The sequence below is a fragment of the Flavobacterium sp. NKUCC04_CG genome (genome assembly GCF_019345525.1).
In the GTDB taxonomy this organism is placed as follows: Bacteria; Bacteroidota; Bacteroidia; order Flavobacteriales; family Flavobacteriaceae; genus Flavobacterium.
The window spans coordinates 115,343-168,049 of sequence record NZ_JAHKRA010000008.1; the positions used below are offsets into that span (position 1 = coordinate 115,343).

45 protein-coding genes (1 of these 45 running past the window's edge) are annotated in these 52,707 nt (G+C 36.9%); 24 read left to right on the top strand and 21 right to left on the bottom strand.

All coding sequences use genetic code 11. The annotated features are described in order from the left end of the window. Positions 1 to 1,108: the 5' portion of a multidrug transporter subunit MdtD gene (gene mdtD, locus KO524_RS08290; RefSeq protein ID WP_219292855.1), read on the bottom strand. It extends 332 nt beyond the left edge of the window; the window shows 1,108 of its 1,440 coding nt (coding positions 1-1,108); the start codon lies at positions 1,106 to 1,108; the stop codon falls past the left edge of the window. A 329-nt stretch (positions 1,109 to 1,437) separates the two neighbouring features. Here mdtD and KO524_RS08295 point away from each other — a divergent pair, with 329 nt between their 5' ends. Next, on the top strand, positions 1,438 to 1,992 hold the full coding sequence (locus KO524_RS08295) for a pyridoxamine 5'-phosphate oxidase family protein (RefSeq protein WP_219292857.1): 555 nt from the start codon (positions 1,438 to 1,440) through the stop codon (positions 1,990 to 1,992). Positions 1,993 to 2,078: 86 nt separating this feature from the next. Here KO524_RS08295 and KO524_RS08300 read toward each other — a convergent pair whose 3' ends face one another. Then, on the bottom strand, positions 2,079 to 2,774 hold the full coding sequence (locus KO524_RS08300; RefSeq protein ID WP_219292859.1) for a VIT family protein: 696 nt from the start codon (positions 2,772 to 2,774) through the stop codon (positions 2,079 to 2,081). A gap of 258 nt (positions 2,775 to 3,032) precedes the next feature. Between KO524_RS08300 and KO524_RS08305 the strand changes: the two genes are divergently transcribed. The 7 genes from KO524_RS08305 (at position 3,033) to KO524_RS08335 (ending at position 12,252) form a co-directional block, all read left to right on the top strand. Continuing rightward, positions 3,033 to 3,644 carry a TetR/AcrR family transcriptional regulator gene (locus KO524_RS08305; RefSeq protein ID WP_219292861.1) on the top strand — a complete coding sequence of 204 codons (612 nt, stop codon included), beginning with the start codon at positions 3,033 to 3,035 and terminating at the stop codon, positions 3,642 to 3,644. Between the two features lie 386 nt (positions 3,645 to 4,030). Continuing rightward, positions 4,031 to 5,176 carry an efflux RND transporter periplasmic adaptor subunit gene (locus KO524_RS08310; protein ID WP_219292863.1) on the top strand — a complete coding sequence of 382 codons (1,146 nt, stop codon included), beginning with the start codon at positions 4,031 to 4,033 and terminating at the stop codon, positions 5,174 to 5,176. Between the two features lie 10 nt (positions 5,177 to 5,186). Continuing rightward, positions 5,187 to 8,345, top strand: a complete 3,159-nt coding sequence (locus KO524_RS08315; RefSeq protein ID WP_219292865.1) for an efflux RND transporter permease subunit — start codon at positions 5,187 to 5,189, stop codon at positions 8,343 to 8,345. A gap of 23 nt (positions 8,346 to 8,368) precedes the next feature. Continuing rightward, complete coding sequence (locus KO524_RS08320) at positions 8,369 to 9,787, top strand: efflux transporter outer membrane subunit (protein WP_219292867.1); 1,419 nt, start codon at positions 8,369 to 8,371, stop codon at positions 9,785 to 9,787. 207 nt (positions 9,788 to 9,994) lie between these two features. Next, positions 9,995 to 11,254, top strand: a complete 1,260-nt coding sequence (locus tag KO524_RS08325; RefSeq protein ID WP_219292869.1) for a hypothetical protein — start codon at positions 9,995 to 9,997, stop codon at positions 11,252 to 11,254. Between the two features lie 283 nt (positions 11,255 to 11,537). Beyond that, positions 11,538 to 11,930, top strand: coding sequence for a hypothetical protein (locus tag KO524_RS08330; protein WP_219292871.1), 393 nt, complete (start codon positions 11,538 to 11,540; stop codon positions 11,928 to 11,930). Beyond that, positions 11,920 to 12,252 carry a helix-turn-helix transcriptional regulator gene (locus KO524_RS08335; RefSeq protein WP_219292873.1) on the top strand — a complete coding sequence of 111 codons (333 nt, stop codon included), beginning with the start codon at positions 11,920 to 11,922 and terminating at the stop codon, positions 12,250 to 12,252. The genes KO524_RS08330 and KO524_RS08335 overlap by 11 nt, the downstream gene beginning before the upstream one ends. A 160-nt stretch (positions 12,253 to 12,412) precedes the next feature. Here the strand turns inward: KO524_RS08335 and KO524_RS08340 are convergent, their stop codons facing one another. Beyond that, positions 12,413 to 12,643, bottom strand: a complete 231-nt coding sequence (locus tag KO524_RS08340; protein ID WP_219292875.1) for a hypothetical protein — start codon at positions 12,641 to 12,643, stop codon at positions 12,413 to 12,415. Between the two features lie 145 nt (positions 12,644 to 12,788). Between KO524_RS08340 and KO524_RS08345 the strand changes: the two genes are divergently transcribed. The 3 genes from KO524_RS08345 (at position 12,789) to KO524_RS08355 (ending at position 14,984) form a co-directional block, all read left to right on the top strand. Beyond that, the gene (locus KO524_RS08345; protein WP_219292877.1) at positions 12,789 to 13,217 is read left to right on the top strand and encodes a helix-turn-helix transcriptional regulator; all 429 of its coding nucleotides are present in this window, start codon (positions 12,789 to 12,791) and stop codon (positions 13,215 to 13,217) included. Positions 13,218 to 13,521: 304 nt separating this feature from the next. Then, positions 13,522 to 14,079 carry a hypothetical protein gene (locus tag KO524_RS08350; RefSeq protein ID WP_219292879.1) on the top strand — a complete coding sequence of 186 codons (558 nt, stop codon included), beginning with the start codon at positions 13,522 to 13,524 and terminating at the stop codon, positions 14,077 to 14,079. Next, positions 14,079 to 14,984 carry a hypothetical protein gene (locus KO524_RS08355; RefSeq protein WP_219292881.1) on the top strand — a complete coding sequence of 302 codons (906 nt, stop codon included), beginning with the start codon at positions 14,079 to 14,081 and terminating at the stop codon, positions 14,982 to 14,984. The genes KO524_RS08350 and KO524_RS08355 overlap by 1 nt, the downstream gene beginning before the upstream one ends. A 558-nt stretch (positions 14,985 to 15,542) precedes the next feature. On the opposite strand, the gene KO524_RS08360 is transcribed toward KO524_RS08355, so the two are convergent. The 3 genes from KO524_RS08360 to KO524_RS08370 form a co-directional block, all read right to left on the bottom strand. After that, entirely contained in the window at positions 15,543 to 16,109 is a 567-nt protein-coding gene (locus KO524_RS08360; RefSeq protein ID WP_255555201.1) for a hypothetical protein, read from the bottom strand. A gap of 199 nt (positions 16,110 to 16,308) precedes the next feature. Beyond that, positions 16,309 to 22,413: an alpha-2-macroglobulin gene (locus KO524_RS08365; protein WP_219292883.1), complete on the bottom strand. Its 6,105-nt coding sequence runs from the start codon at positions 22,411 to 22,413 to the stop codon at positions 16,309 to 16,311. 76 nt (positions 22,414 to 22,489) lie between these two features. Beyond that, on the bottom strand, positions 22,490 to 23,404 hold the full coding sequence (locus KO524_RS08370; protein WP_219292885.1) for an aspartyl protease family protein: 915 nt from the start codon (positions 23,402 to 23,404) through the stop codon (positions 22,490 to 22,492). A 249-nt stretch (positions 23,405 to 23,653) separates the two neighbouring features. On the opposite strand from KO524_RS08370, the gene KO524_RS08375 reads away from it, so the two are divergent. The 4 genes from KO524_RS08375 (at position 23,654) to KO524_RS08390 (ending at position 24,745) form a co-directional block, all read left to right on the top strand. Then, entirely contained in the window at positions 23,654 to 23,860 is a 207-nt protein-coding gene (locus tag KO524_RS08375; RefSeq protein WP_219292887.1) for a hypothetical protein, read from the top strand. After that, positions 23,851 to 24,003, top strand: a complete 153-nt coding sequence (locus KO524_RS08380) for a hypothetical protein (RefSeq protein ID WP_219292889.1) — start codon at positions 23,851 to 23,853, stop codon at positions 24,001 to 24,003. Before KO524_RS08375 ends, KO524_RS08380 begins: the two co-directional genes overlap by 10 nt. Before the next feature lie 124 nt (positions 24,004 to 24,127). Next, positions 24,128 to 24,397, top strand: a complete 270-nt coding sequence (locus KO524_RS08385) for a hypothetical protein (protein WP_219292891.1) — start codon at positions 24,128 to 24,130, stop codon at positions 24,395 to 24,397. Positions 24,398 to 24,484: 87 nt separating this feature from the next. Further along, positions 24,485 to 24,745 carry a hypothetical protein gene (locus tag KO524_RS08390; protein ID WP_219292893.1) on the top strand — a complete coding sequence of 87 codons (261 nt, stop codon included), beginning with the start codon at positions 24,485 to 24,487 and terminating at the stop codon, positions 24,743 to 24,745. Positions 24,746 to 24,751: 6 nt separating this feature from the next. Here KO524_RS08390 and KO524_RS08395 read toward each other — a convergent pair whose 3' ends face one another. From KO524_RS08395 to KO524_RS08415, 5 genes are all read right to left on the bottom strand, one after another. Further along, the gene (locus tag KO524_RS08395) at positions 24,752 to 25,795 is read right to left on the bottom strand and encodes an LLM class flavin-dependent oxidoreductase (RefSeq protein WP_219292895.1); all 1,044 of its coding nucleotides are present in this window, start codon (positions 25,793 to 25,795) and stop codon (positions 24,752 to 24,754) included. A 13-nt stretch (positions 25,796 to 25,808) separates the two neighbouring features. Further along, positions 25,809 to 26,231 (bottom strand): OsmC family protein, encoded by a 423-nt coding sequence (locus KO524_RS08400; RefSeq protein ID WP_219292897.1) that lies wholly within the window; start codon positions 26,229 to 26,231, stop codon positions 25,809 to 25,811. A 218-nt stretch (positions 26,232 to 26,449) separates the two neighbouring features. Further along, on the bottom strand, positions 26,450 to 27,010 hold the full coding sequence (locus KO524_RS08405) for a hypothetical protein (protein ID WP_219292899.1): 561 nt from the start codon (positions 27,008 to 27,010) through the stop codon (positions 26,450 to 26,452). Between the two features lie 103 nt (positions 27,011 to 27,113). Continuing rightward, positions 27,114 to 27,260, bottom strand: a complete 147-nt coding sequence (locus tag KO524_RS08410) for a hypothetical protein (RefSeq protein ID WP_219292901.1) — start codon at positions 27,258 to 27,260, stop codon at positions 27,114 to 27,116. A 146-nt stretch (positions 27,261 to 27,406) separates the two neighbouring features. Continuing rightward, positions 27,407 to 27,847, bottom strand: coding sequence for an FKBP-type peptidyl-prolyl cis-trans isomerase (locus tag KO524_RS08415; protein ID WP_219292903.1), 441 nt, complete (start codon positions 27,845 to 27,847; stop codon positions 27,407 to 27,409). A gap of 79 nt (positions 27,848 to 27,926) precedes the next feature. Between KO524_RS08415 and KO524_RS08420 the strand changes: the two genes are divergently transcribed. The 3 genes from KO524_RS08420 to KO524_RS08430 all read left to right on the top strand — a co-directional run bounded on the left by KO524_RS08420 (position 27,927) and on the right by KO524_RS08430 (position 31,611). Then, positions 27,927 to 28,565, top strand: coding sequence for a TetR/AcrR family transcriptional regulator (locus tag KO524_RS08420; protein ID WP_219292905.1), 639 nt, complete (start codon positions 27,927 to 27,929; stop codon positions 28,563 to 28,565). Between the two features lie 73 nt (positions 28,566 to 28,638). Then, positions 28,639 to 29,907, top strand: a complete 1,269-nt coding sequence (locus tag KO524_RS08425) for an MFS transporter (RefSeq protein WP_219292907.1) — start codon at positions 28,639 to 28,641, stop codon at positions 29,905 to 29,907. A 477-nt stretch (positions 29,908 to 30,384) separates the two neighbouring features. Then, a complete protein-coding gene (locus KO524_RS08430; RefSeq protein WP_219292909.1) occupies positions 30,385 to 31,611 on the top strand; it encodes a hypothetical protein in 1,227 nt (408 codons plus the stop codon). A 76-nt stretch (positions 31,612 to 31,687) separates the two neighbouring features. Here the strand turns inward: KO524_RS08430 and KO524_RS08435 are convergent, their stop codons facing one another. Continuing rightward, complete coding sequence (locus KO524_RS08435; protein ID WP_219292910.1) at positions 31,688 to 31,984, bottom strand: hypothetical protein; 297 nt, start codon at positions 31,982 to 31,984, stop codon at positions 31,688 to 31,690. A 362-nt stretch (positions 31,985 to 32,346) separates the two neighbouring features. Beyond that, positions 32,347 to 34,134, bottom strand: coding sequence for a hypothetical protein (locus KO524_RS08440; RefSeq protein WP_219292912.1), 1,788 nt, complete (start codon positions 34,132 to 34,134; stop codon positions 32,347 to 32,349). A 321-nt stretch (positions 34,135 to 34,455) separates the two neighbouring features. On the opposite strand from KO524_RS08440, the gene KO524_RS08445 reads away from it, so the two are divergent. From KO524_RS08445 to KO524_RS08470, 6 genes are all read left to right on the top strand, one after another. Next, positions 34,456 to 35,100: a DUF47 domain-containing protein gene (locus KO524_RS08445; protein ID WP_219292914.1), complete on the top strand. Its 645-nt coding sequence runs from the start codon at positions 34,456 to 34,458 to the stop codon at positions 35,098 to 35,100. A 6-nt stretch (positions 35,101 to 35,106) separates the two neighbouring features. Beyond that, on the top strand, positions 35,107 to 36,171 hold the full coding sequence (locus tag KO524_RS08450) for an inorganic phosphate transporter (RefSeq protein WP_219292916.1): 1,065 nt from the start codon (positions 35,107 to 35,109) through the stop codon (positions 36,169 to 36,171). Between the two features lie 249 nt (positions 36,172 to 36,420). After that, the gene (locus KO524_RS08455; RefSeq protein WP_219292918.1) at positions 36,421 to 37,662 is read left to right on the top strand and encodes a sodium:proton antiporter; all 1,242 of its coding nucleotides are present in this window, start codon (positions 36,421 to 36,423) and stop codon (positions 37,660 to 37,662) included. 299 nt (positions 37,663 to 37,961) lie between these two features. Beyond that, positions 37,962 to 38,324: a DUF1304 domain-containing protein gene (locus KO524_RS08460; RefSeq protein WP_219292920.1), complete on the top strand. Its 363-nt coding sequence runs from the start codon at positions 37,962 to 37,964 to the stop codon at positions 38,322 to 38,324. Further along, positions 38,321 to 38,707, top strand: coding sequence for a VOC family protein (locus tag KO524_RS08465; RefSeq protein ID WP_219292922.1), 387 nt, complete (start codon positions 38,321 to 38,323; stop codon positions 38,705 to 38,707). Before KO524_RS08460 ends, KO524_RS08465 begins: the two co-directional genes overlap by 4 nt. Positions 38,708 to 38,897: 190 nt before the next feature. Further along, on the top strand, positions 38,898 to 39,632 hold the full coding sequence (locus KO524_RS08470; protein WP_219292924.1) for a hypothetical protein: 735 nt from the start codon (positions 38,898 to 38,900) through the stop codon (positions 39,630 to 39,632). A 90-nt stretch (positions 39,633 to 39,722) separates the two neighbouring features. Here KO524_RS08470 and KO524_RS08475 read toward each other — a convergent pair whose 3' ends face one another. From KO524_RS08475 to KO524_RS08510, 8 genes are all read right to left on the bottom strand, one after another. After that, complete coding sequence (locus KO524_RS08475) at positions 39,723 to 40,181, bottom strand: thioredoxin family protein (protein ID WP_219292926.1); 459 nt, start codon at positions 40,179 to 40,181, stop codon at positions 39,723 to 39,725. A gap of 1,176 nt (positions 40,182 to 41,357) precedes the next feature. Beyond that, positions 41,358 to 42,344 carry an AraC family transcriptional regulator gene (locus KO524_RS08480; protein WP_219292928.1) on the bottom strand — a complete coding sequence of 329 codons (987 nt, stop codon included), beginning with the start codon at positions 42,342 to 42,344 and terminating at the stop codon, positions 41,358 to 41,360. Continuing rightward, positions 42,344 to 43,324, bottom strand: coding sequence for an AraC family transcriptional regulator (locus KO524_RS08485; RefSeq protein WP_219292930.1), 981 nt, complete (start codon positions 43,322 to 43,324; stop codon positions 42,344 to 42,346). Before KO524_RS08485 ends, KO524_RS08480 begins: the two co-directional genes overlap by 1 nt. 515 nt (positions 43,325 to 43,839) lie before the next feature. Next, on the bottom strand, positions 43,840 to 45,795 hold the full coding sequence (locus KO524_RS08490) for an OmpA family protein (RefSeq protein WP_219292932.1): 1,956 nt from the start codon (positions 45,793 to 45,795) through the stop codon (positions 43,840 to 43,842). Positions 45,796 to 45,806: 11 nt separating this feature from the next. Further along, the gene (locus KO524_RS08495) at positions 45,807 to 46,739 is read right to left on the bottom strand and encodes a type IX secretion system membrane protein PorP/SprF (RefSeq protein WP_219292934.1); all 933 of its coding nucleotides are present in this window, start codon (positions 46,737 to 46,739) and stop codon (positions 45,807 to 45,809) included. Between the two features lie 10 nt (positions 46,740 to 46,749). Further along, positions 46,750 to 48,006, bottom strand: coding sequence for a gliding motility-associated C-terminal domain-containing protein (locus KO524_RS08500; protein WP_219292936.1), 1,257 nt, complete (start codon positions 48,004 to 48,006; stop codon positions 46,750 to 46,752). 6 nt (positions 48,007 to 48,012) lie between these two features. Continuing rightward, on the bottom strand, positions 48,013 to 49,860 hold the full coding sequence (locus tag KO524_RS08505) for a hypothetical protein (protein WP_219292938.1): 1,848 nt from the start codon (positions 49,858 to 49,860) through the stop codon (positions 48,013 to 48,015). Between the two features lie 197 nt (positions 49,861 to 50,057). Beyond that, on the bottom strand, positions 50,058 to 52,707 hold a 2,650-nt coding region (locus KO524_RS08510), incomplete at its 5' end, for a hypothetical protein (RefSeq protein ID WP_219292940.1).

Below are 52,707 nucleotides of genomic sequence, written 5' to 3' on the forward strand. Positions count from 1 at the left end.
TACAACCGTGTGCCATCAACATCGGTATCAGTATATATAAAGGGGTATTTTGTTGTAAAAAGAAAAAAACCGCTATCAGTACCCCTAAAATCGCTGTGTTATACATTAAAGTCATCTTATACCCATATCGCCTTACGATCGGCACTACAAAAGAACGTGCCGTAAGATTCGATAAGGCTGAAGGAATCATCATAATACCCGCATAAAACGCAGAATAACCATACCCCACTTGAAGCATTAAAGGAATCATCAGCGGCATACCACCAATCCCAAATCGAGTAACCAGATTAGCTATTAATCCAACCCTTAGAGTTCTAATCTTAAAGAGGTTTAAATTGATTAATGGGTTGTCAACCCGTTTAGCATGGTAGATATATAAACTGATTAAGACAACAGAAATCGCAAACAGTACCCCCAAATGCCATAATTTGACAGCGTCCGAATTCCAACGTTCAATAATCAAAGTCAAGGTTGTCAATCCACCACTAAAGCATATCCATCCCCAAATATCAAATCGCTTCACCGGGTTTTTAAAATCGGGTATGGCAAAACTCGCCATCCATATAGCAAAAATTCCAAACGGTATATTGACCAAAAAAATCCAGTGCCACGATAGGGTTTCTACCAAAAAACCACCAACCGTAGGCCCTAACATCGGACCAATCAGAGCGGGAATCGTAATGAAATTAATCACTTTTAACAACTGATCTTTTGGATAGGCATAAATCAACGTCAATCGCGCCACAGGCACCATCATCGATCCGCCAACCGCCTGAACTATTCGCGACATCACCAATTGATCTAAGGTAATGGACAAACTACAACACAAGGACCCCAAGGCAAAAATGCCGACTGCCGTCATAAAGATCTTTTTGGTTCCATATTTATCGGCCAACCAACCGCTCAATGGAATCAGTAAAGCCACAGTCAAGGTGTAAGCAACGATAACCGATTGCAATTTTAAAGGCGATTCGTTTAGGTTTTTCGCAATCGATGGTAAGGCGGTATTTAAAATAGTCGCATCTAAAGCTTGCATAAAAATAGCCATGGCTCCAAGCCATGGCAAATATTTTTGGGTCGTTGCATTTACCAATGATTCTGAACTCATCTTATCTGTTTGTCGTGTTAATTAACTGGAGAAAGAAAATCTGACTTTCACAAATTTACAATTTTAAACACGCTTATCCGTTGAAATTCCCCTTAAAAATTCCCCAAAATAAGTTTATATTCCCTGTCTATGAAAGGCTATAACCGTGGACTGCTGGGAGTATCCGTCTCTGATAAGTCTTAAAAGTACTACAATTGGTCTTTTAATTTTTTTTCTTAGGGTAGGATATTATTCTTATTTGGTTTAAATTAGCGCATTATAATTTCTATCTTTTTTACAAGTGAAATAAGGTAGAAAAACATTGAAGTTTATTAATAAATACACATATTATGAGTAATAATCATGGTAATCCAGCAGAATTAGACCACAGCAAAGTACAACCAAAAGCACCTAAAGTTCAAGAGTTGATCGAAAGTTCAAAATCGTTGATTTTAGCAACCGTCGACACAGAGGGTATTCCAAACTCTAGTTATGCTCCGTTTGTAAATTTAGACGGAAGTTTTCAGATTTTAGTTTCTTATATGGCACGCCATACCAAAAACTTAAGAGACGGTAAGAAAGTTTCTTTTATGTTTATCGATGATGAGTCTGCATCTCGTCAGATTTATGCACGTAATCGTCTAACTATTGATAGTGAAGCTGTTTTGGTAGAAAAAGGCGGTGATTTGTGGAACAGAGCTTTAGAAGCTTTAAAAACAAGACACGGAAAAGTGGTTGATGTTATTTCTGAAATGGACGACTTTATCATGTTTGATTTAAAACCGATCAAAGGCGCTTATGTAAACGGATTTGGAAGTGCTTATTTCGTAAATGCAGACTTAGAAGTCCAAGATCATAGAACCGGTAATCACGGTGCTCACAACGTAGATTCAGAGCAAAACTAACCGCTATTACAGCGTATATATAAGGCGAAACACCTCAAGTGTTTCGCCTTTTTTATAGCTTTTAATCAAAACTCCTCGTATGATTCCTATGCGGTTTGTACGCCAAAAATATAACCGACTAATGCCGATACTATCATGGCTACCGTCCCCCAAAGGCAGATGCGCAGGATTGATTTCCCCTTGTTAAAACCACCAGCTCTCGCAGCCAAACTGCCCGACAGTGCTAAAAACACTATGGCAAAAGCATATTGGTAATACAACATATAAGGCATGGGTGCCACTATAGCCACCACTAAAGGCAATATACCTCCTGCGATAAACGCCACCGCAGATGATATAGCAGCCTGGAAGGGTTTTGCCTGGGTGAGCTCACTAATTCCCAATTCATCGTGTGCATGCGCTTTTAAGGCATTGTATTCGGTTAATTGTACCGCTACCTCCCGAGCCAAGTCCGACGAGAGTCCCTTAGCTTTATAGATTTGCGTTAACTCCTCCAACTCCGCCTCTGGCCACTCATTCAATTCTATCTGTTCTCGTATTAAATCGGCTTTTTCAATATCACTCTGTGAACTGACCGATACGTATTCCCCCGCCGCCATCGACAGCGCACCGGCAACTATACCCGCAACTGCTGCCAGTACCACCGGGTCTCTCGTGTCACTTGCCGCAGCTATACCAATCACCAAACTCGTGGTCGATATAATGCCGTCGTTAGCTCCCAAAACAGCCGCTCGAAGCCAACCACTTCTCGTTATATAATGCATTTCCCGTTTAGTCTCCATATTTATCCCTATTTAAAAATACCATACTAAAGTTAAAGAATAATTTGCAGCAACAGCGCATTATTATGCTTTTCGATTCCACTCAACAGCTACATCTTAGAATTTCCATTCTATTTATGGATTAAATAAAAAATTATAAAACACTATTATACAGTTATTTAATATAAAAAATACACGAATAAAAATAAATATTAAAAATACCAATCCATCGTATTAAAAATTACAGTACTTTTGCCTAACGTTGTTAGATAATTTAATATGGCAAGTAAAGATCGAATATTGAGACAAAAGGAAGAGACTAGAAATAGTATTCTCGATGCCGCATATGCGATTGTCAAAGAAGAAGGCTGGGAAGGTTTAAACATGCGTAAGATTGCCGATCGCATCGAATATACCGCTCCTATAATTTACGAATATTTTTCCAATAAACAAGCGATTTTAGACGAATTGACTTGTAAAGGTTTTCTTCGATTGATTAAAAATATTAAGGAAGCCCAATTATCTCAAACGGATCCCGCCTTACAATTGGAAGTGATGTGGATCGCTTTTTGGAATTTTGCCTTTGAAAACAAAGAGCTGTATCAAGTGATGTACGGCGTAGAAATGAAGTGTTGTACACAACCTATAGTTCCCGACACTGAAACCACCTACCAACTGTTTTTCAATACCATTGCCGCAGTGATGGAACAACAAAATCCTTCAGATGCCGATGTCAAATTAAAGTATTTTACATTTTTTTCTGTGATTCACGGTTTGATCTCTGTCAATATGATTGGAAATGGTTTGGCTCCTACCACTAATGATCAAATTTTTAAAGATGCCGTAAGCGCTATTATCAAATCACTGTATCAAGAAGAAATTTCCTCGTAGAATGTAGTAAAACATTAAAAACACAGTACTTTGTACCCATGTACTTAACGCTGTTAGAAAAATTAAGAACATTAAAAGAAGATCTTTAAACTTTATTTCAATCTAAAAATCATGTACTACGCTATTAAATTAGTCCTCATTTACCTCTTTTTTCTGCCTTTTACTTAACGCTGTTATCTAATCTAACATAGTTAAAGACCCTTGCTATGATGCGTACTTCCAATATACCAATGAATGTACCGTATTACCCCCACATTTGTCATTTACTGTAACACCCTATGGATATGAGCTTTTATTGACTGCTTATGCTTTAGTACTTAACGCTGTTAAATAAACTAACTCAATTAACAATAATTTTCACTAATTCAAAACTACCCTATTCAAAAATGAAAAAAATACTATTTACTAGTGTCCTTTTAGCTTTTTTCCTGCAGTCCTGTTCAGAAAAAGCTACTACACAGGAAACTGCTATACCGCAATTGCCCGTTTACACCTTGCAAAATACAGCAACTACGACGGTTTCTGAATATCCCGCTGCGATACGCGGTATTGTTGATATCGAAATACGCCCTCAGGTTGGCGGTGTACTCGACAAAATATATATAGACGAAGGTGCTTATGTCACCCAAGGTCAATTGTTGTTTAAAATAAACGAACGCCCGTTTAGAGAGCAACTCAACATGGCCACGGGAAATCTCAATGCGGCCAAAGCAGCCTTGATCAACACCCAATTGGAAATAGACAAATTGACGCCATTGGTACAAAACAAAGTGGTGTCGGACTACCAATTAAAAACGGCTCAAGCCGCTCATAAAATAGCGCTTTCTACCTTAGAACAGGCCAAAGCCATGGTCGAAAACGCCAAAATTGATCTCAACTATACCAGCATACAGGCGCCGGTAAACGGTTATATCGGCAGATTGCCCAAACGTCAGGGTAGCTTACTCGCTCCAACCGACGTGGAAGCTTTGACGAGCTTGTCTAATATACAACAGGTCTACGCCTACTTCTCTTTGGGAGAAATGGATTTTATTCAGTTTAAAAACCAATACGAAGGCAGCACTTTAGGCGATAAAGTCAAAAATCTCGCACCGGTTTCCTTGCTCCTAGCAGATAAAACAGTCTATAAAGAACTCGGTAAAATCGATGTCATCGACGGTCAATTTGACAAAAATACCGGAGCTATTATGTTGCGCGCTACATTTCCAAATCCCGATGGGGCTTTGCGTTCGGGCAATACCGGAAAAATTCAATTGAAAATGCAGCACAGCCAAGCACTGTTGATTCCGCAAGAGGCCACCGTAGAAATTCAAGACAAAGTTTTTGTTTTTGCTGTGGATGCTTCCAACAAAGTATTTAAAACACCGGTACAAATCATCGGCCGCAGTGGTAATGACTATCTGATTGATCAGCAGTTAAAATCCGGCGATCGCATCGTACTCAAAGGTTTTGAAAGACTACAAGACGGCATGACCATACAACCGGAAACCCCTAGCCCAGCCACCGCTGCCCTCACTAATTCTAAAATATAAGTAAACCTCCATGTTTAAAAAATTCATAAACAGACCCGTACTGGCCACTGTAATCTCTATCATCCTCGTTATTTTGGGGGTATTGGGATTGTACAAACTGCCGTTACAGCAATTCCCAGATATTGCTCCTCCCTCTGTACTCGTTACCGCTTTATATCCCGGTGCCAACGCAGAAACCGTTTTGCGGGCCGTTGCCCCTTCTTTGGAAGAATCGATTAACGGTGTGGAGAACATGACCTATATGACTTCTACGGCCAGTAACGACGGTTCGCTTTCGATTATGGTGTACTTTAAATTGGGAACAGATCCCGATCAAGCCGCCGTAAACGTTCAAAACCGCGTGGCACAGGCTACGAATCAAATGCCGGCAGAGGTTATCAGAGCCGGAATCACTACCAACAAACAACAAAACAGTTTGTTGATGGTGGTATCTCTATACGCCGAAGACGATAAAGCTTTTGATGAAACCTTTTTAGCCAATTACGCCCAAATCAACATCATACCCGAAATAAAAAGGATTTCTGGTGTGGGTCAATCCACCATTTTTGGGGGTAATAAAGATTATGCGATGCGCGTTTGGTTAAATCCAACCCAAATGGCCACCTACAACCTGACTCCCGCCGAAGTTACCGCAGCCATACAAGATAAAAACTTGGAAGCCGCTCCGGGTAAATTTGGTGAGAGCAGCACCGAATCTTTTGAATACGTCATCAAATACAAAGGGAAACTCAACGAAGCTTCTCAATACGAAAACATCATCATCCGCTCCAATGCAGACGGCTCTGTTTTGCGTTTAAAAGATGTAGCCAAAGTAGAATTGGGTTCCTATACCTACGGAAGTTCCACCAAGGTAAATGCCAAACCCGGAATCAACATCGGTACCATGCAGTTAGCGGGTTCCAATGCCAGTGAAATTCAAGTAGCCATAGATGAATTGATGCAACGGGTTTCCAAAGACTTTCCAAAAGGGGTTAAATACCTGATTTTGTACAATACCAAAGACGCCTTAGACCAATCGATCAATCAGGTAATTACCACCTTGATTGAAGCCTTTATCTTGGTGTTTTTAGTGGTGTTTATCTTTTTACAGGACATCCGTTCCACCTTAATTCCGGCCATAGCGGTTCCGGTTGCGATTTTGGGAACCTTCTTCTTTATGATGTTGTTTGGTTTTTCCATCAACTTATTAACACTGTTTGCCTTGATTTTGGCGATTGGTATCGTCGTCGATGACGCGATTGTCGTCGTCGAAGCAGTACACTCCAAAATGGAATTGTCTCATTTATCGCCTAAAGCAGCGACCAAATCGGCTATGAGTGAGATTACCGGAGCCATTATATCGATTACCTTAGTGATGGCTGCCGTATTTTTACCGGTGGGCTTTATGGAAGGCTCTACCGGGGTTTTCTACCGACAATTTGCCCTTACCCTGGCCATTGCCATCATCATATCGGCCGTGAACGCCCTAACCTTGAGTCCGGCTTTAGCTGCCTTATTCCTCAAGAGTACCCACCACGGTACGGAAACAGAACCCGAGCGAAAAAAGACCTTTAAGGAAAAATTCTTTATCGGATTCAATCGCGGTTTCGACAATCTGGCCAATAAGTATTTGGGCAGTATTCGTACCATGATACGCTACAAATGGTTGAGCTTGGGTGGTTTGGCCTTGGTGATGTTGGCCACTGTACTGCTGGTAAACAAAACCAAAACCGGATTTATCCCTTCAGAAGATCAAGGGTTTATGGCTATTTCCGTATCCCTTCCGGGTGGAACATCTTTGGAGCGCACTAAAAAAATCATGGATGAGGCAGAGGCTATCATAGCCCAATTGCCTTCGGCAAAGATTGTCAATGCCATGTCGGGCTTTAACATCATGACCCAATCGACCAACCCGTCTACCGGTGTCATCTTTTTACTGTTGAAACCGAACAAAGAACGCGGAGCTGTCAGCGACATCAATCAAATTATGGGCGAAGTAAATCAGAAGTTATCGGTAGTTAAAGGCGCTAATTTCTTTGTGTTTACCTTTCCAACAGTACCGGGATTCAGCAATGTCGACGGATTGGATATGGTTTTACAAGACAAAACCGGCGGTAGTTTAAACCAGTTTAGCGAAATTGGAAATCAATTTATCGGCGCACTGATGCAACGTCCGGAAATTGCCGTGGCCTTTACCACTTTTAAAGCCGATTATCCGCAGTACGACCTCGAAGTAGACGAAATCAAAGCGGCGCAATTGCAAGTAGATGTCAAAGAAATTTTACAGACGATGCAGGCGTATTTCGGTTCGTCTCAGGCGTCGGATTTCAACCGTTTTGGAAAGTATTACCGCGTGATGATTCAAGCGCAAAAAGACGACCGTTCCAACCTCAATGCTATGGAAGGCGTGTTTGTTAAAAACAAACGCAACGAAGCGGTTCCGATCAATACCTTGGTTACTTTGAAACGCGTTTACGGACCGGAAACGGCCTCGAGATACAACTTGTTCAATTCCATCAGCATCAACGCCATTGCCAATCCGGGCTTTAGTTCGGGAGATGCGATTAAGGCTGTAGAAGAAGTAGCTGCACAGCAATTGCCTACGGGATACAGTTATCAGTTTTCCGGGATGACCAAGGAAGAGTTATCCTCTGGCGGACAATCGTTAATCATCTTTACGCTGTCGCTGTTGTTTATCTATTTCTTATTGGCTGCTCAATACGAGAGTTATATCTTGCCTTTTGCAGTGATTTTATCCATACCAACGGGTATCATCGGAGTATTTGTCGCCATTGGACTGGCAGGTATTGAAAACAACATCTACGTACAAGTAGCGCTGGTGATGTTGATTGGTTTGCTGGCCAAAAACGCCATCCTGATCATCGAATTTGCCTTGCAACGCCGTCGCGCAGGAAAGACTTTGGTTTTCTCTGTAATGGAAGCGTCAAAATTGCGTTTAAGACCGATTATCATGACCTCCGTTGCTTTTATTGCGGGATTGATTCCGATGATGAATGTCAAAGGGCCTTCTGCTATGGGTAACCACTCGATCAGTATCGGAGCTGCCGGAGGAATGCTGTCGGGAGTGGTATTGGGATTGTTTATAATTCCGGTATTATTCATCGTATTCCAAATCTTACACGAAAAAATTTCCGGTCCCATCTCCACTGAAGAGGAGGATAAAATTTAATTATATCCCTGATGAAATATCCTATGAAAAAAAATAATATATATACTGTTGCGGCCTTGATTTTGGTCGCAACACTTCACTCCTGTAGCGTTTCCAAAGACGTGACATATCCGGCTGCAGCCCTACCCGAGAGCTTTCGGGGCACTGAAGTCGCCGCTGACGATAGCAGTATCGCCAGCCTGCCGTGGAGTGACTTCTTTGTCGAAGACGCATTACGACCTTTAATCGAAAACGCCTTACAGAAAAACAATCAAATGCAATTGGCGTTAAAAAACATTGAAATCGCGCAATTGCAATGGACCAAATCCAAATGGGCAAATATACCCGAATTGCAACTGGGCATTCAAGCCAACAGCAGCAGGCCTTCTGAAAACAGTCTGACAGGAACGAACTTGAACATGGCTTTATCGCGCAATCACATCGAAGATTATTCCGTCAATCTCGGTTTGTCTTGGGAAGCGGATATCTGGGGCAAAATCAAGAATCAGAAAAAAGGAGCTTTGGCGCAATACCTGCAAACGGAAGAAGCGCAAAAGACCATCCAAACCACACTGATTGCTGAAGTAGCCAAAGGATATTACAATTTGCTGATGCTCGACTACCAATTGGAAACCGCTAAGAAAAACGCGGCGCTTAACGAGAGTACGCGCTCGATTATTCAATGGCAGTTTGAAGCCGGTCAAGTGACCTCGCTGGCCGTGGCACAAATCGAATCGCAAAAATTAAATGCGGAAAAATTGATTCCGCTTTTTGAACAACAGATCGCGATACAGGAAAACGCTTTAAGCCTTTTAACGGGGACTTTTCCAACCGCCATTGAAAGAAGTGTCGGTTTACCCCTGTTGCCGTACAACTCCCAATTAAAAACGGGATTACCGACGGCTTTGGTATCTAACAGGCCCGACGTCAAACAAGCAGAGTTGGCCTTAAGTCTTAGCAATGCTCAGGTGGGCATGGCCAAAGCGGATTTTTATCCCAGCTTAAAAATCGGAGCCAGCACCGGATTAAACAGTTTTGAAACCAGCAACTGGTTTACCATACCCGCTTCCCTATTCGGTACTATAGCCGGCGGTATTACCCAACCCTTATTGCAAGGCAAAACCATTAAAACCAAGTACAAAATAGCCTTGGTAGAACGCGAAAAGGCCGTGATTAACTTTAGAGAGTCGGTATTAATTGCCGTATCGGAAGTGTCCAACGCCCTAGTATCGATAGAAAAATTAAACGAACAACAACAACTGTTACAAAATCAGGTTCAAACGCTCGAAAAAGCCATTGGAAAAGCCAATTTGTTATACCAAAGCGGCCTGGTTAATTATTTGGAAGTCATCAGTTCACAAGCGCAACTTTTGAACAGTGAATTGGAATTGGCTACCAGCAAAAGAGATTTACTCGCAGCTCGTGTAGAACTATACCGCTCCTTAGGTGGAGGCTGGCAATAATACTTTTTTTATTTATTTAGTTAATTATTTTTTCTTTATTTTTTTTACTCTTGTAACCCGATGTTTAGGCATCGGGTTTTTAAATCTACCTATCTAAGTTATTCTTAAAAAAACTTTATAGCTCCTAATTACTAGTTATACACTTTTAAATTCTCGCAAAACTTTCGGATATTTGTAATCAAACCTTACTATCTCAATTACAGTATCATGACGGACAAGGCAGCACAATTAATCAGCGATTTCAAAACAAGCGGTTGGCATACAACAAACCTTTATGAGCGACTGTTTAACTTGGCATCAAACTCGAATGATGCCTTTGCATTTGCGTCGAAATTCCTATATACCTTCGACAAAAACGCCACGATTTTCAATGATATTCTGAGCTATATAGACCAACCTCAATTTGATGAACTCATCTCTATTGCCGTGGAAATTCTTACAAAACAAAAGAATGAGAATGCCGAAAGCGTCATCGAATATGCGAGCTTGCAGTTCCCTGAATTATTGCATCAACACCTCAGGCTAATCTTTGAACTAAAACCCAATGAGTACACCTATTTTGAAGCATACCCCTGGAGGAATTTAGCCATGGATGTTATTCCCATTTTTAAAAACCTATTTATCAGCGCTGAAACCAGTATTAAAGATAAACAAGCGCTTTTTGAACGTTTAATGGAGACTAGAAATTTGGAGGTTATCATTTTTGCGCATGACTATACCCTTAAGAACAAGCTTTTTGACGAAGATGATTTAGAAGATTATCTACTCGCGTATTTAGAGCTCGTTGGATTTACAAAACGACAGGGGCGCATAGAAACTTATTGCCCCAATGTACTTAGGCATTTTAGTTTTCCCAAAAATTATTTCGTCAATGATAGACCCAGTCATCTTAACAAACAACAGCACCCGACTTGGAATTTAAAAGCGGACGAAAACACCTATAAATTTGGTGGTGTGATTGACAATCATACAAATAATCGATTTATGCACCTGATTACATTTGATCAAATTCCCGATGGACTCCAGATATCGGATTTATCTACTCTAACCTTAGGTATGCATATTCGAGAACTCAATGAATATGGCGCGGTGTTTTACCAACACGACGAAAATGGACAACCTTCAAAAATAGGAGAACTCAAAAACATAGAAATTTATTCCGATTTACCGATACAGGAAACCTTTGTTTCGTTTTCAGCATCGCCCGATAGATGGTTTTATCAAAGTTGGGGAAGTGCAAACAGTAGAGAAAACTTATTTAGGCTCGGTGGTGAACCTAGCTGGATTCAAAGTGCAGAAGTACTGATTTGTCCAATTAGCGGAGAAAAAATGGACTTTTTAATGCAACTGGATACAGACTTACCGAATACAGAAAATGGCGAAGTCTATTTTGGAAGTGGCGGCATTTGTTATGTGTTTTGGTGCGATAAAACAAAAGTAAGCGGCTATATTATGCAATGTACCTAAACCGCATTGCCACAAAATACGTTTCCTTGCTATAAATTCGCTTTGGCGGAATACCGACTTAAGGGAGAAATCTAAAATTTCTCCTTTTTTTTATTGCAAAATCCGTATAAATTTCCTTTTTTTATGTTTTACAAAACGATAAGACACTGTTGTTTAGACTAATGTAAAATTAATCGTTTCGTATTCCCAATCCCCCACTATAGCCAATACACGACATATTCTGCAAAATTTTGCAGTTAGGATACTATTAAAATCACTCATAATTTAGATATAGCTAAACATTTTGAAAAAATATTCACTAACTTTGTCTTCACATATACCCAGCAATACCAAAATTGATGTGTATGAATTGTGCAAAAACGGCAAGAGTCTGTTTGAAGCTTTTTTTAAAGAAATTGAGAAGGACGGAAATTTACTATCGAATCTAGCGGCGGCTATTAGAATTATTGAGGATACAGCCAATCTAAAAATGAGACCGCAAAAACAGTTTCGAATGCTTCAAGGGCTTCCGGTTAATTATAAGGTATTTGAAGCAAAATCGGGAAGGATACGAGTGTATTTATTTCATGAAGAAAAGACGGGTCGCGTTATAATAATGGGAGGAAATAAAGACAGCCAGGATGAAGACATTAAAAAAGTTGAACTAATTATCAAAGCATATCATTATGAAAGATAACCTAGAAAAAATACTGAATCAACCTTCCTATTGGATTGAGGGTATTAACGGGGTTTTATACCATGCCATTGTTGAATTTATGGAAAGGAATAATTTCAACAGAACCCAACTTGCACAAGTCTTGGGAATCAGCAAAGGCCGCGTATCACAGATTCTAAATGACGGACAAATTAATTTCAGCATTGAAAAAATTGTTGAAATCTCTATTAAAATTGGAAAATATCCTGTATTTCAACTTGAAGATACAACGGTTGTTATCAATCGATTAAATGAGTCGAAAGAAATTAAAAGCAGCGAAGATTTGTTATGTACCAGTGATTGATCCAACAAATATTTTAAATAAATAAAACCTCGCATTGCCGCCATACTGCAAAACTACCAACTAAAAAATAATGCAAGTAAATTCCAGTTCCCAGAAAGCAGTCACGCCATGCCGTTCACAGTTTTATGCGTTAGCAAAAGTGTATTGTGAAAAAACCGCTTTACTTTAAATGCTCGAATCGCTGTTCCTTGGCCAAAGTAAGCACCACAGAACCGGTATTGCTATAAATAACATCAATCACATGACCGGGTTTAAAACCAATCTCTTCAAACCATTTTCCACTGAGTACTACCATCGGAAAAGTGCTGCCTCTACCGTATTTTTTAGGAGTATATTTTCCACAAATGGTTAACTGTCTTGTCTTTATTTCGTTCTTCGTCTTGTTTTTCATCATCACGCCATTTAAAAGTGAGTGATAAAAAAAGGTATTTTAAACGCAGTAAAAAACAGTTTCAAACTGTAAATTACAAACGAATAGCCGTTTTTTACAGCAATTTAATTATCTTTAACTCAGAGTTTATTTTAATTTTGGCGCCATGACACAAAACAACAGCAACCGCAAAATCCACCAAGGCAGAAACATCAAACGTTTTCGAGAAATGCTAGGTATCAAACAAGACGCCTTGGCTTTTGAATTGGGAGAAGACTGGAATCAGCAAAAAATATCCCTACTCGAGCAAAAAGAAGCCATTGAAAGCAGTTTACTGCAACAAGTGGCGCAAATACTAAAAATACCCGCAGAAGCTATTGAAAATTTTGATGAGGAACAGGCTGTGAACATTATTGCAAATACTTTTACAAATAGTGACCATGCTACAGGATTTGTTTATAACAACTATCCTACATTCAATCCGGTTGAAACCATCCTCCAAATACACAACGAAAAAATTGCCCTCTACGAGCGTATGCTCCAAGAAAAAGACGAGATGATGCTACGCTTAGAGCAGCTACTACAAAACAAGTAATCCCGCCATCAACCGTATATAAAGCTTAACCTTCGGTTAGGCTTTTTTTGTTTACCCCAGTCTCCCCTGCTGCTTTAAGGTGCTCTATCATCTTAAATATACTCTTTTTTAATTAAAAACACAAGCTATTTTATTGTTTTTTAATTGATTTTACGGTTTGCCGTACATCTGTTAACAAAAAAGTCTTTACGTTTGCATGAAATTTCAGGAGAAGTTTAATTAGCTGATTTTAATAACTTAATAGATGAATAGTTTCGTGATAAAACTAGTTAACTAAAAACTTTAAAACATATAACTTTAAAAAATGATTCCATATTTTGACCATAATCACGTAACACCACCACATAATGGTAACCCTACAGACAAAAGTCAACTTAGCCCATATCAGTCAAATTCATTAGAATTCACAAAGCATTTCGCCACATCACCTGAAAGAATTGAAATTCTTAAAGGTTTTTTAAATTTCAGAAAAAAATTAAATGAAGCTGGTGTTTTAGAAGGTTTTCAATGGCTTGATGGTAGCTTTACAGAAAATATTGAATTAAGAGAAGGACGCCCACCAAAAGATCTAGATCTCGTTACTTTATATAATCATTCAAGTCTGTCTAATCAACAAGTAAAATTTATTGAAAATAATTTTACTGATTTTTTTGATTTTGAAGAATCTAAAGCTAATTATAAATTAGACCATTACCCATTTAACTACGTCTTAGATCCGCTACTCACAATTGATTATTCAAGATATTGGATTCAATTATTTTCTCACAATCGACTTGGTATTTGGAAGGGTATAATTAGAGTAGAATTAAATACACCCGATGTAGATGAAGAGGCTTCAATTTTTTTAAGTAATTTAGTATAATGATAAATTTAAAGAGGCAAATAACTAGTCAAATAATAGAACTTCAAAACTTACTTAGTTTTGCAAGTAATGACCCTTTTATGTCAAAAAGTTTATCAAAAAAAATTGATACCCTTAAAGAAAAGTTACAAAATATATCTAACGAAATACCTATAGCAAAAGTTTCTCTTTTATTTAGTGGAAATGCCGTTTCAGGAAGTCAAGGTATTAAAATTGGTTTTTTGAGTAAAATTCTGAAACCTTTTCAAGAACTTGTAAAAACAGAAACTACTAAAATAAAATATGGAGTTGTAGGTAAAAGAGGAAAATCAAAAGATATAAATGATGCAGAACTTTATTTAACAGCATTACCAATGGGTTCATTCGGAGTTGAATTAGCACAATTAAACAAAAATAATATTTTCTCGGAAAATGAGGTGGAAAATGCGATTCTTAATGTAATAAATCTAATTACATCAGTAACAATGAGTGATAAAACTTTTGAAAATATTGTTTCTATTACACCCCCAAGAAGTTTAAATAATCTTAAATTATTTCTTAAAGAAATTGATAGTGAAAATTCAATTTTAAAAATTGAACAAGGCTTATCTTCATTTGAAATTTCAATAGAAAACATACATAAAGGATATGAAAGAATAAATTCTGTAATTACTGAAGAAGAAACTATTGAAGTGAAAGGAGTTTTACGAGGTGTATTATTGGACTCGTCAAGATTTGAATTTGTAGATGAAAATGGAGAGAAAATATCAGGGATCATAGGAGAAGAAATAGATGAAGACAAAATTATTGAGCTCAGTTTAGAATATCTTAATAAAAATTGCACAATACATTTGAAGAAATTAGAAACCAAGTTTATTTCTAAAAATGAAAAAATCTATTATCATTTAATTGATATTTATCCATAAAGACATTAGATAACTACTGTTTTGCAAAAAAAACGGCTTGTAAAGTGAAAGAGAAAAAGAAAATGCCGTCTATAGAGCTTCGAATTCTTTACCTCTTCACATTCCAATCGGCAAAGCTATATTGATAGAAAAACTAGAGAAATAATGGTTGAAAATGTAAATAATTTCAGAAATTTTTGATTATAAAATTTATTGTTTGTATTTTAGAATTATAATTTTCAAACAAGATATTAGATTCCCAAGTATATTCTACACACGATTAAAAGAACATCAAGATAGCTTTACTAGAAAGATTCTAAAACTTCAAGATAGCACCCTCCACAAACCATAGAGGGTTTTTTCATGCTTCAAAAAGTTATAGGGAACCTGAATTTCACAAAAAATCAGGTTATATGCTAACCGAACCTTTGTATTTCCATTTCGTAAAAACATTTTTTATGTAGTAGAGGATAATTTTACAAATAAAAGGAAGTACTATACGCCCATGGTGCAAAATGGAAAGTTTTTGCTTTCTAATCCGACTCTTCTCCAACACCTCATACACTACGGTATTCATTTTTAACGGTACTCATAATTGACTTCTTCAATGTCAAATGCTTTCAACAAAGTATTGTAATTATTCAAATTTGCTTTATTACTATCATATACATCTATAATTAGTGTCGAATCAGATTTGATTACGCCGAAATTTTGACCAGCGTGTCCTGGAAAACGTTCGTGTATTTTACTTTTAAGAAGTTTTGATAAATAATCATTTATGGCACTAATGTTATTTTTAGTTAATTGAAATTCGGTTGTTCTATCGGGTTGTTGAAATTCAGGACTTCCATAAAGTTCTCCAATTTTATCACAATCCACTCGCGTTCTTATATATTTAGCGTAAAAAATTCTGTCTTTTTTTGAAAATATTTCAAAGCTTTCTGTATGTCCACCCCATTCGCCACACTCATCAAAGTTTGCATAAATTAGGAGTCTTGTTTTTGAACCAAATGCACCTAAATCAGCCGGTTCGAAAAAGCTTATAGCATCATTTTCTATTTCAATGTTTTTATGAATATTTTTCTCTTTGCAAGAAATAAAAATTGTTAAGAGTGTAAGTAGAAGTAAATTATTAATTTTTATCATTTGAGAGCATAGTTAAAGATTATATCGTATTCACGAAATTAGAATTTAAATTAGAAATTCAAATTTTCTCCTTTTGTCACCACAGCCTTATACATTTCCAATTTTTTAAACTTAGTAAATCGCAAATCGAATCATCTAACAATTATCTATACGGCTAAAGAAGTTCAAGAACTCCTTTAGCCGTATTTTTTATGTCTAATTATTTAATTTCTATTAACACGCCTTCAGTATGCGCACTCATTTCCGGTGCGTACATATTTTGTAAAGTGGCTATCCCGTTTGAAAACACCCCCGCTGTATTGGCTCTGAGTTCGTATTCAAACACATAGGTTCCCTTTTTTAGCGCGTCGATAAAGAAGTTTGTAGCCACATCTCTGGTCTCTTGGTAATAAGCGGTGTGATTGCCCCATTTGTATCCAGAAATCGCATTGATGGGCTCCAATCCGCTGGCGCGCATGTCTTTGAGGTGTACGAATTCCATATCGCGATCGGTGGTTACCTCAAGGCGTACCGTTACTTTATCGCCCACTTTAATCGGATTTGAATCGGTTACCGCCTTTAAAACAGGACCAGAAGCCGAATTGGTTGCGATGTACATTTGCTTGTGGATTTTTATGTTAGTAGCCGTTTTTCCAACTTTATTCAAGTCTTCGAAATACTGCCAATACAAAGCTCCCCATGCGGTACCCGCACTTTGTTTGTCAACGGTTACTGTCGCTTGGTCTTTTGAAATGGCTTCTTTGTTCCAAGTGTGTTTTGTATAACCGCTACCCGACTGTGCTTCTTGTTTTACATCTATTTGTTGCTTGCCCACCCATATATCGACAACGCTAGCAGCATCCAACGGTGATGCACCCGTATTTAACAGTGCATATACCGCCCTCGTGGTTGCCTTGGTGGATTTCCAGCCGTTTGTAGCTCTGTTTTTTAACAACCAAATCTTCATTTCCGCTACAGCTTTTTCATCACGAGCAACCTCATCAAAAGCTTCTATCAGCAAGGCTTGCGTTTCAATAGGGGTTTGATACCACTGCCAACCCGCTTGATTGGATTTCCAATACATGCCCATTTCGTCAGAAATCACCGCTCTTTCTTTTAGTTGGTTCAGTATCGTTTTTGCCTCGGCTGTTTTTCCAAATCGATGCAAAATCAAGGCTTCCATAACCCTTATGGACAAGGCGATTTCCGTAGGTTTTTCCGAAATCATCGACACATAAGCAGCTGCCATTTTTTTCAAATCGTCACTCAGTGGTTTTTCGTCTAAAAAGAAACTTCTCGCATATAAATACTGTATTTGATCGTTTTGAAGCCCCTGTTCTTTCTCCTTAGTGTCTAAATAGTTTTTATAGTAGTACTGGTCTAAAAACTGTAGGGTCTTGTCTTCTATAGCTGCATACGAATCGGCTATTTCTTTTTTTACCCCCATTTTCTTTAAACTTCCAAAACCGCTTAAAATTTCAAGAGTAATATTGGGGTTTACAGCGCCGCCATCAAACCAGGAAAAACCGCCGTTTGAAAGTTGTCTCTTTTGCAATTTTTCCAATACGACTCCGTATTCGTTTTGCATTTTATTCCAATCAAACAACAAGGCCAATCGCTTTTTTTGTTCGGCATCGGATTCCGCTTCGCGCAGCCAAGGCGTTTCTTCTATTAAAATATTTTTCAGCTCTGGGTTTTTCTCTAAAGGGGATTTTAATTCTCCCTTGGAATTCCAATCGTCAAAAACCGCTTTGATCTTCGGATTTGAATTCAACAATTGTTGCGAGATCGCGTTTCCATACAAACGGCCAAACAACTGTTCGGAACAATCATACGGATACTCTCGTAAGTAAGGCAATGAAAAAATAGCCATCCAGACGGGGTTGGTCGTCATTTCCAAAGTCAACTTAAAATGTTCTAAGGTTTTCGAACTACTGTTTTTTAAAGCCTCGAGTTCAAAGGTTTTCCGCTGTCCCTCTTTTGCGAAGATAGGCAGGGTTTCGGTAAGCAATATTCGATTGGTTAATACGGGAAGTACACTTTCTTCCGCATCGGAAAAATCAGCCGTTGCAGCTACCATACGATAGGTAATCGGTGGGCTGTTTTTCGGTACGGTGATTTCCCAGTTCACCGCAGTGGAACTGCTTGCTGTTAATTTAAATTCTCGAAGGTTATTTTGATTGTTATACAAATGATCAATCGGTTTCATCGTCAGGGCATCAAACAACATCAAACTCGCCTGACCAGCGGTTTCTCCATCTAAGAGATTTACGATTTTTGCCGTTACCACCACCCGGTCGCCCTCGCGTAAAAATCGAGGTACATTGGGAACTATCATCAAATCTTTTTGCGTTTTAACCCGGGTCTCAAAATACCCCGTCTGTAAATCTTTGGTATGGGCAAAAGCCATAAACTTCCATTCCGTCAGGCTCTCCGGCATGGTAAATTCTATTTTGACATTGCCGCTTTTGTCGGTTTTTAAATTGGGGTAAAAGAAAGCCGTCTCCCTTAGATTTTTACGGACTTCTACTCGTTTTAATTTTTCTAATTCAGCTCCTTTCTTAGTCGTTATTACTGTGACTCCATGAATCGCACGGCTTCCATACAAAGATGTAGCTTGGTCTCCCGTAATTGTATTTGTCGATAATATATCGTCTTTCAAAATACTGTTAATATCTCCATCAAATATTTCCCCATCAACTATATTTATAGGTTTTATCTGTTCATTTAATGTTGCTGTTCCCCTGACATTGACGGAAGAAGCTGTTGAATAACCTGTAGTTACAAAAACAGCATTATAGTCCTCCTCGCCATCCTCTATTCGGATTCCAGCTACTTTACCCTCTAGTGCACTACCTGCACGGTAAAGTGCTTGCTTCATTCTATAGCTATTAAAATAATAATCGTAAACATTCCAATACGGTTGGTCCAATCTTCCCTTATTTGAATTGTAATAGTAATTTGGTAACCGATTAATATTATGCTCTACTTCAAAAGCATCTGAAGTTCTAAATCTTTCTGAAACTTTATATGAATTGTTAGACCGGAGAAATACAAATTTCTCATTAAAATTATTAGACTTAAACTGATCTAAAGACGCGTCATACATACCCGCCAGAACTTCTGCTAGTACCTGATCTTTTTTCGAGCCTGATATGGTTAATTCCCATTTCTCTTTAGCTCCTGGTTGTAATTTATCGCGTAAAGTAGTCATTTTTATATCTAACTGTTGGGTTGGGTACAGGACACTAACAGCCAGATTTTTCAAAATAACACTGTTGTATTTAATCATTAATACCTCTATTTGAATACGACCAACATAGGAAGCCAAGACAGGAAATTCAAATACAGCTATTTTCTCGCCTAAGTCCATGTTCTTTTTTATCATCGTCTCGTTATTATGCAACAAGGAGACTACAGCATATGAATCTTGTTCTGATGAGTAAAGTCGCAATTGAACCATATCCCCAATCTTATAGCTATTTTTATCCAAGTCCATCGCCAATATTGATGGTGAATCACTGAGTTCCGCCATTTTATTTTTTACTTCAAAAAACTGCTCGGATTCAATTTTTTGTCCTTTATCCCAAACCCAGCTTTTAATGATATATTTACCATCATTCAAAGGCTTGTTTTGTTTAAAATGAATCTCCTTTGATTGCTGTGTGTCAAAAGTGGTTTCTAATACCATAGAACCTCTCTTCCACTTTGACCTATCCCTTTCATCACCATAAGGTTCGTGCGGAAATAATTGGATAAATTCTTCCTCTGTATAATGCTGATAGTCCACGTTGAGAGGACTGTCTCTTACAACGCGTTGAGGAACCACTAAAGGATAAATTTCCATTCCCCCTTGGGCATTGACTAACTGATCGTTTAAATTAGTGACCCGAACCGCAAATTGATTGAGCTGATCTGGCGTTATTACCTCTGGTAAGTTATAGGTAAACGACAACCCCAAATCACCGATCAACACAGCACTTTCTGCTGTGTGCGTTTCGCCATTATCATCCATGACCGCTACTTCAACGCGATAGCTATAGGTACGCAGATTATCTTCTTTTTGATCTGCTGCGATTGCTTTAAACGGAATTTCAAAACGCCCGATTGCATCGGTGAGCAGCGTTCCAAAAGCAATTTCTTCAGAATCGCTATTTCGATACCAATTTGGCGTCCTATAATAAGGATCGAAAGAATACAATGCCTGTCTAAAAACGCGGTAAGTCACCTTGCCTTGATCGATATCCGCTCCTGAAAAAGCGCTGGCCTTTCCACTTACCTTGATCTCATCGCCAAAATGATGGTTTCCCTTTACGGTATCTAACAGCACTTCAAACTTGGGTCGTTTGTATTCTTCTACCGAAAAACCTTTATAACCATCTAAAGAAGATTGCAAGGAATAATTTCCCAGTAAACCCGATTGGGGTAAAACAAACTCCCCTTGTACCGAGCCGAATTCATTGGTGATTAAATTCAAGGTTTGAATGACTTTATAGTTGGCATCTCTTAACGTTATATCAACTTTATGGTTTGCCTTTACCCGCTGTTTGTCAGCGATTATATGGGTAACTACTCCTTTAAAGTAAAGCGTTTGACCTGGTCGATAAATACCTCTATCCGTAAATATTTTTGTTTTAAACGTACTTTCTACTCCTTCATAGTCACTATCATCAAAATCACTGTAACTATCAGTATAATAGATGTTCTCCCCTTCCAATTTAAAATACACCCCCTCAGTATCGTCATCTATAAATTCAAGATTATATTCTCCGTTTCTATCGGTTTTCACTTCCCTTTTCCACTGATCGTTATCTAATTCGCCAGCAATTGCATCCTCTTCACTATAATCTTCACTATAAACCACCATCGGTTTATTAGCCATAGGTTTTCCCGTATATCGATCATAAACTCGAACAGTATTTTTATTAAAAATAACTGCTGCATTAGTTACATAAATTTGATTCATGACTACCGCACTTTTATCTGTAATTGCTGAGAAAGGTTCGTTAGAAAATAATATAACATAGGATCCTATGGGCAGTGCTTCTAGATTTAGTAAAGTAGTATGGGCTTTATAGTCATCAAAAGCTTTTAAAGTCGAATGATATTCCCTAATTAATGGGTATTTATCTATAATTTTACCGTAATAGTCTTTTTGTGTATCTTCGTTTTTTCTATATTTGATTTCACCAAAATCATTTTCAGTACTGTCGTATTTAAATACTTTTACATAAACCTGATTTATGTTGTTGTGTTTAATTAATATGGGGTTATTACATTCAGGAATCAAATATTTTTCAACTGATACTGTTAAAACAGGGGCCGTTATTTTATTTTTTAACAGAGTCATATCCTCGTTGATATCACTATCGGGATATTTCATTTTAACAACATCTATCAACTCTAATACGCTATCGTAGGCTGATTTATCCCAACTATTTTCTGCACTCTTAAAGGTTGCATTAATCCAATTTCTGTATATATATGCTGTTATGGGTAATGAAGAATATTTATCGGCTAATTCCCTATACTTTTCAGATATTTCTAAAATATTCTCATCTGATTTTTCAGATTGAAATTGATATAATCGCGTGTAAATTTCACCTTCCACATACTTTTTTTTCTGAAAATCAATCGCCAAATCATCTAATAATTTCTTACTTTTTTGTTTATTCTCTTTTTCTAATTCTTTAGTTAAATCAAAGCGATTTGAATTTAGAAAAGTACTGTATTGAAATACTAGAAGATCATAAACTGAAAAATTAAGTTTCATGTCCGACGCATCTACCCAAATAAAAGAATTTTTCAAGTCTTTAATCTTGGTTTTTTGAAGTGTTTTTTTGTCGACTAACGCTTGCCTGTAGTAAGCATCTATTGTTTTCCAAAATGTCCCACTTGTCCAAACATTTAAATGCATTCCAGAATCATTTTCCAACTTTGTCCTACTATATATACTCCACTGGTTTTCATTATAATAAGTAGAATACAACATCGCTAAATATCCCGATATAATTGATTTATCTACTCCCTTTGCTTGAGCTAATTCACTTTTTAAAGCATCAAAAATATACTCAACATTATCGTCTTTTTCCGAAGTAACGACCTTGATTTTAGCATCGTAAAAAAGCGCCTTAATCGTATTGGGATAGTCCTTTTCTTTCCGCGCTTGCTCTAAAACGCGGTTAATGTCTGGTTGTAAACTCGAAAATTTTCCTTCGCTAATTTGTTCTTCGATTCGCTTCCATTGTTCCTCGATGCTGATGTTTTTTTGTGCGGTTCCCGTTAAACCGAATAGAATCATTAAAAGACAAATCGTATTTTTCATGTTTTTTGTATAGTAGTGAGTGGCAATCAAAGAAAATAGCTCGGCTATAACGTTTGTAAATAGACTTAAAACTTTATCAAACGCCCTTATATATATCGTTTATTAATGCATTGCTCTTTAAATAAATAAACTCCCGTTTCGTATCCATAACCATTTGAAAGCGCTTTAAAATATCGCCTCCGATTATACTGATTTTTTGACGACTCAAAGCACCGCTAAAGAAACCGACGGGAACCTCGTCTAAAAGGATATTTCCGATGCGGAATTGCGGCAATACAGCCCTTTGGGTTTTTAATACATTTCCAAAGGAGTCTCTGAGTTCTTTTTGATCGATGACAGTGAGTTTATCGGCAATACCGCGTTTTTCTACAAAAACATCATCGAATAATACGGATCCGGCGTATCCGCTGTGAATCATGTATTTGTTGACCACTACCTCATCGTTGATAGCAGCTACAGCCTCGATAAACAAATAGCCGTTTTCACGGATTAACGGCTGTTTACTATAGGTTGTTATATCCAACGGCAAATCATCGCTTATCAGCAATTCCTGAGCTTCAAAATCAAATGTTATGGTTTTGCCCTCAAACAGATTTATTCCAAACTTTCCGTCGCTGCCCTGTCCTGAATTGGTGTCTTCCCAAATGGGAACATTTTCAAATACCATAGTCCCGAGTTGTACCGTATTGACTGGGCTAAATCTAGAGGTGTTTTGGTCACCACCCCAACTTTTAACGCTGTCGGTACGTTGGAAATCCAATGTCACGCGCATTGTGGCTGATTCGGTTAAATTGACCGCATCGGCAGCCGTGTGAAACATCAGTTTTACCGTGTCCTTGTTGTTTAAAATTACCGGTACCAACATATTGTTGTAGGTCGTCAATTCAAATGGAATTCGAACGCACGTACTGGGCTCGATACCTATGTTTATTTGAGTATAACCGGTGATTCCCATTAATAAAAACACCTTTAAACAATGCCATTTCCACATATTTAGACCATTTTTGATGATAAAATTCAAAAATACATAAACATATTATAATATCATGTCATCCCTACGGGATTTTGGAAATGTATATCGAAATACAATTTCCATAACCACGGCATTAACAATATCTAGAATAATGTCACCCCTACGGGGTTGGTTGGGATTTGTTTGAAAATAACGGCAATCATTACGGCAACAACCATATCTACAATTATGTCACCCCTACGGGGTTGAAAATGTTTATCAAAAACAATGTACATAATCACGGCAATAACCATATCTAGAATGATGTCACCCCTACGGGGTTGGTTGGGGATTTGTTTGAAAATAACGGCAATCATTACGGCAACAACCATATCTACAATTATGTCACCCTTACGGGGTTGGTTTGGGGATTTGTTTGAAAATAACGTCATCCCACAAGGGTTTGAAAATGTTTATCAAAAACAATGTCCATAATTACGGCAACAACCATATCTAGAATGATGTCACCCCTACGGGGTTGGTTTGGGGATTTGTTTGAAAATAACGGCAATCATTACGGCAACAACCATATCTACAATTATGTCACCCCTACGGGGTTGGTTTGGGGATTTGTTTGAAAATAACGGCAATAATCACGGCAACAACCATATCTAGAATGATGTCACCCCTACGGGGTTGGTTTGGGGATTTGTTTGAAAATAACGGCATCCCACAAGGGTTTGAAAATGTTTATCAAAAACAATGTCCATAATTACGGCAATAACCATATCTAGAATGATGTCACCCCTACGGGGTTGGTTTGGGGATTTGTTTGAAAATAACGGCATCCCACAAGGGGTTGAAAATGTTTATCGAAATACAATGTCCATAATTACGACAACAACCATATCTAGAATGATGTCACCCCTACGGGGTTGGTTGGGGATTTGTTTGAAAATAACGGCATCCCACACGGGGTTGAAAATGTTTATCAAAAACAATGTCCATAATTACGGCAATAACAATATCTAGAATGATGTCACCCCTACGGGGTTGGTTTGGGGATTTGTTTTGTAATAAAATCACCCCACACGGAGTTGAAAATGTTTATCAAAAACAATGTACATAATCACGGCAACAACCATATCTAGAATGATGTCACCCCTAGGGGGTTGGTTTGGGGATTTGTTTGAAAAAAACGGCATCCCACAAGGGGTTGAAAATGTTTATCGAAATACAATGTACATAATCACGGCAACAACCATATCGACAATGATGTCACCCCTACGGGGTTGGTTGGGGATTTGTTTGAAAATAACGGCAATCATTACGGTAATAATCGCGGCAACAAATAGAATGACGTCACCCCTACGGGGTTGAATACGATTAAATTAACGGCTTAAACAATGCCTTTTTAACCGCTGGAGCAACGTGAGTTCCCAATAATTCGATCGACTTCATCAAATCTTTATGATTCGGTGCACCGATATCTACATGTAATAAAAAACGGGTGAGTCCAAACATCTCTTGATGGTAGAGTAGTTTGTCTATCACTTCATTCGGCTCTCCTATAAACAACGCCCCTTCTTTACTTCTACCGCCTTCGTATTGTTCTTTGGTATAGGGCGACCAACCGCGACTGCGACCGATTCTATTCATCTGTTCGGCATAGTTGTCAAAATACTTATTGGCGGTATGTTGTGAATTCTCTCCGATTATACCGTGTGAATGCGTTGCCAATTGCATTTTAGAGACATCGTGTCCTGCCGCTATATACTCTTGTCGATACAGGTCAAAAAACGGTTTAAACTGACGGGGCATACCACCGATAATCGCAATGATTAACGGCAATCCCAATCGAGCAGCCCGCACCACAGATTCTGGAGTACCGCCTACGGCTACCCAAATATCCAAAGGCTTTGTCGGTCTGGGCAACACCTGCTGTTCGTGCAAAGGAGCGCGGAAATCCCCCTTCCAACTAAAGGCGTCTTCATGAGTATTGATGTTGATCAACAAATCGAGTTTTTCAACAAATAGTTCCGAATAATGATCCAAGTCGTAACCAAAAAGAGGAAATGACTCTGTAAAACTACCCCTACCCACGGTGATTTCCGCACGCCCGTTGGATAACAGATCCACCGTGGCAAAATTTTGATAAGTACGTACCGGATCAACAGAACTCAAGACCGTTACCGAACTGGTTAATTTGATTTTTTTTGTAATGGTAGCCGCAGCAGCTAAAATGATCTCGGGCGCAGAGACCGAGAAATCCGGTCTGTGGTGCTCTCCGATACCGAATACATCTAAACCAACCTCATCGGCCAATTTGATTTCTTCCATCATTTCTTGTAACCGCAATTGAGGGGATTGAAATTTTTGAGTTTTTTTGTCAAACGCCAAATCCCCAAACATACTGATTCCTATTTCCATATTAGCTTTGTCTTTATTTCAAGTTGGCCTTTAATTCGATTTTTACGGCTTGTAAGGCTTTAGACAGTGGGCAAATTTCCTTCGCCTTTTGAGCAGTAGCATTAAAAACTTCGGCAGAGATGTTTGGCACACTAGCGTCAACGATCAATTCGATCAACGCAATACTACCGTCTTCAAAAGTAACTAAGGCTTGAGTAGCCAATTCATCGGGGATAAATCCCTGTTCACTAAGTAAGGCACTTAATTGCATGGTAAAACAGCCTGCATGTGCCGCTCCGAGTAATTCCTCGGGATTCGTACCGGGGTTGCCGTTTTCAAATCGCGTTTTAAAGGCATAGGCTGCTTTATTCAATACGGTACTTTCTGTACTGATAGTACCACTACCTGTTTTCAAGTCTTTGTGCCATACGGCATTTGCTGTTCTGGTAAATTTCATAGGTCTTGTTTTTTGGTTGGTTTTTACTTTTTATACTATTTTGATTTCAACTACTTGATTGAGGAAAAATATAATTCACTGTCTAATTCTATAAATTTAGACTTTTAAATTTCAAAAAGTTCTAATATTATCTTAATAAAAAAGCAATTTACTAAGTACTTAAACAAAAAAAACAGCTCCGTTTGAGCTGTTTTTTAAACCAATTTAATCGGTAAAAGTTAATGTCCCCAAGGTCTAGCGGGAACCGGTATTTCTTTAGATAAATCGAATCGAACTTGAAAATATGTGGGCGAGTCGGCTTTTCTTAAATTATAGGTATACTCCTTATCATCAACAGTAACCCACCATACGTTTGCTGCGGCTGCCGGTATTAAGTCGGTTGTTTGCTGATCTGCAGGAAAATACTGACTTTGACTAAACCCTGTATTGGTTGTAGTGCCGCCGTACTGTGTAATTGTATCTTCTGAACCGTCTTGATGGCGGTGATCGTGTTTTAACTGAATCCCCTGAGCGGTTTTGGTAAAGACCCACGTACGTGAATGATCATTTCCAACATAAAACGGAATTTTAATTTCCGTATCCGAACAACTCATAACATACATCGACAAGTCTTTGTTGGCAAAATCTTCTGGTACAGGACTGCTCTGTATCTTTCCGGTATAAGCTTTACCACAATGGGCTTGTAAGCGATTCCAAAATTCATCCTGAACATTTTTCTTTTGTCCAAAAACCAAGCTAGTGGTACAAATGACTAACAGTAAAATTAAACTTCTCTTCATGATTGTATTTAAAAAGGGTTGTTTTCAAATATACGTTTTTTAAATACAAACTCATTCCTAAAACAGTAGCAGCATTATTTAATTATAGTGATGCTCTTGATACTTAATCTACAAAAACTCTTGAATCTCTCTTGACAGTCCCCGCTACTTTTCCCTTTCTTTTACATAAGGGCTGCCTTTTATGTTTTAAACCAGCTACTACTATAAGTCCTACAAAAAGTAAAAAATAATTTATCTTCATCTTTTTCATCTTTAAAGGTTTACACTTACAATATAAGCTTTTTTTATGAAATAGTCAAAACTTTTAATGGTAATTCCCTTAAAAACAGCACTATTACTTCCGTTTCTCAGTCAAACAATTCTATTTTCATACTGTTTATAACAGCAAATTTGATTTTAGTCCTTTATAATTTCAAACAATTCAATTTCGAAAATCAAAGTGCTGTTAGGACCTATTTGTTTGCTGAGTTGTTGGTCTCGATACGCCATTTCAGGGGGTACAACCATCCGAAATTTGGTTCCTACTTCAATCAACGGAATCACTTGTTGCCATGCTTTAATCAATTTGACTAACGAAAAGCTAGCCGGTTGATTGCGCACAACAGAACTATCAAATACTTCACCGCTAACCGTAGTACCGTGATAATGACACAAAATGCGGTCAGTCGCTAAGGGTTTTGCACCACTACCCTGCTCCAAGATTTCGTAAATGATACCACTGTCCAATTTTATAGTGTTTTGATTTTGCTGATACGACAGTCTATACGCATCACCATCTTGCTGATTTTTTAAAGCCAATGCGGCTTTTCGCTTTTGTAAAAGTTCTGCTACCCCCATAATTCATTTATTAATAGGACAAAAATAATTTATTTACTGTAGAATGTCTTCTAAAAATCGCACATTTACTTTTAAGAGAATGAATATTCACTTACATTTGCATTTTAAATTTAAAGTGATGAGAGCAAGGAATCTCGACAAGCAAAAAACCGTAAAAGAAAATGCCATTGCCATGATTGGGCAAGGGGGGTTAGAGAATTTCAGTATCAACAAATTAGCCAAGATTTCAAAAGTTTCCGTTGCTACTATTTACATTTATTATAAGGATAAAGACGACTTGATTTTCCAATTAACCACCGAGCAAGGGGCAGAATTGGCCGATTTAATTTTAAAAGATTTTAGTCCGGATATGTCTTTTGAAGCCGGTTTAAGGCAGCAGTGGATCAATCGTTATCATCAAATGATGCACAAGCGCGATTCGGTTTTGTTTATGGTTCAAGTCAAAAGTTCTTCCTACTATCGCGATTTTTTAAAGGTGTTGATGAATAAAATCAAACAACAGTTAAATCAGTTTTTAGAAAATGCCATTAATCGGCAGGAAATTGATCGCATTCCTTTAGAAGTGTATTGGTCTATTGCCCATGCCCCATTGTATTCCTTAATCAAATTTCACTATGAAGAAATCGATTTGGAAGGGAAACCATACCAATTAGATGAATCGGTCATGTGGCAAACTTTTGATTTGGTCGTACGCGCCTTAAAAAAGAACCATCCTTAGACGGGATGCCCTTCGAAGATATAATAGCCTTGAATCACTAAAAAAAATAGCTTAATTACTCCCACCTATACTTATGGAAAAGAAAAAAACGGTGCCTTTCACCGGTTATGAAAAATTTGTTATTCTTATTTTAGCCATTACACAGTTCACCGTAATTTTGGATTTTATGGTGATGTCTCCACTAGGAGATTTGCTATTGAAGTCCTTAGACATGGACACTCAAGATTTTGGTATTGCCGTATCTGCCTATGCTTTTAGTGCGGGGATATCGGGTTTACTTACAGCGGGTTTTGCCGATAAATTTGATCGTAAAAAACTATTATTGTTCTTCTATGTTGGATTTATAGTTGGGACTTTATTCTGTGGATTGGCCAACTCCTACCCGACCTTGGTTGCTGCACGAATTTTTACCGGTTTATTCGGAGGTGTAATCGGTTCGATATCGATGGCGATCATCACCGATATCTTTAGTTTGCAACAGCGTGGACGTGTGATGGGTTTTGTGCAAATGGGTTTCGGAGCGAGTCAAGTACTCGGGATTCCAATCGGCCTATACATTGCACATAAATGGGCATGGGAAGCACCGTTCTTTATGATTGTTGGATTATCCATTTTTATAGCAGTAAGTATTGCCGTCTGGTTAAAACCCGTCAATGCTCATTTGGCTATTCAACAAGATAAAAAGGCTTTACTTCACTTGTGGCATACCCTAAAAGACAAAGATTACCGCATTGGGTTTATGGCTACGGGAATTTTGTCTGTCGGTGGATTTATGATGATGCCTTTTGGAACCGTATTTGCTGTTAACAATCTTGGAGTAAGCGAAGCGCAATTGCCGATGTTGTTTATGATATCCGGTTTGAGTTCCCTCGCCATGATGCCTTTTATCGGTAAACTCAGCGATAGAATGAGCAAGTTTAAACTCTTTGCCATTGCCTGTATCTGGTTGATGTTGGTTTGTGTGGTTTACACCAACTTAGCTGTTGTTCCTTTCTGGTTAGTAATAATTACAAACATTTTAATGATGATCGGAATCATGGGGCGTATGGTTCCTTCTTCCGCCATGAGCAGTGCCGTTCCCGAAATGAAAGATCGCGGTGCTTATATGAGTATTAATGCTTCTTTACAGCAAATTTCTGGAGGAATCGGTGCAGCCGTAGCAGGAGCTATTGTGTACCAAGAAAGCAAAACCAGTCCGTTAATCAATTACGATATAGTCGGCTATGTGGTGGTGGTGATTTCCTGTATCAGTATTTTGATGATGAGTCGTGTGGACCGTTTGATCAAGCGTAAAACGCCTAAAGTTAATTTTGAAGAATCGGTAATTAATGAGGTACATTAATGCAATTGATTTGATCGATTTGATCGTTTCTTAACCCTATAAGTATGCTTGTTGTAAAGCATACTTATAGGGTTTTTTAATCTATAGAATAGAACTATAACATACCGCCAAATTTTAAATGGGAAATGACTTGTAATTTATATACAGATGAACCTTAACCATCCACTTAGTAAGCCCACAAAAATCTAAATAAAGTGGTCTGAGGTATACTCATCAAAGTACGAATTGATTTAATTTCTATCACTCTTAGAGGCAGCTTTGCCGTGCGTTTTTTACTTTTAATTCTGAAATAGCGAAAAAACGCCATAAAAAAAACCAAATTATTACTATACAGCACAACAAAAACCCTAATAAAATCGCACAATGCAATTATAATTTAATAAACAGAAAAATTATATAGGCTCAAATGTATTGAATATGTTTTTTTTTACTAATTTTAACATACTAAAAGTATAAAATAAACTAAAAACAAACCTTATGAAGCGAAAATTTATGTATTGGGGAGGACTTTTACTACTTCCTTTGCTATTCGCAAATTGCGATAGTGACAATCATCCTTCACCTCCATCTAGAGAATCGGTTTTCTTTATAGATTATAGAAGCATTGAAGGAAAGCCGGACGGTATGGCTGTAATTGAATTGGATCCTGAATCTTTAGACTTTGGGAAAATCAAAAACAAACTCGAAATGGGTGTGGGTGTATTGCCTCACCACATCTATTACGACAATAGTGCCAAAAAATTATATACTACGGCATTAGGCGGAAATTATTTGTATCAGATTACTACTGCAGTTGACGATAATGGGTATCCTTTATTAGTTAGTGCTACTCCGATCAATACGGGAACTAACACGGTAGGTGAAAACATTTTCTTTACTACAGACAACCGTTATTTTGTAACATTTATGGGAGGTGATGGTAGTTTAACCGGTGGTAGTGTAGGTGTTTTTAATGCCACTACCAATCAATTATTACATACGATATCAGGCTCTATTGAAGACGACCCTACGAAATTCATTATGTATCCTCACGGTATATCGATCAACGAGTCTAGAAATCTGATGATGGTAACATCGACCATACATCCCGATTTGACTTCCGGTGTAGGTAATACGACAACTTTAATCGATTTGACTACTTACGACCTTATCAAAACATATACCGTAGCGGATAGTCCAACGGATATGTCTGCGCCAGTAGAGGTGTTGCTTTTAAGAGGGGAATTTCCACAATACGCCTTGGCTACAACGATGTTGGGAGGCGATATATGGATTGCTCCTTATAACGAAACCACGCATAAGTATGATGAATTCACCAAAATTTTTGATGGAGCATCTCACGGCTTGGGTTGGACTCTAGAAATGTATATCGACAATACTAAAAAACTTTATGTGAGTTTTGCCGATCCGGGAAAAGTATTGGTATTTGATATTTCCAATTTACCCAATTTGAATTTGGTTAAAACACTAGATGCCGATAAAGGAGCTCACCATATGAGTTTCTTTAAGACCAAATCGGGTAAATCGGTGGTTGCCGTACAAAACAATTTATTAGATATTCCTGGAATTAATTCAGGCACTATTAATGTGATTGAACTGTCGACAGGAAATGTTTTGGGGACCGTAGATTTGCGCAGTCAATATGGAATTATCGCAGAATCCATTGAGAGTACAAGAGGACCGGGAAGTTATATGCATCATTAAACCGCATTCCTTTATTTAAAAAATCTCGAATAGTTTTTAGAAGCTACTCGAGATTTTTTTTTTAGAATTACCGCGACTACCTCTCTTTGGGTTTTACAAAATAGATTATAGCGATAGCTGCAAAGGGAATCAGCATAAAAATCCATAGTAATCCATTCGCAGCCGATACGGTATGGGTTAAATCGCCTTGAGTAATACCAAAAATATTTACTGTAAGTCCAACCAATGCTGTTCCCACTGCCGTAGCTAACAATTGAATAATGGTAATCGAAGCAGCAGCCAAATCGGCTTCCTCAGTGCGAGAAGTTTGCAGTACGCGGGTCAATAAATGCGGCCATTGACCGCAAAGCGTTCGCTCCTGAAAGCAATTCACCCCAAGAAGCCTCTATTTTTTTGTTCTCCATATTTTTAAAACTAAAATTTATCTATAAAAAACCATCCAATATCACTACAGAATATACCTTTATAAAGGTACTGCAAGGTAATAAAACAACTTTTAACTTGCTTTATTGTTTTAAACTAAATTTTGACTACCTCGTACTTTTAAAGAAAAAACGAAACCGAGCTGTCGCATTCCTTAAAAGCGCTAAGCTATTTCCATAAACAGATTATATACATAAAAGACTACCTGTTTTAGAACTGTACCAAGGAAGAAAATGCTTATAAAACAATAAGAGGCAGCTCAAATGAGCTGCCTCTTATTAAAAAACAAAGATTAAATACATTATGTACTAACTACAATTGATTTAATTCCATTTTGATTTGGTTCAATTCATCTAAAGCCAGTTGTTTATGCTCATAAAAATAGAGCGTGTCCAACATAAATAGGTTTTGATAGTAAGTAATTCCATCTAATAAATTTTGCTTAAACTTACCCAATTTCTTTTCTTTCATCGCATTGAAATCATGGAGCAATTCCCTTTTCTCTGTCACAAAATGATCGCGATACATACGTAACTCCTTAATAAAAAAGTGTGGACGTGGACCGTCTATAATACTTTGACCGCGATGATATATATGCTGAATCATTGTTTTTAGGGAAACTTCTTTGTCAAAATAGGCCATATTGGGTCCTGGGCAAATCACAATTCCCTGAGCTTCTCCTTTAACGGGCAATTCGTGTTCCAATAGCGAAGCATTTGCCAATCCAATACACAAGCACGCTTTTTCGGTTATACTTTGATATTGATCATTATAGGCCGTTTCTGGCATATTATCTTTAAGCCCTTGAAGTTCTTTAATTTTAATGTCTTGGAATTTTTTAGAAGCGGTACACAAGCCTTGGTTGGAATAATCTTTGTTTAGCGCCAAATACTTGCGTGGACAAGAACTACCGGCTTTATCTTTTGAAATTCGCTGCGATCGAAAGAAATCGTTGCTCATTCCCTTTACCGTATTAAATGGAATTCCCAAGGGTGATAAATTACTGAGATATAAATCTTTTTCCGTTGCCTTTTGTAACAATTGTCTGGTTTCCTTATCTACCGATGTGGCTTCGGGAACTAATAGAAATGGGCTTCCCCAACCTACCGAGCTCAATTGATACTCGTGTAGTAGAAATTCGTGTTCTTCTGCCGTGCCTACTCCACCTTGTGCAGTAATGTCTAGTTGTAAAGGAGATTCAGGAATCCACTTGCCTTTTTGAGCCAAGGCTTTACACATTAATTCGTGCGTCGTTTGTACCAACTCGCTTCGTTTTTGTTTAAACTCTTCCAAGATAGGTCCTAACAAAAAACCATCAGTAGCAAAAGCATGTCCGCCACAATTTAGGCCAGACTCAATGCGATACTCCGACACCCAAAGTCCTTTTTTTGCCAAAAAACTTCCTTGAATCAGGGCCGAGCGATAATCACTTACTTTAAGAATAATTTTTTTAGACAATGCAGCGGATGCATTGGGATAAAAATCTTCAAAAGTTTCAAAATAGCTAAACAATCTCGGATTCATTCCTGCAGACAATACTACCGAAGAACACAAATTACTCTGTGCAAATCCTCTTAATGCAGCATGCGCATCATTATATATAGTATCCAAAGGAGCGTTTTTATTAAAATTTTCTTTGTCAACTTTGGTCATGATATTGACATCAATAGCTCCGGGTTTTAAGTTCTGCTCGATAAAGTTTTTAAAATTTTCCTTAAACGGGGTCTTGTGTAAATAATTTTGAAGTTCTTGACGGATTTCCGAAGTACGCGGCAACATATCAATATAATTTTCCAAGGCTTTTTTACTTTCGAATAACTCCGTTTTCCATTGTGAAAACTTTTGCTTTACGATTTTATCCACTAGATTTAGATAAGAAGTAATGCGCTTGCAACGGAAGTCTTCGACTTTTTTAGAGATCTCTTGATATGGAAAACCGAACTTCTCACTATAAAAATGGTTCATTTTCTCCATTAATTCATCGTCCATTACTGAAATTACCGATGAAATACCATATTTGGCAACCCGAATAGGGCTATCAATAGTATATGCCAATCCCATCACAGGGATGTGAAAGGTATGTAAGGGTTTAGTTAACATGATTTCGTTGTTTTTATAAGAAGCACAATACTAGCAAAAAACCCGCTTACGTAAACTGATAATTATCATGCTTCTAACTTATTTTAGGCGTTTTTTACCCCTAGAAATTCACCGTCTAATCCCATATTTAAAGATGTGATTTCAATGAAAATAATTTGTATATTTATTGCAAGTGACTCAAAATATAAATTGCGAGCGGTAAATAAATTAACAAAATGAAAAATCACCAACGAAAAAGGCAGTATTTATCAATTTACTAAAGTTAGTTTAACCTTAAGTTAATATTACAGTCCTTTCTTCGCACCATCTAAATAACATGAAATGTCTATAAATTCGTTTTTCAAAATGTTTACACCAAAGGACAAGGTTTTCTTTCCTTTATTAAAAGAGGCTTCCTCTAGTTTAATCCAATTAGCCGAATTATTACATGAGTGTGTCAACGCACCAAAAGATCAACGCGAAGCTTATTTTCTTGAAATTGCTAAGTTAGAAGCAAAGATAGAAGCTTTAAAACAACGCATCAATATTGAATTGGGGCAAAACTTTATTACTCCGTTTGATCGTGAAGACATTTTTGCTTTGATAAAAGCGATTGATTATGTTGCTGATTATTTAAATGGGGCGGCCAACCGAATGAAGATTTACCAGGTGGCTAAAATTTCAAAATCCATCCGTAAACTTACAGAGGTTAACTTAGATGCTTGTAAATTGATTGGCGAAGCTATTGAAGAGCTGAACGAAATGCGCAATTTGGGGAACATCAATATCATCTGTGAGAAAATCAACAAATTGGAAGCCAAATCAGATAAGATTTTTGACAAAGCCGTTCAAGAGATTTTTGAAAATGAAATGGATGCTAAAAACATCATTAAATACAAAGAAGTACTTTCTACTTTGGAATCTGCAGCAGACAAATGTAAAAGTGTTGCTTACGTTTTAGAGGCTATAGCCGTTAAACATTCATAAAAGACCATGGATCCATTTACATTACTAATTATTGTCATTGTATTGGCGTTTGTCTTTGATTATATCAATGGTTTTCACGATGCTGCCAATTCAATTGCTACCATAGTAGCTACCAAGGTCTTAACTCCTTTTCAAGCCGTATTATGGGCTGCCTTTTTTAACTTTATAGCCTATTTTATTTCTAAATATTGGTTTCAAGAGTTTAAAATTGGTAATACCATTGCCAAATCTGTCAATGAAGACTTTATTACACTTGAAGTGATATTTGCCGGCCTTATTGCTGCAATTATCTGGAATTTATTAACTTGGAAATTTGGAATACCGTCTTCTTCTTCACATACCTTAATCGGTGGATTTATCGGTGCTGCCATGATGCATGCTGGTGGTTTTACCGGTATTACTGGAGAACACGTTATTGTCTATGCCAAGGTTATTCCTATCGTATTATTTATCTTTTTTGCTCCGTTGATTGGAATGCTCCTAGCTTCCATTATTACACTGAGTATTTTGAATATCTTTAAACACGCCAATCCTAAAAAAGCCGAAAAATGGTTTAAGAAGATGCAATTGGTTTCTTCTGCCATGTTCAGTTTAGGTCACGGTGGAAATGACGCACAGAAAGTAATGGGAATTATTGGTGCTGCCGTTATATTCTATCACGTGGATGCGGGACACCAAGATTGGATTAACTCTCCAGATCGTTTTAATTACTTCGTGGACCAATGGGGTTGGGTGCCGTTGCTATCCTTTATCATCATCGGTTTAGGAACCATGAGTGGTGGTTGGAAAATCGTAAAAACCATGGGAACGAAGATTACAAAAGTAAATTCTCTAGAAGGAGTGAGTGCTGAAACCGCTGGAGCCTTAACGCTTTATATTTCTGAGTTTTTCGGAATTCCGGTTTCCACTACACATACTATTACCGGTTCTATTATCGGTGTAGGTTTAACAAAAAGAGTATCTGCAGTACGTTGGGGAATCACCATCAGCCTCTTATGGGCTTGGGTATTGACCATACCGGTTTCCGCAGCGATAGCAGCCATTATTTACACCTTAGTCAAATTGTTTTAAACTCATTATAATACGCATTCAAAAGGGGCTATCTCAAGAAGATAGCCCCTTTCATTTTTGAGATTTTGGACAAGAAGATTTCTTTTACCAATCCAACATTTATTTTTTCACTTCCTACCCTAATATCCATGCTGCTTCCTGCATTATAGAAAAAATCGGATGTTATGGTCCTGAAAATTGTACGTATAAACTGACTTAATTTCCGTAAGTTAATTTCAAAATTGTACTTTTGCAAAAAGAGTTTTTTTTATGGAATTATATTATACGTTTTCGGTATTAATCGTACTAGCTTCCTTTTTTGCATATTTGAATTTGCGGTTTTTAAAACTACCCGGCACTATAGGTATTATGCTTATTGCTATGTTTGTATCTCTAGCTATTCGCTTTTTGGGTTCCAGTATTTTTCCCGATACCACCAAGCACTTTTTTACTCTAATACAAGAATTCGATTTTAATGAAATTTTGATGGGAGCCATGCTAAACTTCCTATTGTTTGCAGGGGCTTTACACGTGAATATTTCGGATTTAAAGGACCAAAAATGGCCCATAGCAACCTATTCAACCATCAGTGTTGTTTTATCTGCTTTGATTATATCTGCGCTACTCTATTATATAGCACCACTATTTGGTATTGCTATTCCGTATATCTTTTGTTTGTTGTTTGGAACTTTGATTTCACCCACCGATCCCATAGTGGTTTTAGGTATTTTAAAGCAAGCCAAAGTACCCAAGCACATAGAGACTAAAATTACAGGAGAGTCCCTTTTTAATGATGGGGTTGCGGTAGTGATGTTTGCTGTGGTTCTTAAATTAGCTACCGATACTAGTTTTGACGCTACTTTTGGCTCTGCTTCTGTACTATTTCTAAAAGAAGCCGTTGGCGGCTTAGTTTTAGGCGGTCTCTTAGGAGTAACAGCCTCTAAGGTAATGAAGCAAATTGACGACTATAAGGTATCGGTATTGATTACCTTATCCATTGTAATGGGAGGGTTTCTAATCGCAAAAGGCTTGCATGTTTCGAGTCCGTTAGCTATGGTGATCGCCGGTTTAATTATCGGAAATTTTGGTAAGTCTGCCGATATGAGCGAACAAACCCGCGACTATTTAGGTAAGTTCTGGGAATTGATCGATGAGATTATGAATGCCATACTCTTTTTATTTATCGGATTTGAATTGTTGTTATTACCCAATATTTCCGAACAATTGGTTTTGGGAGTTGCAGCTATTTTTATCGTTTTGTTTTCGCGGATGCTGTCGATTCTAATTCCAGTAAAATCCATTTTAAGAACCAATACCTACTCTAGAGGATCGTTGATTGTGATGGTATGGGGTGGAATTCGAGGAGGTGTGTCGATTGCTTTAGTGATGTCGATGCCTGCCGGAGAGTGGAAAGATTTATTTTTGGAAATTACTTATATTGTTGTTTTATTCTCCATCGTAGTCCAAGGGCTTACAGTAGGCAAATTGGCGAAAAAAGTCTTGAAAGAATAAATCACAATAAACCATCAAATCCTCAACAATTCAAGATAAAAGATTTATTTAGTTAGTTAAATACCATTAAATAACTATTTAAACCAACTTTCAAAAAACGCTGCTTCAGTACTCCATACAGAAGCAGTGTTTTTTAATTTTATAATTAAACTAAAAAATTATCTTAAAATAGAACTTTAAATCATCAAAAGATTAATTTTGATATGATTATAATTTTTTATTACTTAGCTATGAATATGTAAATTTTAAAATTAAACTAAAATTTAATATTTAAGGTTGTTACTAAATTTCATTTTACTATGATTTTATTGTCAAAAATTCTAATTGGACTGATCGCTTTAGAACATCTTTATATCTTATGGATGGAGATGTTTGCTTGGACAACTGTGGGTAAAAAAACATTTAAATCGCTGCCACAAGAATTATTTGAACCAACGAAAGCTCTGGCTGCTAATCAAGGTTTGTATAATGGCTTTTTAGCTGCAGGTTTATTTTGGTCACTGATTATATCCGATATATTTTGGTCAAAAAACATAGCCTTTTTCTTTTTGTCGTGTGTAAGCATAGCTGGAATTTATGGCGCTATTACCGCTTCGAAATCAATTTTTTTTAAACAAGCACTACCTGCTTTAATCACCATTATAATTCTTTATTTAATATGAAAATTAGTCATTTAGATCATTTGGTTTTAACTGTTGTAAGTATTGAAAAAACTTGTGAGTTTTACAGTGAAATTCTGGGTATGGAAATCATCACTTTTGAAAAAAATAAAAAAGCACTGCTATTTGGTAATCAAAAAATCAACTTGCAGTTATTTAAACATGAGACTTTCCCTAAAGCGCGAAATGCCACCCCCGGTTCGGCGGATATTTGCCTAATTACCACTACTCCTCTTGAAGAGGTTTTAAAAGAGTTAACCGAGAAGAATATTCCCATATTAGAAGGTGGAATAACAGCACGCCTTGGAGCAACTGGCCAGCTAAATTCCATTTATTTTAGAGATCCCGACTTAAACTTAATTGCTGTAAGTAATTATCTAAATTAAGTATTCAACAACCGCTAAAACTCTAAAAAACTTTTAGCGGTTGTTATATATAGAATAAAATTGTTGGTACGCTTTTGTGTTTTGTGTCATTTTTTTACTTCTTTACTACACAATAACAGCATTTGCCTACACCTTGCTATATACCCCTAGTCTATTTGTTGATTTTTGTGGCTATATAACCCTATAGCCGATGAATAGCCTCAAAACCCCTACTAGCTTTTGGAACGAAAACAAAGTGATACTGCCCTTTTGGAAACGGTTGTTTTTCAGAAACACTAAGAGCCAAATCAGATTGCGAACACCCGATTGTATTCATCAAAACTGCAGTGGCATTAGCCTGGGAAATCAATCGATTAGATCGATTTTATTTTCTACGGATATCGCACTAATTGAACATAGTGACTGCGATGCTGTATTGGCTGTTTATCCCTTTGCCCCATCTGCAAAGATTATGAAAACCCTAATAGATTTTTCTGAAAAACCCGTCATCTGTGGTATAGGCGGTGGACTCACTCAAGGACCTATAGCTTTAGCGATGGCACAACAGGCAGAACAACTCGGAGCCGCTGCCGTAATTGTAAACCAACCCTTTAGAAATCGGGATATCGAGAAAATAAAAAGCAAAATCGGCATCCCCATTATTTCAAGTATTTCGATGTTGGATTTTGATTTTAAAAAGCGCATCGAATCTGGAGTGGATTTATTTCATATTACTGGTGGTAACGAAACTTGCCGTATCATTGAATATCTCCAACAAAATTACCCCAACTATCCCGTTATGGCAACCGGCGGAAAAACATTAACCAACATCAGTGCTGCAATAGATATTGGCGCTCAAGCCATTGTACTTACTCCGCCATCAAACGGAGAATTATTTAAATCTATTATGCAAAATTATCGCAACGGCCTTTCTATATTAAAATAAACATTGCAAGTGGGCAGTCAGGAAAATTTTGACCATAAAAAAGGCTGTCTTCTATATAGAGACAGCCTTTAAATCAAAACAAATTCGATTTTATTTTAATTCAACCAACAACTGTTCAGCCGTACGATATCCCAAAATATTTTTAGATATTTTCTTATTTGCTTCAATGACAATCATCGAAGGATAGGCGCGAATTTCTAAGTGATTGGTAAATTCATGTGTACCGTTTCTACTATTGGCTCTAGCTGCATCATAATTTCGATTAGCAAATGTCTTTTCGCCAAAAGTAATACTTTCGTTTCCTTCAGCGTTAAACTTTACGGCATAATAGTTGGCGTTGATATAATCGACCACTTGACGGTCAGCAAAAGTATTTTTATCCAACATTTTACACGGTGGACACCAATTGGTATATACATCTATAAAAATTGGTTTGGGATTCTTTTTTTGTGCAGTTATCGCATCGTTAAAAGAGATCCAGTTTATTTTTTGCGCCTGAGTACTCACTCCCATAACAGCAAAAAACAATACAAATAAGCACTGTTTCATTGAAAAATTTATTTTGAATTAAAATTCTATTAAATACATGATGACTGTTAATACTAGTCAGCATGCTGCTTAACGATTAAAACAAAATACCATTAGGAGGAGGTGTTATTAACTGTATATATGGAGGCGAATGGATGTCTAATTTAAAATTAAATTTTTTAATAGTCCCTAAAATCACTTTCGGCAGATCTAGTGTAAAAGGCTGTGCATTCATCAAAGTTTCACAAGAAACCGTAATAATCTGTATCGCTTTGCTAGAGGTACTTTTTTTTAGTTTGTGACTGTTAACTCGGTCAACTTTGGATAATTGACACACCTTTTGAATACAAATAGCCGTCTTTCCCGAGCAGACTTTTGTAGATGCGAGCGAAAACGGTTGTATAAAATACACCGTGAAAATTATAAAAAACAACCGGGCTATATGTGAATCTTTTAGTTGCATCGGTTCAAAAATAACCTTTTTATGTTTCCCATTACCTAGTTAAAAAGTTAATATTTATAATATTGTCCTTATCACTATAAATCCCCCAATTATTTAATGTTTTTACAGGAATAGCTCCTATGGTGATTTGGAATCCATAATTAGTAAACTCCTTTAATCATTTACGATGGCTTAGTATGTAATTTTTTGAACTACTAGATCCTAGAAAATATATTGGATAAATGGCAATGAAGGTCTAAAAGCGTTTTTCCAATGAAGTGAGTTAAGGAAGAAACTATATACAAAAAAATCATTCTTGCTCATCTATAAGAAATATATAAATAACGACTTAATACAGTAATAGGCAGATTAAATAAAGTGAAGGAGCCCCTTTGGCGGAGAGCCTGACTGGGGTAAAAAAAAATCTCCCTAAGCAGAATTGGAAGCCTGACATAGGGAGTAACGTTAGTCAAATAACAAACTTAACCAACAGTGCAATATTACGTAAACTAATTGGTTTTGGTTGTTTTTTTGGGGTTTTTATTTATTTTTTTTCAACTGCCTTAAGTATATAAAAACAAGAAAGCTAACAACAAACCTGTCAGCAGTTTAGGTTTTATTCAATTCAAAAAAGGAGTTTGAATCGCTATACAAAACCACTTTCTAGCGAAAACACTGAAAGTAAAATCACACTATATTTCTAAAAAGACGTCGAATCAGGTAAATCGATGATGAGTATCAACGATGCTTAACGACTAAATTTCATCGAAGGGACAGCTTCCGAATTGTTTTTTATATATAATCATAAAGTGGTTAACATTATTATATCCTAAAGAAAATGCGATTTCACTAATTGATCTAAAATTACCCGTTTCCATTAACTGTTTAGCATATAACAGTTTTTCCGTTCTAAAAAAAGCAACGGGTGTTGTTTTATAGATGCTTTTATACAACCGCCTATATTTAGTAATAGACATATTAGCAATTTGAACTAAGGTTTCTATTCCCGGAAAGGGAACGGTAAGATCCGCAATAAGAAACTCATGACTTTTTAAAATAGCATCACGGTCTCTTTCAAATATACTATTTTCATCATCCATATTAAACTGGCTTTGCTTTTCTAAGAAAAAACCCAATAAATTATAAGCAACACTATTGATTAATAAATTATAAAAGGGACTGTCAATTTTCTTCTTTTTTAAATCAAATAAAATCGATTTACTCTTACTATCAATTAGCCCATAAAAGAATAATTCGTTATCGAGCATTTGACTAATATTATTAGACAATTGCTTTGTATGCAATAGTTGGGTTATAAAAGATTTACGAACCAATATCCTTAGAGAAAACTCACGTACTCCTTTTTTAGAGATATAAGCACTTTGTGTACGACTATCCATAATGGCAAAACTCAATTTTGAATTTTCACCCACGCTGTGTTTTATATTTTTAATGACATGCTGATTGTTGTCGTCTGACAGATCATAATAGAGAATCCAATAAGCTTCCTCTACTGGCATACGTGAAAAATTCACAGACTGTTTATGTATCATATCAAACACAAAAACAGACATATCTGGGTGTATATTTAAAAAATAACTCGAGCCTTCCGCCAAGTGTTTGGGGAAATGCATAATGGTGTCGTTTACAATTGTACAACCCAATTCCGTTGAAAATTTAGTCATCCACTCGGAAGTTAGTGAATAAACATGCTTAAATTCGATAGAAGATTTTGAACTCATTACAATTGCTTTTGATATTCCTTTGGGAATAGGCCATACATTTCTTTAAAACACTTTGCAAAATAAGATGTGCTGCAATAATTTAGTTGGCTAACTATTTCATAAATCGTTAAATTTTGGGACTCCAATAATTCTTTTGCTCTAAGCAATTTATTTTGATTAAAAAAATTAGCTGGGGTTGCTCCTGTAATTTTAACAAAAAGATTTTTAAACTTGGAAGCAGACATCGCTACTTCGCTAGCTAAAAAATCAATTCCCGGAAAACGTCCTTCAATCGAATTCAACAAACTATTTTTAGCTGTTAATATATTTTTAAAGTCGTCGAAAGTCACTTTAGAAATTACCATTTTTTCAGTTGAAATGTCATCTAAATATTTATATAATAAGGCATGCACCATGCTTCTAAAATAAATTTCAAAAAAGGGATTATCATAGGATATTTTTCTAAAATCGTTAATCAGATTTAAGCACTCAAAACTCATTCTATCCAAGCGAATTATTGTGTTTTTAGTATCGTCAAAAACATCTTCACTGTGAGAACTCAACATTCCTTTGCTCTCCAAAGCCTCTTTTAGTGTTTCTTTCTCAATAAAAATACCTATGGTAAAAACATTGCTATTCTTCCTTACTAAATAATCGTTGGGTAAAACAACGTCATTGATACAAATATCATTACTCCATTTACTTAAACTTCTCGGTTGCTTATTGACGGTAAATTCAATGGTTTGATCCGTAATCATAAACGTGATGTTGACAAATCCTATATCCGGACTTTCATACGATATTAACGCTTCCTCCTTATAATAAGTATCCGTCATTAAAGCCGCTAGATTCACATCGCCTTCCATTCCATAATGCGTTCCTTTATATAATGGCGTATCTCCAGTAATAAAATTTCCTTCAATGGTCCCTTCCATAGCGTCTGCTACCATATCAATGATACGTCTACTCGGGTCGTATTTATGTTGAACTAATTTCAAAATGGATTAAATTTAAATTTCAAAAAAAATTATATAATATATAAAAATAAGATAAAAAAAAATATTTAGGAATTTTAAACCTTAAAATATTGTTAAAATAAGCATCTCACTACCTATAATAATATTTTTTTAAGATAATATCTACACATCTATCATATTGACAGCCTTTTTTACAAATACTTTGATTTTTAAAATAGCTTTTTAATGCTGTACTTCCTATAAGTACAAAACTAAAAAAAGCATAACCATATTAGTTACACTTTAGTGTTTATATTAACCAATTACAGATTAAGCTATCAAGCTTAAATAATTTAACTTTTTTAACAATTCATTTATTATATAATCCGGTGTTGTTATAACAATAAACAAAAAAAAACATCATGATTTGCAATTGCGCATTAAGATGGGCTTTAAGATTACATTAACGTCAGTATTGCTATTTTTCATTGACCTTAAATCTCTAAATAAAAAAACAGCAGTTATCCTTTTGAGATAACCGCTGTTTTTAAATTACATTATAAATCCACGACAATAAATTCACTTCTTCGGTTTTCTTCGTGCTCCACATCAGAACATTTGACTCCGTTTTTACATCTGTTGATTAATTGTGATTCTCCATAACCTTTACCACTTACCCGACTTCTCGAGATACCTTGATCGACAATCCATTGAATGGTTGATTTAGCTCTTCGATCAGATAAAGCCATATTATAGGCGTCTTTTCCGCGGCTATCGGTATGCGATCGAACATCGATTTTCATCAATGGGTATTCACGTAGTACTTCTACAACTTTGGCTAATTCCGTTGCAGCATCTGGTCTAATATTCGATTTATCAAAATCAAAATAAATCGGTTCTAGTTTTAGTACTTTAAACAAATCATCTCCTTTTTTAACTTCTATACGGTTCTTTTCCAAACCAAAATCTACTTGAGTCATTCCGTTTTCAGCAGGTAGATTTACCGTAACTTCAGCAGTAGTATATTCTTCTAAACTGGAATTGATGCGATATCGAGCTCCACACTTTAAATCTTTAAAAGCAAATGTTCCGTCTGCTGCTGTTTTTAGATTGGCAATTTTTTCAAAATTAGCATCATATAAAATCAGATCCGTATTTTCCAAAGGTAGTTTAGTAGCTTTATCATATACTAATCCATAAATTCCCTGTATGCATTCCAAAGCCAATCGGCGCGTTTCTAAGAATGAATAAATATCATCTTTTCCAGCTCCTTCTTCACGGTTAGAACTCAAAAATCCTTTACGCGATTCATAATCGATATAATAGGCAAAATCGTCTAACGGACTATTAGCAGGAGCACCAATATTTTGAACTTCGGAAAAACTTCCATCATCTTCAATTTTAGTGACATAAATATCCAGACCTCCTAATCCTGGACGCCCATCTGTAGAAAAGTACAGTTCGTTGTCTGGTGTAATAAAAGGAAAACTCTCGCGTCCTTCGGTATTGATAATTTTATCTAAATTAATCGGAGTACCAAAACCTCCTTTATTTAAGATTTCGACCTTATACAAATCCGATTGTCCAAATCCCCCTTCGCGATCCGAGGCAAAATACATCCATTTCCCATCAGCAGTCAAAGCAGGGTGCGCGGTGCTAAATTGATCCGAATTAAACGGTAATGCTTCAATATCGGTCCACTTACCATCTTTTAAAGTAGCTTTATAAATTTTTAAAAGCGTGGTCTGTTTTAAATCTCGTCCGCGTTTGCCGTTTAAAAAATTATTGCGGGTAAAATAAACGGTTTGTCCGTCCGCACTAAACACCGGGGTCGATTCATTAAATTTACTGCGAATCTCTTTAGCAAAAGGTTTGACTACACCCACACTACCATCTGACTCTAATTCAGCTGCATATAAGCTGCTAAACGATTCTCCAGTCCACGAATGTATTTTTTTAGCTACAAAACCGGTGTCTCTGGCAGAAGTAAATATAAGCTGATTGTTATAAACCGTTGATCCATAATCGGAATAGCGGCTATTTATATTTAAATTATTCATATTGAATCGGCCTGAATTGGCTTTGATTTCTTCGAGATAATTTTTGTGCTCTTCAAATAATACACCGCGACTATCTGCTATTTCTTGTAGTTTAAATTTCTCTAGATAAGCATCAGATTCTGTATAATTGCCCACTGCTTTAAGCGTTTGTGCATAGCGGTAATAATACTCCGCAGTAGTTGGATTGCCGGTCAACTGGCTAAACATTTTTGCATACCATTCGTTGGCTTCTATCAATTTTCCATTAAAATAATAGGAATCGGCCAAATTTCGAGATAGGCTCACAGATTCATAGCCTGCTTTTGCAATTCTTTCGTAGATTTTTATAGCTTCAATATAAGCATAGCGCTCTACATTTTTGTCTCCTAACTTTTCTTGATTGACTTGTGCTTTAGCGATAAAGCCTATCAAAAAAAATCCAACAATAACTATTTTATGTATATTTTTCATCATATTCAGTCCAATTAAAAGAATCGTGGTGTTGTGATTCGGTTAAAGCGATTGAATAATTCAAATCGCAAAAATATTTCGTGAGAACCCGAATTGTAGTGAGACAATTTGGTGGTTTCTGCATCGTAGGCGTAACCGACAAATAAACCATCGGTAGCTTGAAAGCCCACTAATCCGCTGAAGGCAGCGTCCCAACGGTAAGCGGCTCCCACAACAAACTTTTCTTGAATCATAAAGTTAGCGGATACATCTACTTGTAAGGGTGCTCCTTGAATAGCTTTCATCAAAAAGGCGGGTTTCAATTTCAAACTCGGACTCAAATCAAAAACATGTCCTCCTATCAAATAAAAGCTCATTTTTTGCTTCATAGTAGTAATGTCGTTGTCGTCGTAGCGATCGGTTGTTAAAAAGTTCGGAACAGATAATCCTACATAAGTTTTGTCTGAATGCAGATACAAACCAGCACCAATGTTTGGACTAAACTGGCTATCGATATTCTCTTGAAACATCACATCGTTGGGATCGTAAATATTTAATTTAGAATAATCCACGTTGAGCAAATTGGCTGTAGCCTTTATCCCAAACGACAATTTATAATTTCTATTCAAATCAATTGTATAAGACAAATCTGCCGAAATATTGTTTTCATCCATCGCTCCTATACGGTCGTTAATAAAAGAAACTCCCAATCCCAAGCGCGAATCACCCAAAGGGGTATGTACTGATAAATTGGCCGTTTTGGGAGCTCCATCCATTCCTACCCATTGGGTACGATACATTCCAAAGACACTCATCACTCCTCGAGATCCCGCATAAGCTGGATTCACGTTGATGGTATTATACATGTATTGCGTATATTGTGGGTCTTGCTGGGCTTGACTTGGAGACACTACTCCTAAAAAAAGAATTCCTAAAGCCAAACCTTTGATTTTATTTATTGTTTTCATCTGTCTCGTTTTAGTTGTTTTCTAAGTGTAGATATCCAGATTTCTTAATCATACGACTTCCTGTTTTATCGGTAAATTCGTAATTGACGATATAGAAATAGGTTCCAGTTGGTAATTTATCATTTTTCTTAACGGTAACTCTTCCATCAGAATATCCTTTAAACACATTATCGTAAGCGTTATAATTATCCGTATCAAAAACCTTTACTCCCCAACGGTTGTAAACTTGAACCGTATTGTTGGGGTATTTCTCTATATTTTTAATGATAAAATAATCATTTTCACCATCGCCATTCGGACTAACCGCATTGTAAATAATGACTTCATCGTCGTCAATCCAATCATCTTTTATAGCCGCAAGAGTAAAAACACCATAACCATCAACTTCTGCAATACTGGTAACCGTTTTATCGGCCATATCAACAATACCGCCTTGATCTACCCATAAGTTTTTATTGGTGTCCCAACGAACAATGCGCATTGTTTTCTCTGCATTTTTAATCAATTCGTCTGGAGTGGTTCTTTTATCCCAACTTAAGGTCAAAACGACGTCTGTTTTTCCAGCCGCTTTTTCGATTGTCCAATACTCTTTATTATCAATCAGTTCTATACTTTCTGCCTTGTTGTTATGAGGTTGTTTTGGATTGGAGTTTTTTAAGTAATATTTACCCAAAAAACTTCCTTGGAGGTCTTTCGGTGCACTGATTCGTGCATAGCGATAAAACCCATCATCACCTATAGGATATACAAATCCTTCATCACCTATTTTCTCAACCTCTCCATCGGCGTGACTCATATCGGAAACGTTAATTGCTTTAGCGCCACGTTCAAAAACCATAGCTCCATTCAGGGAGTCGATTTGAACGATACCGTCTTTAAAATTTGCAGTACCCGAAATATTCATATCGTTATGCAACTCAAAAGCACGAATTGTAGTTGGGTTATTAAACAACACATCATAGAATCCACTAGGCGCAGAGCCTAGTAGATTTTGTGCTCCTATTCCACCTTCATAAGGTTGGAAAACAGCATAGGAAGTTTTTTTATTTCCATCAAAAGTGTATAATCCTTCGTTGGTAAAATGAGAATAAAAGTATAATCCGCCATCATTTTGCACTGTTGCTCCTTTTTCATTAATAAAAGAATAAACAGTAGATACATTGGTCTCAGGAAGGACTATAAAAATCCCTTCATTGACTGTTTGTCCAAATCCTAAAAAAGAACTCAAAGACAAACACAACAGATATTTATTTTTTAAAATTTTCATACTAGTTTATTTTACTTTTTGGTAAATCATGGGATTTGTAATTAAAATCCCACTTTCAGGAACCTCCGTCATCGTACAATTTGGGCAGGTTGGATACTTCGGATCGGATGGATCTAAAGGATTCTGAGCTACAGATTCTACTGTAATGGTATTTTGTTGCGGATTTTTTGCAGAACCGGTAGCCAAGTTGTACACCTTTTCTAATTCCAAATCCGCATCGGTAATAATATATACTCCAGAAAATGTATTGGTATCAATTTGTCCAGCATTTAAGCTTATTGGACCACCATTTACCGTAATTAAAGGATCAGTAATTCGAATGTCGGTCAACGGCACATTTCCAGTATTTTCAACTCTGAAAGTGTATAAAATACGGTCCCCTACCTGTGCAAAACCATCACCTCTTGGGTTCTCGAATCGACCGTGTTTAACTACTTTAAAGGAGGATACCTTGGGCTTGTTTAAACAAAAATCATCAATTAAACCCGTGTCTTCACAATCAAATTCCCTAAGTTCATCCATCGTATTTACACCATTACCCATCACTCCATAATTGGACAAACCTGCAAAACAAAAGTGGTCGTTATCTTCTGTTGTATAAATGGAGAAATACCCGCCTAACTCTACATAAGTTGCCTTACTACCCGGTACAAATCCATCGGGTACACGTGCATATTTCACATCGGTCATATAACTTGGATTCCCCAGTTTTCCAGCTATGGCATGTCCCCATAAGTAGACTGTACCGTCCTCTGTGATCGCTCCTGCTGAAGGATTTATAAAGGAATTGTCGTTGGCATTAATAAAGGTTACACCTGTCAATTCCACACCTGCAGCACGTTTAACAATGGTCCAGGATTTTAAATCTACATTATTACCCTGACCTAATTGCGCTTTATAATTGTCACCAAATGCATATACTTTTTTATTCGAGCCATTTAAAGCATAATAACTTACACCTGTAAAAGTATCGGCAGTATTTAATGTCATAGCGATCATCTTTAAATCAGCAGCTGGAAACGGCAATGTCATTTTTTTAGGTGTCTTGATCACAGCTGGCGCTGTACCGTTTCCTAAAGACGCCTTATCTCCCCAGGTATAAAAGTCCCCTGAATTGGTTACCGCAAAAGCGGCATGAGTCGTTACTTTTATAAACTTGACATCTGTTAGATCTCCTCCTCCTAAACCTCGAACTTTATTCCATCCGTGAATATTTGGGGTTGCTACTCCATATATACCAGAACTCGCAACATTTTCAGCGGCAATATAAACTTCTCCTAGATTCGTTAACAAAGCCGTTACCCCTCCACCAGAGGTCATGTATTTAATATCGGTAGGTAACACCCCTGTTGGTAAAGCTACTCCACCAAATGCCGGTGATGATTTCATCATATAGGGAAGAGCTCCTCTAACACCACCCCAAGAATACAAACCGCTTGTGGTTAACAAAAGATATTGCGCAATATTTGCACTTCGAGAGCCCAACGATGCCAAAAGAGGCGTTCCCGTATAGTTGTACCCATTTTCTGGTGTTACTAAAACTGGAACCGTATTTACAGAGCTCGGATTACCTGCAGGTTCTGCCGACATACCAAATACGACAAATCCCTTTTCCGTTTTAAAAAGATTACTATATTGAGAACTTATTACCGGATCACTTAGACCATCACATAAATCAATAGTCTGTGCATATATATGGTGGTTACCAATCCCTCCTAATGTTATAAATAGGATTAAAAAAAGTAGAAACTTCTCTATTATCTTATGTCCAATTGATTTATTAACATTATTTCTACTTTCTATACCTAAGCTAGCTTGAGAAAGAAATGCTTCCTGATTGTACTTTTTCATCATAGTTGTTTGTTTTAAAACCAGTTTTTAAATTGAATTAGAATACGATATGCACATTAAAACAACTTCATAATCCTTATCGCAGATTCTCTTTATCATTTTCAATCTTAAAACTGTGTTTATTTAATAAATATATTTTTCACTTTTTTAAGACTGCATAGCACTCTACTCTAATTTCGAGCGCTACGCAGCATTTATATTTATTTAACCACAAATACTATATTCATATATGAAGCTCTTGTAGCTTTACCTATAACCGTATAGGATAGTACACCGTTAACATCTATGCTTAAATTACTAAAAACAGCAGGATCGTAATACGTTACATAAAACTCTAGTTGATTAGCTGGTAGAACTGGGATAAATCCTGATGAATTTGCACTAGAAATCATACCGCCACCTGCACCGAATTGCGCTGTATACTCTGTATATAAGTTTTTAGTTTTAGCACCATTCGTATTAGTATCAAATATTACTGCTGGCATATAGAAGAATTTAGGCATCGCCGCTTTGACTGCAACGGAATATTCTGTATTATCTCCTGTTACAGTTGGTGTTACTACTACATCCGTAGTAGCTCCTACCACTGAACTGGTTTTTTGACTGGCTTGATTTAAATCTGATTTATTAATCCAAGTTGGTCGCCCAGAAGCATCCGTTGTCAATACTAAGTTACTTCCTTCAGAATTCATATCAATTGGTTTAATGGTTCCATCTAGAATTTTTTCTGAAGTCACCGCTCCTATTTTAATATTTGCCGATACTGCTTTTAATAAAGAAGTATTCGGATCACCTTGCAAGTCTAAATCGGTTGAGGTAAATGCTTTACCATTGGTGATTGTTCCCGCGTCAACTGTTGGTAATACCGGTTTCCAACTGGTTCCGTCGAAGGTTAAAACTTCATTGTTTCTCGGAGCTACTGAGCTTACCGGTACTGTTTGAATACGTTCAACTTTAGTATTAGTCGATGGACCAGTTACATCTCCAGCCAAAGTAACCGCTGTAGTTCCACTAGTGGCTACTGTATAAGTTGTCTCATTACCAGACGTATTAGGAGTTACTGTAATACCTGTACCTGCAGCAACAATTGTTGTTTTTTGAGCTGCTTGAATATCCGTCTTAGAAACATTTACTTTGTATTCGGTATTATTTCCACTTGCACTTGATGTTACTGTAGTATTTTCTCCGTTAACAACAGTTACCGTTTTTTGTCCGGCTTGAATAACATTAGTCAAATCAATTGCTGTAGAAGCAACTCCATTTACAGTAGTCATTATCGAACTTCCCGTAATAGCATTAACAACACTTTCAACAAGATTCGCTTTCGCTACAACTCCATTAACCGTTGAAACTAAGGTATTCGTACCTTCTTTGGATAACACATTTGTTATTAGCGGCGTAATTGCTGAAGTATCTACCCATAGGGTTCCATTTCCAGCTGGATTCGTTACTAACATCTGTCCGGCACTACCTGGTGTAATTGCTATTTGAACATTTCTCAAAGTAGCTTCATTTCCATCTGTAACTGTAATCCCTGTTCCCGTAAGATTCCCTTTGGTTACTTGAGTTGGTGCAGCTGGTTTCCAAGTGGTTCCGTCGAAGGTTAAAACCTCATTGTTTCTCGGAGCTACTGAGCTTACCGGTACTGTTTGAATACGTTCTACTTTAGTATTAGTCGTTGGACCTGTTACATCTCCAGCCAAAGTAACCGCTGTAGTTCCACTAGTGGCTACCGTATAGGTTGTCTCATTACCCAAAGTGTTAGGAGTTACTGTAATACCTGTACCTGCAGCAACAACTGTTGTTTTTTGAGCTGCTTGAATATCCGTCTTAGAAACATTTACTTTGTATTCGGTATTATTTCCACTTGCAGTTGATGTTACTGTAGTATTTTCTCCGTTAACAACAGTTACCGTTTTTTGTCCGGCTTGAATAGCATTAGTCAAATCAATTGCTGTAGAAGCAACTCCGTTTACAGTAGTCATTATCGAACTTCCCGTAATAGCATTAACAACACTTTCAACAAGATTCGCTTTAGCTACAACTCCATTAACCGTTGAAACTATAGTATTAGTTCCCTCTTTAGTCAAAGTGTTTGTAGTTGTTGGAACTACCGCTGATTTATCTATCCATTCAGTTGCGTTACCAGCTGAATTAGTAGCCATAATCTGACCAGGTCCACCCGGTGTTATAGCAATTTGAGTATTTTTCAAAGTTGCATCTGTACCGTTGGTTACAGAAATTCCAGTCCCTGTTAAATTCCCTTTTGGTATGGCAATATTATTAAATTTACTTACCAATTCATCAATGGCACCTTGAACATTAACTGATGTTAGTCCAGAAGTTACATTGTTGTAAATGATATTACTTGCATTAGTATTAATCTCAGTTAAAGTATTTCCTAGATTATCTTTGAAAGTATAGATTCCATTAGCATAGGTCACATTAACCATACTTGGATCAAATGTTACTAAAGCATCAGCTTCATTTTTATAGGTATATGTTCCATTAGGATTTTTAGTTAAAGTCGTAATCTTTTCGCTCATTCCCACCAAATCTTTGATGTTGATAACGTGAGATTGTTCTTTTTCATCCTTAAATGTTATGGTACCGTTTGCAGCATCTGACGTTAAACTAGTCAAGGTTTCAAAAGATTTAACCGCTCCTTTGATATCAACTGTCGTAATATTACCTTTCTCATCTTGATACGTCAACATACCATTTGTTGTAGTATAACCTAAAATAGTCAAGGTTTCGTTGGCTTGAACGATGTCTTCGAAATTGATGATGTGGGTATTACCCGCTTGATCAATATAAGTGAATTGAGTTCCGTCGTAATAAACGTTACCT

Coding starts and splice junctions, on each gene's coding strand:
- KO524_RS08295 (WP_219292857.1), top strand. CDS start 1,438: ATGAGTAATAATCATGGTAATCCAGCAGAATTAGACCACAGCAAAGTA.
- KO524_RS08300 (WP_219292859.1), bottom strand. CDS start 2,774: ATGGAGACTAAACGGGAAATGCATTATATAACGAGAAGTGGTTGGCTT.
- KO524_RS08305 (WP_219292861.1), top strand. CDS start 3,033: ATGGCAAGTAAAGATCGAATATTGAGACAAAAGGAAGAGACTAGAAAT.
- KO524_RS08310 (WP_219292863.1), top strand. CDS start 4,031: ATGAAAAAAATACTATTTACTAGTGTCCTTTTAGCTTTTTTCCTGCAG.
- KO524_RS08315 (WP_219292865.1), top strand. CDS start 5,187: ATGTTTAAAAAATTCATAAACAGACCCGTACTGGCCACTGTAATCTCT.
- KO524_RS08320 (WP_219292867.1), top strand. CDS start 8,369: ATGAAAAAAAATAATATATATACTGTTGCGGCCTTGATTTTGGTCGCA.
- KO524_RS08325 (WP_219292869.1), top strand. CDS start 9,995: ATGACGGACAAGGCAGCACAATTAATCAGCGATTTCAAAACAAGCGGT.
- KO524_RS08335 (WP_219292873.1), top strand. CDS start 11,920: ATGAAAGATAACCTAGAAAAAATACTGAATCAACCTTCCTATTGGATT.
- KO524_RS08340 (WP_219292875.1), bottom strand. CDS start 12,643: ATGAAAAACAAGACGAAGAACGAAATAAAGACAAGACAGTTAACCATT.
- KO524_RS08345 (WP_219292877.1), top strand. CDS start 12,789: ATGACACAAAACAACAGCAACCGCAAAATCCACCAAGGCAGAAACATC.
- KO524_RS08350 (WP_219292879.1), top strand. CDS start 13,522: ATGATTCCATATTTTGACCATAATCACGTAACACCACCACATAATGGT.
- KO524_RS08355 (WP_219292881.1), top strand. CDS start 14,079: ATGATAAATTTAAAGAGGCAAATAACTAGTCAAATAATAGAACTTCAA.
- KO524_RS08360 (WP_255555201.1), bottom strand. CDS start 16,109: ATGATAAAAATTAATAATTTACTTCTACTTACACTCTTAACAATTTTT.
- KO524_RS08365 (WP_219292883.1), bottom strand. CDS start 22,413: ATGAAAAATACGATTTGTCTTTTAATGATTCTATTCGGTTTAACGGGA.
- KO524_RS08370 (WP_219292885.1), bottom strand. CDS start 23,404: ATGTGGAAATGGCATTGTTTAAAGGTGTTTTTATTAATGGGAATCACC.
- KO524_RS08375 (WP_219292887.1), top strand. CDS start 23,654: ATGTACATAATCACGGCAATAACCATATCTAGAATGATGTCACCCCTA.
- KO524_RS08380 (WP_219292889.1), top strand. CDS start 23,851: ATGTCCATAATTACGGCAACAACCATATCTAGAATGATGTCACCCCTA.
- KO524_RS08385 (WP_219292891.1), top strand. CDS start 24,128: ATGTCCATAATTACGGCAATAACCATATCTAGAATGATGTCACCCCTA.
- KO524_RS08390 (WP_219292893.1), top strand. CDS start 24,485: ATGTACATAATCACGGCAACAACCATATCTAGAATGATGTCACCCCTA.
- KO524_RS08395 (WP_219292895.1), bottom strand. CDS start 25,795: ATGGAAATAGGAATCAGTATGTTTGGGGATTTGGCGTTTGACAAAAAA.
- KO524_RS08400 (WP_219292897.1), bottom strand. CDS start 26,231: ATGAAATTTACCAGAACAGCAAATGCCGTATGGCACAAAGACTTGAAA.
- KO524_RS08405 (WP_219292899.1), bottom strand. CDS start 27,010: ATGAAGAGAAGTTTAATTTTACTGTTAGTCATTTGTACCACTAGCTTG.
- KO524_RS08410 (WP_219292901.1), bottom strand. CDS start 27,260: ATGAAAAAGATGAAGATAAATTATTTTTTACTTTTTGTAGGACTTATA.
- KO524_RS08415 (WP_219292903.1), bottom strand. CDS start 27,847: ATGGGGGTAGCAGAACTTTTACAAAAGCGAAAAGCCGCATTGGCTTTA.
- KO524_RS08420 (WP_219292905.1), top strand. CDS start 27,927: ATGAATATTCACTTACATTTGCATTTTAAATTTAAAGTGATGAGAGCA.
- KO524_RS08425 (WP_219292907.1), top strand. CDS start 28,639: ATGGAAAAGAAAAAAACGGTGCCTTTCACCGGTTATGAAAAATTTGTT.
- KO524_RS08430 (WP_219292909.1), top strand. CDS start 30,385: ATGAAGCGAAAATTTATGTATTGGGGAGGACTTTTACTACTTCCTTTG.
- KO524_RS08440 (WP_219292912.1), bottom strand. CDS start 34,134: ATGTTAACTAAACCCTTACATACCTTTCACATCCCTGTGATGGGATTG.
- KO524_RS08445 (WP_219292914.1), top strand. CDS start 34,456: ATGTCTATAAATTCGTTTTTCAAAATGTTTACACCAAAGGACAAGGTT.
- KO524_RS08450 (WP_219292916.1), top strand. CDS start 35,107: ATGGATCCATTTACATTACTAATTATTGTCATTGTATTGGCGTTTGTC.
- KO524_RS08455 (WP_219292918.1), top strand. CDS start 36,421: ATGGAATTATATTATACGTTTTCGGTATTAATCGTACTAGCTTCCTTT.
- KO524_RS08460 (WP_219292920.1), top strand. CDS start 37,962: ATGATTTTATTGTCAAAAATTCTAATTGGACTGATCGCTTTAGAACAT.
- KO524_RS08465 (WP_219292922.1), top strand. CDS start 38,321: ATGAAAATTAGTCATTTAGATCATTTGGTTTTAACTGTTGTAAGTATT.
- KO524_RS08470 (WP_219292924.1), top strand. CDS start 38,898: ATGAATAGCCTCAAAACCCCTACTAGCTTTTGGAACGAAAACAAAGTG.
- KO524_RS08475 (WP_219292926.1), bottom strand. CDS start 40,181: ATGAAACAGTGCTTATTTGTATTGTTTTTTGCTGTTATGGGAGTGAGT.
- KO524_RS08480 (WP_219292928.1), bottom strand. CDS start 42,344: ATGAGTTCAAAATCTTCTATCGAATTTAAGCATGTTTATTCACTAACT.
- KO524_RS08490 (WP_219292932.1), bottom strand. CDS start 45,795: ATGATGAAAAATATACATAAAATAGTTATTGTTGGATTTTTTTTGATA.
- KO524_RS08495 (WP_219292934.1), bottom strand. CDS start 46,739: ATGAAAACAATAAATAAAATCAAAGGTTTGGCTTTAGGAATTCTTTTT.
- KO524_RS08500 (WP_219292936.1), bottom strand. CDS start 48,006: ATGAAAATTTTAAAAAATAAATATCTGTTGTGTTTGTCTTTGAGTTCT.
- KO524_RS08505 (WP_219292938.1), bottom strand. CDS start 49,860: ATGATGAAAAAGTACAATCAGGAAGCATTTCTTTCTCAAGCTAGCTTA.